Raw genomic sequence first — 57671 nt, 5'->3', positions numbered from 1 at the left:
AATGAAACAAGAGATGTAAAATGGATCGTAGATAGAATGAGAAACGGAGACCTCATTGTTGATAACAACTTTCAAAGAAATTATGTTTGGCTAGTAAAACATCAAGTAAGATTAATTGAGACAATACTACTCGGGTATACTATACCCGAAATTTACTTGTGGTCTGTCAATACGAACCCTGATACAGGTGAAACAACATATAGCATTGTCGATGGCCAACAGCGAATCGGGGCAGTTTATGATTTTATCAATGGACAATTTATTTTAGAAAGAGCCTTTATAGAAAACAAAGAAAGCGAATATTGCAATAAATCATTTAAAGAGTTATCAGATCAACAAAAGGCAGCAATTTGGGCATACCCATTTTCAACAAGGTTTATTAAAGATGAAGTTCAAAAATCAGACATTATTGCAATGTTTTTGCGTTTAAATAGCACTAGTAACTCTTTAAATCCTCAAGAACTTCGAAATGCTGAATTTGATGGAGAATTCCTCAAATTAGCTGAGGAATTGGCTTCTTACCCCTTCTGGGAAGCATGGAATATCTTTTCCTCAACTCAAATAAGACGAATGGCGGACATGCAATTTGTTAGTAGTCTATTAATCTTTCTAAGATTTGGTGTTGAAGAAGAGACTACACAAGTTAACATTAACCGCGTCTATGATCTATTTAATAAAGAGTACAGTGAACGAGATGATGATTTTGCAACTTTTATTAGTATACTAGATGCGATTAATTCAATTATGTTGAATGATCATATTATCAACTTCGTTAGAAAAACTACTCATTTGTATATTATGTTTATTGTGGCATACATCTCAATAAAATCAGGAAAGACTTTAAAAGATTCAATTTTAGAAAACTTAAACACTTTTGTTGAGACATATGATGATCCAACGAAGCAAATGCAACTATACGGTGATGAATTATTTCGTGATATCCAAGAATACAAACGACTTAGTTCGGAAGGTACTCAATCAAAGAGTAAACGTATGAGAAGACTTGAGATAATGAGAAAAGTACTAAACGTGTGAAGCCCCCCTATATTTAGAATAGGAGATTGTTCGGTTCAATCAATTTGCATTGCTGTCTTGTTTATTTTAACTCTTTGACTCGGTCGGGAACAACTTCGTAATGGCGGTCTAGCTTAGCCCTCCGTCTATATACACGGCGTTTCAAGAGACATGGGCATACCTTCTGTTTGACCCGTTCTGTGATCACTGTCATGAACCGTTTGTTAGACTTCGAAGTAAAAAACATCGCTAGGGCCGTATAGGCCTCTTGGCGATGTTTTTACAATCAGCATACTACTATGCCTTACTCTTCCCCAACCTCAATCGGATTCTCTTCATACGAAATCCAATCGCTCCAACTACCCGCATACAGCCTTACCTTCGTAAAGCCCGCTTCCTGCAAAGCCAGCACGTTCGGGCATGCCGTTACGCCGGAACCGCAGTAGACGATGGTCTCCTGATCCTTCGGCAGATCTTCGAATCTTGCTGCCTGCTCGTCGGCGTTTTTCCACTTGCCGTCTTCTCCCTTGCCTTCCGACCAGAGACGATTGATAGCTCCCGGAATATGGCCGGCAATCCGGTCTAATGGCTCGACTTCGCCGCGGTAACGCGCGCCGTCGCGGGAGTCGATCAGCGTGATATGCTCAACGCCAAGCTTCTCTTTCACTTCATCCATCTCGATCAGCATGTTATGCTGCACGGTTGCCAGGTAGCGCGCAGGTACAAGCACCTTCTGCTCGGCGTTCACCGGGAAGCCGGCATTTTGCCAAGAGGTAAAGCCTTCGTCCAGCACGAACACCTGCTCATGGCCCAAGTATTTCAGCAGCCACCATAGACGGGAAGCGTATGCTCCGCCTTGGTCGTCGTAAGCGACAACGCGGGTTTCATTGCTGATGCCAACCTTACTGAGCGCGATTGTCAGATCGGTGATGTCCGGCAGCGGATGGCGTCCGCCATGCTCGTCGATTGGAGCGGACAGGTCCTTTTCCAAATCCAGATATACGGCCCCTGCAATATGGGAGGCTTCATAAGCCTCGCGGCCGAAGTCCGGCTTGCCAAGCTGGAAGCGGCAGTCGACGATAACGAGGTCTGTCTCATATAAGCGGGCAAGAAGCCATTTTAACGATACGATATTGTTCATGAAGGAATAACCGCCTTTCGTATGTATGCTATATGAGCATTATACATGATTCCGGTCCCTATCTTCTAACCCTGTAAATCACCGTTTACAAATATTGCATACAAGCATAATCATGCGCAAATAATTCATAGATATTATCTTCTTCGGAATCATTATTCCAATATTTTATCAAAGGAGATGAATTTATGTTCAAACGTTTCATCGGTACGGCAGCCGTCATTATCGCTCTGGGTGCTGCGCTCGTTACCGAAGCCGGCATCGCCCCTTCCGAGGCGCATGCGGCAAGCAACATGGTTCCGGATTACGAGGTTAAGCTTCTTATGAATCCAAGCACAACGCTTGGCCCGGATTTCAAGCTGACAAGCTCGGTATTAAGCGCCTTCTCGATGCCTACAACGGTAACGAAGATGAACGTGGCCTTCCTTGATACCAATGCCAAAGACATCTACAACAACGGCTGGAGCACCCGCATCCGCAAGACGGAAGGCGAAGACGACTTCGAATTGTCCTACAAGAAGCGCTACGCCATTACCAATAACGATATTAACGCGGCGCTGACGCAAGCGAACAACGATGGCTTTAACTCCGGCGATACGAACTACGAAGCTCAAGTCGAATGGGGTTACCTCAAAAAAACGCTTAGCATCACCCGCACCAAAAGCGGCAGCAAGTCCGGCTACAGCGGCATGGATCTCCCGTCGATCAGCGACGCCCGCAGCCTGATGATCAACAACGCACCGGATAAATTCAACGATTGGCTGTTTAACGACTGGGGTACGACCAAGCTGCAAACCTCCCGATATTTTGGCCCGGTGCTCGCCAAACGTTCCATCGGGACATGGAGCGGCATGCAGATATACATCGAAGTATGGCCGATTAAGAACGCCGCAGGCACCGGCACGGAATATGTGGTCGAGGCTTCCTTCAAAACGAACAGCGCAACAACCGCTTCCACTAAGCATGATGAGCTGGTCACGTACTTGCAAAACAAAGGCTGGTTCCTCGCTCAGGACTCGCTGAAAACCCAATTGATTATGGACCGTTACTAATCCGACACTTATAAATTCTCATCCAAAGGTTCTCCCGCGCCAAGCTTTATGCGTGGGAGGGCTTTTTTCATCTTTAAAAATAGGCCTGTCATACATGTAAAGTTAACTTGACATTGAGTATAGTTTAGATTACATTTTGTATATAGAACTTAACTTATTTTACCATTCAAGGAGGTACACCGCTTGACCTACCAGGAGAAGAAAAGCATCACCACGTTAATTAGCGCCGTGCTTATTTTTGCCGTCTATTGCTTGTATAAGTACGCGCAGTACCCGGAGGAAGGAATGGCACTTGAAGAAAGCATCCGTTACTGGGGCTCCTTCGTGTTGGTCCTGACGCTGGTATCGATTATCGCGCATATTGCGATCAGCATTATTTTCAACATCATCTTCCGGATCACTACCGGGGAGAAGGAACCCGCTTTTGCCGACGAATTGGATAAACTTATTGAGTTGAAAGCTCACCGGAACTCTTTTTTCCTATTCATACTCGGTTTTCTGCTTGCCATGGTGTCTCTTGCTACCGATCAGCCGCTAAACCTGATGTTCCTTATCCTGATCGCCTCCGGATTCCTGTCGGACGTTACCGGCTCGATCACGAAGCTATACCATTACCGGAAAGGAGTTTAACATGGCTAAAAATCTTGTCGGCAACCACATCCGCAAATTACGGTTTAATCTTAACGAGATGACACAGCAGCAATTGGCTGACAAGGTCGGCGTCACGAGACAAACGATAGTCGCATTGGAAAAAGGCAACTACTCCCCGTCCCTCGAGCTAGCCTTCCGGATCTCCCACGCTTTTGGACTGCCAATCGAAGAGATCTTCTTCTACGGGGATGATACGAGCCAATAAATATGAGGAGGCAACATATGGTTTCCATAACCAAAACGCCTAAAGTAACCGGCACCCTGTTTATACTCGCAGCCGTATCATCCGTATTAGGGCTTCTGTTCTACGGCCCTATTCTTAACCACGCGAATTACCTGACGAACGGCTCCGAGCAAGCAAGCCAGATTATCCTCGGAGCACTAATGGAGTTGATCCTAGTTGCTTCTGCCGTTGGCACCGCGGTCACCATGTATCCTTTTCTCAAAAAATACAACGAAAGCATCGCACTCGGCCATGTCTGCTTCCGCCTGCTCGAGGCCGTCGTTATCACGGTTGGCATAGTTGGCATGCTGTCCCTCGTCACCTTAAGCCGGCAATATGTCTCCGCTGGCGCTCCCGATTCCGCATCCTATGAAGCTGCCGGAACGTTGTTCCTGGCAGTGCATGACTGGACCTTTATGCTTGGCCCTAACTTCTTGCTCGGCATTAATACGATGCTGTACAGCTACATTTTCTACAAATCCGGGCTTGTCCCCCGCTTCATTCCGATCCTTGGCATGACCGGCGCCGTACTCGTGTTTAGCGCCTCGCTGTTCGAAATGTTTGGCGTATTCTCTCAGCTGTCGGTCTGGGGCGGTCTCCTCTCCCTGCCGGTAGCGGCAAACGAGATGATCCTGGCCGTTTGGCTGATTGCGAAAGGTTTTAACAAAGCGGCGCTCTGAAGAGCTGCGCGTATGCCAAAAAGGCCGGAATTCCACCAAGGAAATCCGGCCTTTACGATTTAAAAAGTCTCACTCGTAACCGTGTTAATAACCGTAGCCGTTAAGCCCCGGGTATTGATCGAACCACCGGCAAGCTGTTGTTGCGAGGCGGCAGAGGCCGTCACGGTAAAAGAGTACGTATACGTTCCCGGCCCCGGACTGTCTACCCAGGTGAGAGCGCTAGTCACGGAAACTTGGGAGAAATCCGCCTGATTTCCCTGCTGCGTTATCGCCTCATTATCGGCAGCGATAACGTCTTCGGGGTTTCTGGAGAGAACGCCGTTAACCAAGTAGCTCTGAACCACTGTAAAATCCACATTCGCAAAAGCATCCAGCTTCACCACTTGGTTAGCCAAGAGCACGATCGGCGTTAAGGTTAGCTCTACCGTGGCCTGGTTATTCACCAGGTCAATCTGTTCGCTGCTGCCGGAGAAGCGGATATCCGCAATACCCGAAGGTCCGGATAGACCTTGAACTCCCTGCGGCCCCGCAGCTCCGGCCACTCCTTGTGCCCCGACCGGCCCCTGAACGCCTTGCACGCCTTGAGCTCCTTGAGCACCTTGCGCTCCCTGAGGACCTTGCGCCCCTTGTACATCTCGCTGTATCGCTTCTCTTTGTAATCCGACAACATCGGAAGTCGCCGTAGCTTCTGCCCCTGTGAGATTCGCAGCCTGTATCGCCTGCACGAAAGCCGGAGAAGACACAATTCCGGGCAGTACGGAACGGACCGCGTTATCGAATACGGGATGCTCGATGACTTGCGGCAGAACCGTGCGGACAACCCTGTCAAAAGCAGGCGTCGCTAATACCTCAGGCAAGGCAGAGACAATGGAACGGTTAAAATTCGGGCTGGCAATCAAAGCGGGAATGACATCCGAAGATAGTTTGCCTGGCGTTACTGCATTTCTCGCCAGCTTGGTGGCCGTTATTGCTCTGGGAGCAATCCTGCTTGCCGTAATCGGCCGCTCCAGCCTGCTGACCCGCTCCTCAACGGTAAGTCTTTTTGCTCTTGGCAAAGCCTCTATCCCTCCACTCATATAACTGATCTATGATCTGTATATGGTTAACAGTGTATTGGGTAGGGACCTGTCCCGGCACGTTGTTTGTTCCTGAGGAAAGCGACTATTTTATTTTCATTTTCAAATAACGACAACCTGTCGTATTTATCCATTTCAACCTATAATAGAAAGTATTCCAGAGAGGGATGTGAAGGATGTTGAAAAAGATTTCCATGGTCTTTATCGTCTTGCTCTTAATTGTTTTAAGTATACCTTTTACCGGATTTAGTGCAGCCAATGTATATCTGCCTGACTCCTCCGGCACTGCGCTTAACTGGGATTTCGACGAAACCCCTCCGAAACGCCCGAATCTGAAGCTCCTTAACTCGGCGAACTATGAATACAAATGGAAAAGAGATAACTCGCTCTTATTTAACCTTGTTCAGGACAAGAATGGGGTCCTCTATATGAGCGATGCGGACAATAAGGTTCATGCCGTCTATCCAAATGGAAAGGAAAAATGGAGCGTTCAATTGGATATGGGCTTTGAGTTATCCGTTATTTATTTAGTTTTAGGCCAGGATGGAACGATCTATGCTTACAGCTCTGATTTCCTTACGCAGCCCGGCATGACCTCCATATATGCCCTATCGCCAGAAGGAAAGGTCAAATGGTATTTACCGCCCGATACCATGGTTTATAGCAGGTTCGACTCGCATTTTGCCGGTGATTCTCACGGCAATTTTGTCTATTTCTCTGCAGACGGATTAATCTCTCGTAATGCAAAGGGGGAGGTTAATTGGACAAACAAAGAAATTCGTACTTCCGATCCGAACAAACCATCGCCAAGCACGCGTTCCTCCTATTTATTTATTGACCCAAAAGGAAATATATATGTGGATTCCGAGAGTAAAGAGATCATCTCCATTCATTCCGACGGAACGGAAAGATGGCGTTCAACGCCTCAAAGCTACCTGAATCAGTTTGACGTTTTCTATCCTTATTTCTCGGACGCAGGCATCCTCTATATGCTTACTTCCAGCGGTTTGCATGCCTTGAAAGCATCGGACGGCAGCCAGGTTAAGCTTTCCGGTCAATCCGATTTATCGGATATCCGATCCTCAGGCATTCCAACCGACGGCAAGGGTGGTTACTACTTCGACAACAGAAGGGATATTCAAAAACTCGATTATAAAGGAACGATTAAATGGTCATACATACCAAGATCGACTGAAAAGTACGGAGTCGGCTCCACTAAACCTCTCGTTACAGACGATATGGGAAATCTCTATTTCGTTACGGGGGTTGGCAATATCATCGGTCTCGACCATAACGGATATGAAATATTCGTCTTTCTCAGGAATGCTTACTGGTATAAAATCTCAGAAGTTGTCATCGGAAGCAGCGGTAACCTCTATTCCATTAATCACGACATTGGACTTGTAGCCTTTGGCAAAAAACAAATCCAGGTTTATCAGAATAATCGCTATTTGCCTATGTCGGTAGCTCCTATAATGGATAACGGTTCCGTGTTAGTCCCCTTCCGCTCCTTGTTTGAGAGTATGGGCTTGAAGGTTGGCTGGAATTCCTCCTCGCAAACGATAACCGGTACAAAGGAAGGACTAACGATTCAAATGAAAATGGGTTCGCGAACGGCCTATGTGAACGGACAAGCGAAGTCATTGAGTATTGCTCCAAAGATGTTCAAAAATTCTACTTTTGTACCCCTTCGTTTTGTAGCGGAAGCTCTTGGGAAGAACGTAAGCTGGGACAGTAAAAGCTCTTCCGTTAATATTAATTCAAAGGTATGAGCAATCAACAAAAAGGCCAGATTTCCTCGCAGAGGATTTCTGGCCTTTCCCTACACCCAAGCATCAATATCATAGCCCCGCTCTTCCCAATAGCCGATATGATCCTTGTCGATCAGCTCGATCCGGTTAAGCCATTTCACCGACTTGTACGCGTACATTTTTGGCACGATCAGCCGGACCGGGCCGCCGAGCTCGCTTGGGATTAGATTGCCGTCATGCAGCATCGCGACCATAATGTCGTCCATCTGCGCCTGCTCGAGGGTGAGCGCATCGGTGTATACGCCATCGCCTGAGTAGAACTTCACCGTTTTCGCGTTTGTTTTAACCCCGGCCTCCTGCAGAAACTGCTTGAGCGGAATGCCTTCCCACGTATTCTTGTACACGGACCAGCCCGTCACGCAGTGAAAATCGCTCACCTGAACCTTGCGCGTCAGCTTCACGAATTGCTCCCAGTTCCATGTCATGGGCTTATCGACCAGCCCGTCTATGGTGAAGGACCAGGTCTCATTGGAGAAGGACGGAATCGGCGTCACGGAATAGATCCGGAAGTCGCCTTTGGCTCCCCCGCCTATAGGAGGCGCGGAGGCTGGCATGGGCTGCGGCAGAGGTGCGAGCTGATTGCCATCCCTTGTCACAATCTCCTCGTAAGAGGGACTCCCGAGGCTGACGCCAAGCGTATTGACGGTCCACTTCAGAAAAGACGGTCCAACCGCAATCGCAATACCGCCTCCAACCGCCCATTTTACAAATGAACGCCGGGACAAGTACGACTGCGGGCTTGCCGCGGGATGAATCGGTACGTCCACCGTTTTCTGTTCACGCTCCGTGCGCACCGTTCGCCGGTTCGGCTCCTTGAGCCATTTCGTCCTGGTAATGGAATGGTAAATAATATAAGGCAGGCCAATCCAGGTTAAGAGATCATGTACGGTCAGCGCATGGTTCGACCACCACGGCCCTACGGCGCGGAACTGCCAGAGCAACACGCCCGAGATGAGCCATCCGACAAGCAGGCCAAGCACGACAAAAACATTAAACTTCTGCCAGCCTTTGCCTCTCAGCTGCTTCCAGTGCTTGGCCGCGAGCAAGAGATAGAACACAACCGGAACAAGGGACAACAAGCCGACGATAATGTGCAGCTCCTTCAGCCACACCCTTCCTTCCCCAAGCACGCCGCGCCAGTAATTCATCACCAGCATGATCCCGGACAAGGCCAGCACGACCACAATCCAGCCGTTCCAAGCATGCAGGAGGGTAAGCTTCCGGCCAAACCCCTTGCGTACCCATTTCAGAAAATCTCCCATCCTCGTCCTCCTTTCATAAATGAGACGTCTTCTTCCCTTCGTGAACCGTGAACCAGAATCGGCTGCCTTGACCGTCCGGCTGCTCGACTCCAATAGAGCCCCCGTATTGCTCCACCAGCCGTTTGGCAATCGACAGCCCAAGACCCGAACCGCCGCCTTCGCGGCTGCGGGAGCGATCCGTCCGGTAGAAGCGGTCAAAGATCCGCTCCCGCTCGCCTTCCGCAATCCCGACTCCTTCGTCGGTCACCGATAACCGGAGCATGCTGCCATCCAGCTCGTCGGCCTCAATGAGGATAATGCCGCCGCGAGGAGAGTAACGAACGGCGTTCTCGATCAGATTTTGCAGGACGCGCTGCAGATGCCGGGCTTTCATGTTGACCCGCAGCGGACGCTCCGGCAGACGGACTCGAAGCTGTTGTCCCATCTCCTCCAGCTGAAGCGAGAATCGCGGATGCAGCTCGAGAAGCACGTCCTCCACAACGGCCGTGTGACTAATTTCTTTGTCCTGCGCCTCCGCATCCAGAGTAGACAGCTCGAACAAATCCTGTATAAGCTCGCTCAAACGCATCGTCTCCGAACGGATCGTGCCCAGATAACGGCGGTATTCCGCTTCGTCTTCAAGGACCCTGTCCTCCAGGGCTTCCGCATAGGATTGCATGGAAGCCAGCGGCGTACGCAGGTCATGAGCCATATTGGCCACCAGCTCCCGCTGGGCGGACTCGGCCGCGCGAACCTGCAGGAAGCTCTGCTCCAAGCTTGCGCCCATCCGGTTGAATTGATCCGCCAGCTGCTTGAATTCCTTCAGACCAGCAGGCTCCACCCTTGTCTGCAGCTCCCCGGCGGCAATTCGGGCAGCACCTTCCCCGACCCGGCGCACCGAGGCTTCAAGCGGACGAACCAGAAGGAAGAAGAGCAGCGCGGATGCCATTCCTGCTCCTACCGTAGCGATACAAAGCCATATCAGCTGCTCCCGCGTAACCAGCATGTATTGAAAGAAAACAAGAAGAAGCACGATAATAAACGCAATGCTAATCGTGTTGGCGAGCAAGAGATAGGTTCGAAGCTTCATCCCGGGCTCCCTTTGGGGTCCAGCTTGTAGCCTATACCCCATACCGTTTTAATCCAGCGCGGGTCAGACGGATTAGGCTCGATTTTCTCGCGCAGGCGCCGGACTTGCACGGTTACGGTTGTCGTATCCCCGTCGTAGGCGATATCCCATACCTGATTAAGCAGCTGGCTGCGCGAGAACACCTTGCCGGGATACATGGCGAGCAAATGCAGCAGATCGAATTCCTTCACGGTCAGCTCGACATCCGACTCCAGAACGGAAACCCTTCTCTCTTGCGGGTAGATCGATAAGCCTTCGAGATAAATCGCTTGACCCGATGCTTCCTCCGGAAGCTTTTCCGCATCCCGTTCCCCGGGCGATGCATCGCTTCTCCGGCCCACTCTCCGCAAAATATTATGGATTCGAAGCACAAGCTCTCTAGGGCTGAATGGCTTCGTCATATAATCGTCAGCGCCCATCGTGAGACCAAGCAGCCGGTCCGGCTCTTCGCCGCGGGCTGTAAGCATGATAATCGGGGTATCGTCGACCTGCCGAATCCTATCGCAAACTTCAATTCCGTCCACCTTCGGCATCATTAAATCCAGCACCAACAGGTCCGGGCGATGCTCCTTCCATAGGCGGATCGCCTCTTCCCCGTTCTCCGCTATCCACACCACATGGCCTTCCCGCTCCAAATACCGCCGGCATACATCCGTAATATTCCTCTCATCGTCCGCTACTATTATGCTTGCGCCCATCCGCTGCCCTCCCGTCCAACAACCTCTTGATGCTTCTATTATACGGCTTGTTTAAATCGGTTACGACTGTACCCGGCAAAAGAAAGAGCATCCCCCTGCCGCCGGGCAGAGGGATAACGCGCAACGGGCTTTATTTGCTGTCGTTCATCGACTTGTCGTCGTTCATCGACTTGTCGTCATTCATCATCTTGTCGTCGTTCATCGACTTGTTGTCGTTCATCGGCTTGTCGTCGTTCATCGGCTTGTCTTCGTTCATAGCCTTGTTGTCATTCATCTCCGATGCCGGCTTATTGCTCATCTTGTCCTTATTATTGTCTGCATTACATGCGCTTAACAGCAGTACGCCTCCCAGCACAACGATAGCCCATACTTGTTTCTTCATGTTTATCTCCCCTTTCAAGCCTATGAGTGCCACCCAAGCTATTCACGACTCCTAGCTTACCGGAAAAAGCTAACCATTGAAGAACGGGGCTCTTGCAAAAGCATTATCAAATCCTTACAAAAGGATTACATCCAGTCCAATCTCTTATCCGCAGCACAAAAAAGGCTTTGCACCTGTATCATACAGATGCAAAGCCATTTCGTATGCGCTCAACTGACCGAGGAGTTGATCTTACCCATCTCGTCTTCCACTAAAATTGTTAATTCATCCTCGTATCCGCCCGTTATCCTATACTTCCGGATATAGTCTTTAACAAACTTGCGCGGATCCTTCGGCTGAAAAATTCTCGTGAGTTCCTTCAGGCTTTCCTTGACCTCATTCTGGCTATGTTTCGCCATGAAATCTCCTCCCCTATACGTTGGATGGTCGTCCTAAACAACAAATCCGAGAACGGATGCGGCATTTACGCCGCAAATTACCCCCCATTTCAGTGCAGGCAACTCCATGGTCAATGAGTCACAATGTTTGCATTTTTCTTACTATTATAACATTTCGGGCAAGATTGTAAAATAAACAAATGTTAATCTAACCCGTGCCTTCGTTCTCCCGAGGCGGCTTAGCCGGAGGCTCTTCGGCCTTTGGCGGAGCGGCTTTCGGGGGAATTGACGGAGGCGGAACGTCCATGGATGAATGGTGCGTTTCGTTCCTGTTAAACATTCGTAAATAGGCAAAAACGCCAATTATCGCAACTGCAATCCCAAATAGCAAAACGACCGCGGTAATCCATCCATCGACCATGCTCCCGCCTCCTCTCTTCTTATATTTATCGGCTGAAAGCTGTTTTGGTTTCAGTTTATTCGCCTATAAATTTTTCTTCCATATATAGGATATATTATATCGAACCAACCGTCCGTCAGCAACTCGGCCAAATTGACTAAATATTCGTTATCGCGACACAATCCGATAGGTTCCGCTTCCCCACGCGATCAATCTTCCTTCCTCATCCTTCACCGTTGCCTGCAGGGTAATCGTCCGTCCAATCCGGTGCATGATCTCGGCTTCGCACACCAGATTGCCGCTCTTCGCGCTCTCCAGAAAATGCGTGTTCAGGCCTGCGGTAACCGTCTTTTCGCGGCATGCGATCATGACGACTAGACCCATTGCATTATCCAGCATAGACATCAATACCCCGCCATGCACGATGCCAATCAGATTCAAATGTCGCTGCTCCGCGCGTAGCCGGATCGCCGCTTTTTCCGCATGGGCAAAGACAACCTCGCAACCAAGCTCGCTCCAAAAAGTCCCGCTGGCCAGCTCCTCCAGCTTCGCCAAATGCCTCTCGATATCCGCCTGCTCCGCGGCAAAATCCTCCGCCACGCGCATCACCGCCTCTTAAGTTATTGCTCCTTCTCCAGCTCCTCCATCAGCTTGCGTCTCAAGACCTTGCCGATCATCGTCTTCGGAAGCGAGTCCCGGAACTCGTACAGATGCGGCACCTTAAACGCGGCAAGCCGCTGCCTGCACCAGACGTCGAGCTGGGCCGCCGATACGTAAGAGCCCTTTTTAAGTACAACGAAAGCCTTCACCGTCTCGCCGCGGTACGGATCCTTCACCCCAAGGACGGAGGCTTCCATGACGGCCGGATGCTCATACAGCACCTCTTCGACCTCGCGCGGATAAATATTGAAGCCCCCCGCAATAATGACGTCCTTGATCCGGTCCACAATCGTAAAAAAGCCGTCTTCGTCCATATAGCCAAGGTCGCCGGTGTGCAGCCAGCCATCCCTCAGCACGATTTCGGTCTCCTTCGGATTGTTCCAGTAGCCCTTCATGACCTGAGGACCGCGAATGACAAGCTCGCCAACCTCGCGAACGGGAAGCGGCTTGCCCTCCGGGCTGAAGATCGCGGCCTCCGTATCCGGAAAAGGCATGCCGATCGTGCCGATTTTGCGCTTGCCCCAGATCAGATTGGCATGCGTCACCGGCGAAGCTTCCGTCAAGCCATAGCCTTCGATCAGCTTGCCGCCGGTCATTTTCTCGAACTGCTCCTGCACCTCCAGCGGCAGCGCCGCCGATCCGCTGATGCAAGCCTCGATCGAGGAAAGATCGGTGCTGGCTGAATTCTTATGATTAATCAATGCCACATACATCGTTGGCGCACCCGGGAACAGCGTGGGCTGCTGCCGGCTTATCGTATCGAGCACCGTCTCGGTCTCAAATCGCGGCAGAAGCACCAGCGAGCCGGCGCGCATAACGGAGAAATTCATTAACACGGTTAAGCCAAATACATGAAATAGCGGCAGCGCCGCCAGAAATCTTTCGTAGCCATCCTTCACCCTGTAGCACCAGGCGGAGGTCTGCATCGTATTGGCCACAAGGTTCCGGTGCGTCAGCATCACCCCTTTCGGCGTTCCGGTCGTGCCACCGGTATATTGAAGCTGGGCGAGATCGCCGCCGTGGATATCGGTCAGGACGGGAAGATTAGAGCTGGAGGACAGAAGCTTCTTATAAGAGACAACGCCGAGACGGCCGTACGGAATATCGGCTTTGAAGCCTTCTTTGCGCTGCTTGAGCGGATAGAGGAGATTTTTCGGAAAAGGAAGTCCGTCCTTCAGCGACGTAATGATCGCGTTCCTGAGCTTCGGAACGGCTCCCGCCTCCGGAAGCTCGCCGCGCACGTTGGCAAGGCGCTCATAGAACAGGTCGACGGTAATGATCGTTGTCGCCCCGCTGTCCTTCAGCTGATGCTCCAGCTCCCGCTCCACATAAAGCGGATTGGTCTGAACCACAACGGCGCCAATCATTAGGGCGGCGTAGTAAGAGATCACCGCCTGCGGACAGTTCGGCAGCATAATGGCCACGCGGTCGCCGCGGTTGACGCCAAGCGAGATCAGACCGTTAGCCAAGCGGCAGGTATGGTCGTAAAGCTCGCGGTAGGTGAGCGATTTGCCGAGAAAATGAACGGCTTCATTCGCCGGGAATTTCTCCACGGCATTCATGAGGAACTGCGGAATGCCATGATTCGGGTAATCCAGGGAAGCCGGGATCTCCAGCGGGTAATGCCGCAGCCACGGCTTTGGAATGACGGGAGGAGCCTCGGGCTCCTCCGATGCCGCGGAGGCAACGGCTTCCTCGGGAGCCGGCTCATCGCCTGGCATGTCTGCGGCGGACGGTGCAGGCGTAACTTCCGGAGCGGCGTCTGCTGCGTCAGGCACTTCGCTCTGCTCGGCCTCTGCCGATGGAGCAGAGGCCGCTGCTGGCGCAGCCTCCGGCACAATCGCTTCCGCGGATGGCTCTGCCTCCGGGGCGGCATTGGCTGCGGCAGGCTCCTCGCTCGACTCGGCCTCCGCCGGCGACGGAGCAGCTTTAGTCGCTGGGGCTTCATCGGTTGCGGCAGCTTCCTCGCTTGGCTCGGCCCCCGCGGACGGAGCCGCCTGAGGCTCGGCTTCTATGAGCTGCGGGGCTGCGGCTTCCTCCTGCCGTGGCGATAGCGGCGTTTCGTCAGGTGCGGAATTGGCCGGCTTTTGCCGATCCTCGGGTACAAGCGGGTTTTCCGGATCTGCCTTACCCATATGGCGTTCCCCCTCCTACACAATATATTGCTCCCCGCTAATGACGCGCGCGGCAATGTCCCGCTTGGCCGCAATCGTATCGACCAGCGGACCGCGCATCAGCTTTTTCAAGACCGACAGCTGCATCTGCAAGGCATCTCCCTTCGCCAGCGCCGCCAGAGCAACCTTCGCAATCGCTTCGATCTTCTCCAGCGCTTCCTGTACGAAGACTTCCGTCATTTGAATCGCGTTCCCCGCATCCGCGCCGCTATGCACGAGCTTTTGCGTGCGGAGCAGCGCGCTTTCCGCCGCGAAGAGCTGAATCATGATATCCGAAAGCGAGCAGAGCACTTCCTGCTCCTGGTCGAGCTTCATGCCAAGCTTTTGCACGGCAAGCCCGCCGACGGCAAGAAATGCTTTTTTCCCCTGCGATACGCGGTATGCCTCCCGGCTGAGCGGCTCATCAAACGGCGGAACCGGCATCGGCTGCAGCAGCTCGGCCTGCAGGGACTGCGCTTTTTCGAGCAGCGGGAGCTCGCCCTTCATCGCTTTTTTCAGCAAGGTTCCCGGAATGAGCATCCGGTTAATCTCGTTGGTCCCTTCGAAAATCCGGTTAATCCGCGAATCCCGGTAAATACGCTCCACCTTGTATTCCTTGATATAGCCGTAGCCGCCGTGGATCTGGATCCCCTCGTCCGCGACAAAATCCAGCGTCTCCGACGCAAACACCTTATTAATCGAGCATTCCAGCGCGTACTCGCTGATTGCTTTCGCCGCCCGCATTCCGGCATCCGGCGCATCCGCTCCGGCACCCTCGGCGCTCAGCATGGCATCGATCCAGCCCGCGGTCCGGTATACCATGGATTCCAGCACGTAGGTTCTGATATTCATATCCGCCAGCTTGGCGCCAATCAGCGGATAAGAGGAGATGGCGCGGCCGAACTGCTTGCGCGTGTTGGCGTATTTGGAGGCCAGCTCGATCGTTTCCTTTGCCGCGCCAAGACAGCCCGCTCCCAGCTTGAACCGCCCGATGTTCAGGATGTTGAACGCGATTTTATGCCCTTGGCCGATCTCGCCAAGCACGTTCTCCACCGGCACCGCGACATCCTCGAAAAATAACGGGCGCGTCGACGAGCCTTTTATGCCCATCTTGTGCTCCTCCGGACCAAGGCTGAAGCCCGGCATTCCTTTTTCCACGATAAACGCGCTGAACGCTTCCCCGTCCACCTTCGCGTATACGATAAACACATCCGCAAAGCCCGCGTTGGTGATGTACAGCTTGGAGCCGTTCAGAATATAGTGGCTGCCGTCAGGCGACAGCTTTGCCGTCGTTTTGGCGCCTAAAGCATCCGATCCGGAGGCCGGCTCCGTTAAGCAATAGGCGGCGATCAGCTCACCCGTGGCGAGCTTCGGCAAGTATTTGCGCTTCTGCGCGGCCGTTCCGAAAAAGACGATCGGCAGCGTGCCGATCCCCGTATGCGCGCCAACGGACAGCGCGAAAGAGGAGGCGCGGGCAAGCGTCTCCGACAGCAGGGTAGTGCTTACTTTATCAAGTCCAAGACCGCCATAGGCTTCGGGTACATCCGCTCCAAGAAGGCCAAGCTCGCCGGCCTGGCGCATCAGCTTTACCGTCAGCTCATAGTTGAGGCCCTCAATCTGCTCATCAAGCGGAAAAATCTCTCCCTCCACAAACTGCTTCGCCGCATCCGCCATCATCTTCTGCTCTTCGTTGAAATCCTCCGGCGTCACCGTCGCGGACGGCAGAGCATCCTCGATTACGAAACGACCGCCAAACCGAATGTTTTCCCCCATGCTATACGTCCCCTTTCCCTTTCGCCTTCCTGCATCCTCCACTTGCGCGCTATGCTACGCGTATACCTCAAACACGCCAGCGGCTCCCATTCCTCCGCCAACACACATCGTGACAACCCCGATTCCGCCACCGCGTCTCCTAAGCTCGTGAATAAGCGATACCGACAGCTTTGTCCCCGTACAGCCAAGCGGATGACCAAGCGCAATCGCCCCGCCGTTTACGTTCACGCGTTCGGGATCGATGCCAAGCTCCTCTATAATCGGCACGCATTGGGCGGCAAAAGCTTCATTCAGCTCGAAAATATCAACGTCGTTAACCGTTAAGTTGGCTGCCTTGAGCGCTTTTGGAACAGCCTCTATCGGGCCGATGCCCATTACTTCGGGAGCTACCCCGGCTACCCGGTAGGTGCGGAAAGCGGCAAGGGGCGTCAGCCCAAGCTCCTTCGCCTTGGCACGGCTCATCACAACAACCGCGGCTGCGCCATCGCTCATCTGCGAGGAATTGCCGGCCGTAACCGTACCTTCCCGGGCAAAAGACGGCTTGAGCGGCGCCAGCGTCTCCGGCGTTGTATCCGGACGGACGCCTTCATCGGTGTCGAACGTGAAGGTGCGTTCAATTGGCCGGCCATACTCGTTCACATCGGACCGGGTTGCCGTCACCGGTACGATCTCGTCTTTGAAGCGGCCTTCCTGAATGGCGGCCGCCGCTTTGCGATGGCTGGAAGCGGCAAACGCATCCTGCGCCGCGCGGGTAACATTGTAGCGGCGCGCCACCTCCTCCGCCGTGTGACCCATGCCCATGTAGACCTCCGGCATGGCATCCACAATGCCCGGATGCGGCGACAGCTTAAAGCCGGTCATGGGCACATGGCTCATGCTTTCCACGCCGCCGGCGACGAGAATGTCGGCGTCGCCGAGCCTTATCCGTTCAGCCGCGTAAGCGATCGCCTGCAGACCCGAAGCGCAGAACCGGTTAATCGTCACGGCCGGCGTCGTAACCGGGAAGCCGGAATAGAGCGATATAATTCGCGCCATGTTCAGCCCCTGCTCGCCTTCCGGCATGGCGCAGCCGATGATGACATCCTCGACGTCGGCGGCATCAAGACCCGGAACCCGGCCTACCGCCGCAGTCAGCACGGCCCGTCCAAGGTCCTCAGCCCTTGTCTCCGCCAGACTTCCCTTCTTCGCCTTGCCCACCGCGGTTCGTACCGCGGATACGATAACGGCATCGCGGTCATGATCCGCAAATTTGCCCGCTGCTCCCATAGAGCGCCTCCTTCTTTTTGGCGCCGCCTCTTCCTCATCGCGCAGGCGGCGCTTTTGTTGTGGTTCTTTTTGCGATAAGACCCTGCGAGGGTCTTATTAGCTGCGTTAGCCGTGTTTTCGAGCAGCTTCTGGACTTGTTTCGACGTTAAGGCCCTTCAGGGACCATATGCGGCCTCGTTCGGCGTTTGTTAGGGTGGTTAAGGTCCGTTAGGGACCTTAACCTTGTGAAATCAGCATGATACGCAACATTTTCCACCTGAAATCTGAGTATTAAAGCCCTTTAGGGACCTTAATGCGCTTCATATTGCAAGTTAGTTTAACGTTAAGGCCCCTAACGAACCCTAACGGCTTAAGCAGAAGGCCGGCGATCAGCACCTCATGACGATTGCGTCGGGCGATCTGACCCTACTTCGCCCTAATTCCGCAGCGGCTTGCCGGAGGAGAGCATGTGGCTCATGCGATCCTGCGTTTTGCGCTCGCCGCAGAGGCTGAGGAAGGCTTCGCATTCCAGATCGAGCAGGTACTGCTCGCTGACCTCCGCTCCGGGCGCGGCATCGCCGCCGGCCATCACATGCGCGAGCTTATTCCCAATCAGCGCGTCATGCTTGCTGATCTGGCCGCCGAGCAGCAGGCTGTGCACGCCCATGCGAAGCACGGCTTTGCCCTCGCGGCCGGCCACGCGGACGCGGGCCTGGGGCTGCGGCGTGTAGCCGGCCCGGTCCAGTTCAAGCACGGCCCGCTTCGCTTCGGCAATCCGCGCGTCCTGCCGCATTATGACGCGGTCCTGCGGGCGCTTCAGCCCGATGCGGCCTACATCGAAGCCGCTGGTGGACGTGCGCGCCATCGCAACCGTCTCGAACAACGCGTTCAAATGCGGCTGAATGTCGCCGCCTCCTGCCCTAGCCGCAGCCATAACGGCAGCCTCTTTCGAGCCGCCGCCCGCCGGGATCAGCCCAACCCCGGTCTCGACGAGACCGAAGTAAGTCTCCGGCGAAAAAATAATCTGATCGGCCGGCAGGCACGCCTCGACGCCTCCGCCAAGCGTCATCCGGTGAGGCGCGGCGACGACGGGACGATCTAATTTTTTGATCGAAAGCATGCTGCTCTGGAACATCCGGATGATGTCCTCGACTTCGTCCCACTCGCCGTTTTGCGCCTCCATCAAGAGAAGCAGCAGGTTCGCGCCTACGCAGAAGTTACGTCCGTCGTTCGCAATAACAAGCCCGCGCCAATTCTTGCTGACCTCCTCGGCCGTCCGCCGGATCGCCGTCAGAATCTCTCCGCCGATGGCATTGTTCTGCGAATGGAATTCGAGACATACCACATCGTCGCCAAGATCGATAAGGCTCGCGTCCGAGGTGCGCAGTACCGTCCTGCCGGCTTCCTTAAGGGCAGCAAGCGAGATCTCATCCGGTGACAGCTCTTCGGCCGCATACCCTCCGCCCCCGCCGGCGTATACGAGCCGTCTGCCCTCCTGCACCTTATAAAAGCTGCCGTTTCCTTCCGCAATCCACGTCAGCACCCATTCCGGCACCGCGTCGCCTTCGGCCTTCATCCGGGCTACGGACTTCTCTAACCCAAGCGCATCCCACAGCTCGAACGGCCCAAGCTCCCAGCTGAATCCCCATTTCATCGCTTTATCGATATCCGTGATGGAATCGGCAATAACGCCAACCAGGGATGCCGAATAGAGGAGCGTGCGCTTAATCGTCTGCCAGGCGAACCGGGCGTATTTATGCTTCGGATCCGTGCCGATGAGCGCCCGAACCTTGCCGCCCGTGCCTTTCGCCGCCTTGGCCGCGTCGATGATTGGACCCTTTACCGAGCTCCGCGGCCGATAAGCAAGCGATTCCAAATCAAGCGATTCGATCTCGCTGCCGCCCTTCGGACCTCTTATTTTCCGGTAAAACCCGCCGCCGCTCTTTTCGCCCAACCGGCCCGATAACACCAGCTGCTCCAATAACGGAGGCCTTGCGAACGTCTCGCGTTCAGCCGCATCCGTGCTTTTCTCCCGGACATTATCGACGACGTGAAGCAGCGTATCGAGGCCAACCAGATCCAGCATCCGGAACGTTGCCGTCTTTGGCCGCCCCATCGCAGGCCCCGTCAGCGCATCCGCTTCCTCCACCGTAAGCCCGAATTTCAAAACCTCCTCCAGCGTCACCAGCATGCCGTACGTGCCAATCCGATTGGCTATGAAGTTAGGCGTATCCTTCGCCACAACCACGCCTTTGCCAAGCCGTTCCTCGCATAACGCGGTCAATAATGCCGTAACTTCCGGATCCGTGTCGCTCGTCGGCACAACCTCAACCAGCTTCATGTAACGCGGAGGGTTGAAAAAATGCGTCACCGCAAAATGCTGCCGGAACGCCTCGCTCCTTCCCTCCACCATCTCGGCTACCGATAAGCCCGATGTGTTGGAGGAGACAATCGTGCCCGGCTTCCACACGCTCTCCACGCGCTCGAACAGGCTTCGCTTCACATCCAGCCGCTCCACAACCGCTTCCACAATCCAATCCACCTCGGATAATCCCGCCAGGTGGTCCTCGAGATTACCAGCCGTAATACGCCCGGCGAAAGAAGGCTCATACAGCGGTGCCGGCTGCGCCTTCGCCATGCGTGCAACGGCAGCTTGGGCCAAGCGGCTGCGCACCTGCGGGGAAGCGAGCGTCAGTCCGCGTTTTTCCTCCTCCGGAAGCATGGTCTGCGGCACGACATCGAGCAGCAGCACACGCATGCCGGCATTCGCCAGATGCGCGGCAATTCCCGCGCCCATTACGCCGGAGCCGATGACGGCCGCGCGCCTTACTGTCCCCGTTCGATTCATCTGCATTGAATAGTCCCTCCTGAAAAGAATGATCCTGCAAATAGCGAGACAGCGGGTTCCTGATGGTTTTTGCTTCAGAAGCATGAGCTGTCTTTTTACCGGGCCGTTAAACTGTTTCTTTGCCAAACACGCTTGCCGCAAGCAGCTCCGCCACATCGCGTGCCGCCGTCTGCTCGTCGGCCTCCAGAAGCTTCAACCCGTCTTCCATCATCGTCAGGCAATACGGGCAAGCCGAGCCGATGACCGTAGGCCGCACCTCCAGCGCCTGCGATACTCTTGCGCGGTTAACGCGAACGCCGCTTTGCTCCTCCATCCACATGAGTCCGCCGCCCGCTCCGCAGCACATGCCGTTCTCGCGGCTTCTCACCATCTCTTCGATCTCGATGCCCGGAATCGCCTTCAGTACCTCGCGCGGTGCATCATAGATGCCGTTATAACGTCCGAGATAGCAGGAATCATGGTAGGTGACGCGTTCTTGGACGAGGTGCTCGGGCGTTAACCGCCCATCCTTAAGCAGGCGGGCAAGCAGCTCCGTATGATGCTCGATCCTGACGTCCGACGGAAGGCCGAAGTCCGGATACTCCTTGCGGAAGGTATTAAGCGTATGCGGGCAGGCCGTTACGATACGGGTTATCCCGTAACGGGCGATCGTCTCGATGTTTTCTCGGCACAGCTCTTGGAAAAGCAGCTCGTTGCCGATCCTGCGCGGCGTATCGCCCGAGTTCCGCTCCTCTGCCCCAAGCGTGGCAAACGACACGCCCGCCTGGTCGAGCAGCCGCACGAGATCATACAGCACCTTCCGGCTGCGCGTATCGTAGGAGCCCATGGACCCTGCCCACAGCAGAAACTGCGGCTTAGGCGCTCCCGCACGTTTAATTTCCTGCATCGTCTTCACGCGGACGCCGGTACGGCTTTCGCACTCGTCGATCCAGGCCGCGCGTTCGGCTCTCGGAAGTCCCCACGGGTTGCTTTGGCGCTCGATGTTTTGCAGCGCGCGCTGGCCGTCAAACGGCAGGCGGCCTTCCATCAGCACGAGATAACGGCGCATATCGATGATTTTGTCCACATGCTCGTTGCCAACCGGGCACATCTCCTCGCAGTTGCGGCAGGTCGTGCATGCCCACAGCTCCTCCTCGCTCATGACGTCTCCGATCAGCTCCAGCTCACCCGGCTTCGCTGCCTCCCGGGCATTCCAAGCCAGCTTCTGGGCCGTCATGGTCGGAATAATGGAGGTCACGCTTCCTTCGGGACTGTCCTCCCAGGACGGAATCAGCGCTCCCATCACATGCGCCCCTGCCGCCTGCCCGCCCATAAACGTTGGCACCCAAGGCGACTTGGACGTAATGGCGGCGCCTTTTTCCGTGAGGTGATCCCGAAGCTTGGTCATGAGATGCATCGGCGACAGCAGCTTGCCGGTATTCGAAGCCGGGCAAACATTCGTGCAGCGTCCGCATTCCACGCAGGCATACAGGTCGAGCAGCTGCTTTTGCGTAAAATGCTCGATTTTGCCCGCGCCAAAATACTCCGCATCCTCATCCTCCAGATTAAGCGGCGCCAGCCGGCCCACCGGCGCATTGCGCCCGAGCCACAAATTCACGGGAGCCGTCAGCAGGTGAAAATGCTTCGACTGCGGCACGTACACAAGGAAAGACAGTAGGACGAGCAGATGCAGCCACCAGAACAGCTCGTAACCCGCTTCCGACGCTATGCTTCCGGCAGGCACGCCAAGCTTCCCGATCCAGTCCGCAAGCACGGAGGAAACGGGGGCGAAACGGCCAGCTACGGCATGGGGATCTCCCGACAGCCGCTCGAAGGAAAGCGTCAGCAGGACCGTCAGCATCAGGCCGCCGATAAACCACAGCACAAGCGAAGGCTTCCAGCCGCGCTTCAGTCTTGGCAGCCGCTCGATATACCGGCGGAAAGCCCCGTACAGGACCGCGAGCAGGACAAGCGAGACCGTCAGCTCCTGCGACCAGGCGAACTGGCCGTAGAAGGGAAACGGAATCGGGTGACCGCTGAGCTTCTTCCAGATAATATCCGCCGCTCCAAACTGCAGAATGATAAATCCGTAAAAATAAATGAAATGCATGACGCCGCTCCGGATATCGCGCAGCAGCTTGCTGTGCCCGAGCACCTGTCCCGTTACCGAGGGACGTCCGGCTGCTTCCCTCCGCTCATCCGATGGCATCGCCTCATGGGCAGCCGCCCGGCCAAGCTTGATATAGCCCACCCTGCGCAAGACGACCGTAACAAAAAGGGCTGCGGCAAGCCCCAATATCGCCGCGAACAAAATCCACCTGAGTGCAGCTGTCGCAACATCTGCCGACCACCATTCCAGCAATGGCCACGCCCCCTTTTGCAGCCCTCGATTCGGACAAGCTTTTAAGCGTTGTGACTAGGAAAAACGGCTGCTCCATCCTAAGGCGGGAGAGCGCGTTTCAATCCGGTGAATTCCAAGTCGTGTTTGCAAGAAAAAACTTATTAGCGCTTAGAATTCAAGGAGAAACGGCTGTGCCGTCCTTAAGTGAATGGGCAGCATTTTCAAAAAAACCGCGGTGCTCCAGTATATGAGCCCGTTAGCATGAACATGCCGCCCCTTTCGCCGGTGCGGACGGTCTATTTGGCCGAGTTGACTCATATCGTAGCACTGATGGAAAGCGGTTTAGCCGAGCCTTGCAGCCGGCCGCGGCCATGCTGCGGGAGCGGCGTTTCAGCCCGGCGAGAATTGAGCATGGAACTATAGTCTGAGGAGGTTGCTGCAGTGCTGAACATTGTCGTTCTACTCAAGCAGACATTTGATACGGAAGAAAAAATTATCGTAAAGGACGGCGCCGTTGCGGAAGCGGACGCCAAGCTCGTCATTAATCCTTATGACGAATATGCCCTCGAGGAGGCGCTGCGCCAGCGCGAGGCGCATGGCGGCGAGGTACGGGTTGTCTCCTGCGGCGGCGACCGCTCGGAGGAGGCGCTGCGGACCGCCCTTGCGATGGGCGCGGATGAAGCGATCCGGCTCGACGCGGCTACCGTCGACAGCGGCGACAGCTTCGCGCTGGCCGCTGCGCTGGCGAAGGTTATCGAGCCGCTGAAGCCGGATCTGCTGCTGGCGGGCTTGTTCGCCGTCGACAGCGGCTCCGGGAGCGTAGCGCTCCAGGTCGCGGAGCGGCTTGGTCTGCCGCATGCGTCGGCAGCGGTGAAGGTTGTCATTGTAGGGCCGGATGAGGCGAAGGCATCCGGCGAGCTGCCGCCTGGCGCAGCGTCGGCGGCGAGGTTCGCTGTCGTGGAGCGCGATGTCGAGGGCGACACGGAGACGGTTGCGATCCCGCTGCCAGCGCTGATTACCGCGCAGCAAGGGCTCAACGAGCCGCGGTATCCGTCGCTGCCGGGCATAATGAAGGCGAAGCGGAAGCCGCTCGCCCGGGTGTCGGCAGCCGCAGGCGGCGAGGAGGAAGGCGCGCGGACATCGCGCCTGGAGTTGTTTCCGCCGGCGCCGCGCGCAGCCGGCCGGCGTCTCGCGGGGACGCCCGGCGAGCAGGCGGCGGAGCTTGTCCGCCTGCTGCAGGCGGAGGGCCAGCTGCCGCAGTGAGGCGGCTGCACGGCGTTAAACGTTAAGGCGGCTAATTAGAACGGAGTCCGTCCGATTGCTTGTTGTTAAGGTCCCTAAGGGACCTTAACGTGCCAAGTAGCCTGCTTTTTCAGCTGGTTAAGTGCCCTAAGGGCTCTTAACCTTGTGCGGACCCGACGACGTGGCAGCTTTTGCGCTCGTTTGCTGAATGTTAAGGCCCCTAAGGGACCTTAACGTGCCAAGTAGCCTGCTTTTTCAGCCGGTTAAGTGCCCTCAGGACTCTTAACCTTGTGCGGACCCGCCTACGTGGCAGCTTTTGCGCTCGTTTGCTGAATGTTAAGGCCCCTAAGGGACCTTAACGTGCCAAGTAGCTTGCGTTTTCAGCTGGTTAAGTGCCCTAAGGGCTCTTAACCGGCTGAGCCTAAGCTTACCTGTTTATTTACTTAATAGTTTGGATAGAACCGCCGCAGCTAAAAAAGCTTCACAAAGACTCGATGGAGCAGAAATGAGACCCTATGAGGGTCTTATCCTATACAGTCACCACTCCATCTGTTGCAATAAAGCCCTCCCAGGGTCTTATTGCCCCCATCCCCAAACAAATAGTTACTTTCAGCAACGTTTGCGATAAAAACTCATATGCAGTTCGCCTGCAACAAAGGAGGAAATAAGATGGGAAGAACGATACTCGTGTTCGCCGAGTGCCGGGACGGCAAGCTGCGCCGCGTAGCGCTTGAGGCGCTTGGCGCCGCGCGGCGGCTGGCCGGTGCGGACGGCTCGGTCCATGCCGTCCTCGCGGCTCCCGGCGGCGCGGCCGACGAAGCAGCCGCGCTCGCTGCGCGAGGGGCGGACGTCGTCCATGTCGCGGACGACCCGGCCCTTCGCGCCTTTTCGCCCGAGGCGTACATCGCCGCCTTGCGCGCAGCTATTGAAGCGGTAAGGCCGGACGCGCTGCTGCTCGGCCATACCGCAGCGGGGCGCGAACTCGCGCCCCGCGTGGCCGCGGCCATCGGCGCCGGCCACGTCGCAGACGTGACCGCCATCGACGAGACCGATGGCGTGTTCACGCGGCCGCTCTACGCCGGCAAGGCGTTCGAGCGGCGCAGCTTCACCCCGGGCCGGCCGTGGGTCGTCACGGTCCGCCCGAACAACTTCGAGCCGGCCGAGACGCTGCCGGCCGGCGAGCCGCAAGGCACCGTGCAGGCGCTGCCGTTCACGGTGCCGCCAATCCTGACCGCGGTGCGCTCGCTTGTGCGCCGCGCCGGCGGTCAAATCGATCTCGCCGAGGCCGACGTGGTCGTCTCCGGCGGCAGAGGCGTACGCAGCTCGGCCGGCTTCGAGCCGCTGCAAGAGCTTGCGGGCGTGCTCGGCGGCGCGGTTGGCGCCTCGCGCGGCGCCTGCGATGCCGGCTACTGCGGCTATGCCCTGCAGATCGGGCAGACCGGCAAGGTCGTTACGCCGCAGCTCTACATTGCCTGCGGGATAAGCGGCGCTATCCAGCATCTTGCCGGCATGAGCCAATCGCGCGTCATTATCGCGATTAACAAAGACCCCGACGCGCCCATCTTCAGCGTTGCCGATTACGGCATCGTCGGGGACCTGTTCGAGGTTGTTCCGCTGTTAACGGAGGAGTTCCGCAGAACGCAATCCGGTTAACTTGATGATTTTAAGCCTTCGCTTGCCAACCACCGGCTCCCGCCGCAACAAAAAAGGGACTATCCCCGCAAACCGTGAGGCTTGCGGGAATAGTCCCTTACAATTATTTCAGAGCAAAATCCGGGCGGATCTCCCGGACGCAGTCCGGAGATTCGTAAGCTTCGTCGTTCACCGCGTTAGTGACCGGATAAGCTCTCATGCGGTAGCTGTCCATCGGCTCCAGATGCTTGCGCAGCGAGCGGAAGTCCGAGATGCGGGGATTCAGCCAATCCTCCATCCCCTCTTCGTCCATAATGACCGGCACGTTAGGCTGCCATTGCGACATCGTCCCGGTTGCCGGGGCGGTAATCATCGTAAAAGCGCGCACTTCTTGCCCGCTGTAATTCCGCCATACGTCGAAGAAGCCGGCGATCCCGAACACTCTGCGGTTCGGCACCACGATATGCATCGCCCGCGAGTCCTTCTCCTTCTGCCCCTTCTGCCAGCCGAAAAATCCGCTGCACGGCACCACGCAGCGCTGTTTGCGCAGCATCCGCTCGAGGAAAGGCTTGCTGGACAGCATCGAGCTGTCGGCGTTTACGGAATCCTTCGCCCAGAACGGGAACAGTCCCCATCTTGCGTCATGCATCGTCCGGAGTCCCCAGCGATCGTTCATTACGATGGACACCGTCTGCGTCGGCGCTACATTAAACCGGTTCGTATAACAATTAATCAACTGCTCCACCTTAAAAGCCTCAATCATATCTCCAACATCCGCGGTAATGGAATAACGTTCAATCATGTGCAATAACCCCCAGCGCTTTTTAACCAAGTATTCTCTAAAGCGCGGGATGATTATGCGTTCATTTCCATTAATTCGTAAATCGTTTGCGGAATTTAAGCGGCGGCATGCCGGTCTGCGCGGCAAAAAGCCTGGAGAAATGCGGCGTCTGCCGGAATCCCGTCTCCTCCGCCACTCTTGCGATCGGCCAGTCCGTCTTGATCAGCAGCAGCTTCGCCTGGTCGAGACGGTAATACAGCAAATATTGCTGCGGCGTGCACCCGAACACCTCGGTCATGCAGCGGGTAATGTAATTGGTATGCAGCTGAAGCGCTTCGCTCAGCATCGTATTCGTAATCACGCTGCGGTAATTCATCTTCAGATAAGCGGCAGCGCGTTCCGCAACCGATACCCCGGCCTTCGCGGCATCCGAGCGCCATCCCTCGTCAAGCATCTGCAGCAAATGAAGAAATCGCTGCTGCCGTTCCCAAAAGGCGCCATGCGAGGAGCTTTGCGCCGCTTCATGCAGCTGGGAGAACAGCAGCTTCGCTTCGTCCGGAAACGATAAATGCATTTTTTTCGGCAGGCGGATGGCATACGTGTAATAATCCCCGCGAAGCGATCCCTGGCTTGCTTCCGTTTCCTCCCAGGCTCCAACCGTCTGGAAATGCACCCAGTCGAATACGGTCTCCTCTTGGCAAGGCTTAAACGAGTGATGCCAACGATCCGGGCGCAGTATAAGCACATCCCCGGCTTGAAGCGTCCAGCGGTTGCCCTCCTCCGCGATATAGAGCGAACCCTGCTGAACGAACAGCAGATCAAATACGCCCAGATTCGTCCGGTTCGGATGCTCTTCCCCCGCCTGATACGTTCTCCGATTCGATTCTATGAAAAATGGCAGCGGCGGCGACCGAAAGGTCAGCAGCAATTCCTCCGACACAATAAACCTCTCCTTGTTGTCTCAATGGTGTGTATGTATGCAAAAACTTCATAAAAGCTATTGCCATGTTACCGAAATCATAGCCATTTGTCTACAAACTTAGGGCAGAACGAATCTATGCAAGGTGAAGCGGTAATCCGGAGAATTCTAAGCCATGGATAAGAAAAAACTTAGAAACTCTTAGAACTAAAAAGAAAGCCCTATTCCTCCTCTTGTAGAAGAATAGGGCTTTCCGGTTGCATGAGCTGATTCCTCAACGTGGCTCAGGCACACAATGACTATTGAACGCTTAGATATCTAAATATTGAATGCCTTGAAACAAAGTCGCCATGTACAATCTGCCATCGCGCAGCTCTACGTCCGTTACCGGAAAACCAAGCTTTACGGATAGAAGCGCGAACTGATCCTGAATCATGCTGAGCCTGAACAGACCATGATCTGTGCACACATACGTATCAATGCCAATGGAGACAACGGAGAAAATAAACCTGCCGCTGAAGCGCACCCGTTCGAACCGGCCTCTTTTATCCCCGGCCAGCAGCTCTCCCTTATCGCTTGCTCCAATCAAATTCCCGCGAAACACCGACAGGCTGGTGACCGCCCGGCTCAGCTCGAACTCGGCCCATTCGTCCATGAACCGGTCATACAGCGATATTCCGCTCTCATGGCCAACAACGAGATATTGCGGCAGGTTCATGAAGTCGAACACCTTTTTGCCCGGACAGGCAAACTTTTGCCATTCGCCGCGCACCTCCGACCACAGCCCGTATTCGGTCGCCGCATAGCCGGTTCCGCCCAGAATGCGGTATTGGAAGCATGGGACGGCAAGTCCCGTATCTACCCACTCCTCATCCTCGAACAGGAATAGCCCTTCGCTCGTGCAGGCATGCAAAATACCGCTGTGCAGTTGAAGCCTGTTCACGCTTGCATGAGGCGGCAGCCCCGACGCCAGCTTCGTCCACTCTCCGAATTCGTTAATCTCGTATACGCCGTAACCAACCGAAGCGGCTATGATGGAATCCTGACTAACCCGTACCGACGAAAAAGGAAACAGCATCCAGTTCCACGGCTTGCCCTCGTGATTGATCCGTTCCGCCGAATTCCCCGGCTGACCGTTCTCATTAAACCGACTTTCCTTCACGTTTTCAGCTCCAATGCTATGTAAGGCCCGCGTCCGCAGGCTTACTTATTTTGTTCTTTCTGCTCATCTGCTGCATCGTGAATGATGATGGACTCGACCTGCCACGGGCTCGCTTCCCGTTCTTCACGCTCCGTCTGACGGACTGGATGTATTTGTTTCTTCTTCTTCTTCAAGACCATTTCATACAATAAACCCAACGTTAGAACCTCCCTTTGTGCGAAGCCCGGACTTACCCGGTGGTGCGTTTAACTTGGTGTATGCTTCCGCAAGAAACATTAAACCATCTAGTCCATCTTTTAATGATAATGATTATCACTTTCGTTAATAACATGATAACCATTCTCAATAGGGCTGTCAACCGTACCCAAGTCCTTAATCTTTGCGCATCTTTTTCACGCTTTTGGGGTACAGGTTCAGATCCGTTATATTCGACACCGGCAGCAGCCATGCCTCACCGCATGACTGCCCTCGTTCGCAAATGCTGTGCATAATGTTACAATGTATGCCCGCTCCCGCCAAAATATCTGCCTTGCTGACAAATTTTCCGTCCAACTTGTCAGACCTGCTTGTCATTGCATTGCTCCTTATGCAGCCTATTTCCATCATTTTAGCCACATCTGCTTTCTATGCTGCACGAAATGCAGGGTAGGTCCCTTTTGGGCCTCGAAATGGGCCTGTCTAAGTGAATTATCCTGCAGATCGTACAGCATAAAGGGACAAAACAGGCGTTTAGGGCCGATTATGCTGTAAAACGTACAACGTATCCGACGCGTGAAGTACCCGGCTGGCGGAGCTAGGTACGAGGTATCGCATAAGGTCGCCTTGCGCGAGGCTCAGGGTAAACGTGCAATGCGGCGTGAGTTCCTTGATCGAGTTGCGGTACCAGAGTTACGGTGTGAAGCCGGGCGCAAACGAAGTGCAGCTTGGCGTGCGGGTATGCTGTGTAGCCTATGTGGAGTGTCGTGTACGGAGTGCTAGGCTTGGAAGTCGCCGATTGTTTATCCTCGGGTTATATTGGTGCGGGGACGTATGCCGTGCATCTCGGTCGAGTCGTCGCTTGGCAAGCCCTGTCCGCGGTCGCGCTTGACACCATCGGCAAACGCCATGGCGTACGCGCCTTCTCCGTGCACCCGGGGGTATCGCAACCGAATCTGCAGCTCTTCTTATCGCAAGGGGAGCTCGACTCCTTGGACATGTTCAACAAGTCGGGCAAGCCGTTAAGCATAGAAAAAAGGCTGTCCCCATCAATGCCTTTGGGAACAGCCTTTTCTCTATTACTGCCAGCGGTACGTGCCAACGGTTCCGGCAGGAAGCGTCGCTAGGAACTGCTTGCCGTCGCAAAGCACGCGGAACGATTGCTCTTCCGCCGTTTGATTGACAACGACCATAACAAGGCGGCCGTCCGGATTGCGGAACGCTACGTTGGTTACCGTCTCCGGCGAGCCGTAGGTGCTGCCGATCCGGTATGCGCCGCGCTCGACAAAGCGGGAGTATTGCGCAAGCAGGTTAAATTCCGGCGTGCGCCAGAAGCGGCTTGGCTCATCCGCATCCTGCACGAGCATCGTTGGACCGGGCTGCCCCAGCCATTGATGTGTGCCGATCTTGCTGTCGAGCATCGTTACCCAAGCGTTATAGCTGCTGGCATAGTTGCGGAAATATTGCGCCATCCGGTCCGCGCCGGCCGTTCCCCACAAGGAACGCTCCGTCAGGTAAATCGGCTTCTCCGGATAAGCCGCATGAATCTCGCTCATCACTTCCGGCGAGCCGTCATAGTCATGCAGCGCGATGCCGTCTACCGCCGCATAGCCTTCCGAGTCATTCAGAATCGGCGTGACATAGCCCATCGCATCCGCAAAGTTGTGATCGAAGATCCAAAGCTCCGTCGCCAGACCATACTCCTCGAACTCGCGCTTCAGCGCAATCGCCAGCTCGCGCTGACGTTCGGGCGACATGTAGCAGCTTGGGTAGTCGGTCTCGAGCAGCGGCTCGTTTTGCAGCGTCATCGCGCTGACCGGAATGCCATGCTTTTCGTACGCCTGAATGGCCATGCGATAATATTTCGCCAGCGCTTCGGTATACTCGGCGCCTTCCTTCAGGCGTCCCCGCTTCAGATCGCCGTTCGTCTTCATCCAGGCGGGCGGGCTCCAAGGCGAAGCGAAAATTTTCGCATCCGGCATCGCCTTCAAGAGACGCTGCACCGTCTCGAAAATCGACAGCTCGATGTCCTTTTGCACGCTGAAACGCTTCAGCTCGAAGTCGGTCTCTCCCTCGGGAATATCGTTATACGTATAGAAAGGCTGCGCGGTGAAATCCGAGGTCCCGATCGTAATCCGGAACAGATTAAAGCCGAGCCCTTTCTCCTTGTCCGCCAGCTGCTGAATAAAGCTCGCCTGCGAAGCGGCGTCCATCTTCAGCAGATTGTTGATCGTTGTTTCTTCCAACGATGTTCCGATCCCCAGCATTTGCTGGTAGGCATGGGCAGGCGTTACTAGAATCGTAGTCAGATCCGAGACAGAGGGAGCGGTTAATGCCAGCTTCGGCTGCCCGCTTAACGCATAGGCCGGGTCCGTTGGCCCTTCAAACCAGCGGGTGCTCCCAGGGGTCATTTCCGAGCTGAGCCAAACTTCAACTTCTTTTGTCGTTACTGCCGTTTTAAGTATCGTAGACACTTGCGTCTCCTCCTCTATCCCTCTTAAGTTTTGTTATTTGCCGTTGTCCGTTCCCGGCCATACAAACGTAGCCACGGCGCCTGCCGGCATGGTGTACGCAAACGATTTGCCGGCGTGCTTAACCTTTAAATCTTTGTCCTCGCTTGCCGCGTTTAGCGCAACCAGTACAATAGATCCGTCCTGATTCTTGAAGGCGACCTGCTCGATCTCCCCGCTCACCGACTCGCCGGATTCAATCCGGTATGCGCCGGATTTCACGAATTTGCTCGCATGGCCAAACGAATAGTATTCCGAGTTTAACGTTACGTCGCCGGTGCCCTGATTAATCGTCACGACGCCCATGCAATCCTTGCAGCCGCCAATCGTGGGCCCATAGTTCTCGTCGAGCGCAAGATTCCATTTCAGGACAACCTTCGACCAGTTGCGGGTTGCGCCGATAATCAGATTTTCCATATCCCATTTCAGGTTGCCGCCGAAATCCGTTGACCAAGCGCCGCCGCTGCTTTCGGTGAAATAGAGATTTTTGTCCGGGTAAGCTTCATGCACCTGCGCCTGATTGCCAACCTCGCCCGCATAGCCGTGGAAGGCTGTTCCGTCTACATATTTCGAAGCATCCGGATCGTTCAGAATGGTCAGCGGATAATACGGTTCATCCCAGTTATGATCCCAAACGACGATCTTGGTCTTGATGTCGTTCTTCTCGAAAGCCGGGCCAACAAAGCTCTTGATCAGCTCGGCCTGCTCGACCGGCTCCATCCGCATGCCCGGATAGTCATCCGGCGTGTAATGCGGCTCGTTCTGAAGCGTAATCGCGTCAAACGGCACGCCCTCCGCTTCGTATTCCCGAATCATTTTGACAAAATAATTCGCAAACGGCTCATACGCATCCGGCTTCAGGCTGCCCCCGATAACGGAGTCGGTTGTCTTCATCCAGCCCGGAGCGCTCCACGGACTACCCATCAGCTTCAGATCCGGGTTGATCTTAAGCGCCTGCCGAAGCGTCGGAATAATGTACTCCTTATCGTGATCGATGGAGAAGTTCTTCAGCTCAGGATCGTTTTGACCGGCCGGCATATCGTCGAAGGTGTAGTTCTTCACGGCAAAATCCGAAGCCCCAAGCGGCACGCGCATATAGCTGATGCCAATTCCCTTATCGTGGTCGAACAGCTTGTTCATCAGCTCTTCCCGCTGCGTATCGTTCAGCTTGTTCGCAATCAGCCAAGCCGAGGAATCCGTTAACGAAGCGCCAAAGCCATCCATTTGCTGATAGACCTTCCGATCATCGACTGTAATGACATTCTCTTCGGAATCCTTGGCCTTGGTCAGCTTCAGGCTGTCCTCCTGCTGCAGCAGCTTGCTCTTGTCCGGGGTGGTCAGCCACACCTGGACCTGCCCGCCAGCCGAGCTCGAACTGCCCGAGTTCCCATTGCTGCAGGCCGTGGCCAGCAAGGCAACCAGGAGAACGGAAAGCATCAATGCGCTAAACCTTCTCATTCGCCGCTCCCTCCAGCTTTTGACCCAAGCCGCCTTTAAGACGGGTAATTGCGCCATAATCGCGGCGGATGAGCGGTGCAACCGGCTTCTCCGTGCTGCGGTCCATATGGATAATGCCAAACGTATCGATCCAGTTGTTGTGATTCACGTACCAGTCGTACATAATCCAGAAGTCGATGCCGGCTACATACCCGTCCGGATTGTCCTCTCCCTCTGCAGTCAGGGTCCCCTTCTCTATCAAGGCGCGCAGCGTCTCTTCATAAGTAAGGACCTGCTCGCCTTCGTTGCCGTCGGAGGACCAATGGCCGAATTCGGTATTGAGGATCGGCTTATCCGGGTAGATGCGGTTTGCTTCCTCCAGGAACTGCCGTGTCCCTTCGTAATACGTCCCGCCATGGAAAATGCCAAAATACATCGTCCAAGCCGCTACATCCAGCGGCGCCATCGACGGATCATGGGGACCCGGCTGGTCGGCTGCCGAGCTTTGGGTCAGCAGGCGTCCGTCATTGTAATTCTCCCTTAAGTCGCGGACCAGGCGTTCGTTATAAGCGAGGCGAAGCCATACGTCCTTGGATTCGTTCTGCGTGCTCCACATGAGCACGGACGGACGGTTATACTGGGAGAACACCATCTCGCGCCACATCTGATCGGCAAGACGCTTCTCGCCTTGCGCTTCGTAATGCTCGGTCTCGAACTGCCATAGCGGAATTTCGCTCATCGCCATAAAGCCCATCCGGTCCAGCAGCAAATACGTGTACACATGATTCGGATAATGTCCGGTTCTAACCATATTCACGTTCAGCGCGCGAATCTGCTCCAGGTCCGTCCGAATGCGGTCCCATGCCGCCGTCCGTCCGGTATCCGGCCATTCCTCATGACGGGCGATGCCGGCCATAAAGACGGATTGTTCATTGAGCAGAATTCGGGTCTTATCCGTCCGTACCGTCCGAATGCCGAATTGCGTGCTGAACGAGTCCTGCGCTTGTGCCACAGATCCTGCCGCCGTCAGCCTGAAGGTCGCGACATACAGATTTGGCTGCCAGACCGACCACAGCTTAGGCTCCCGGACGGTTACCTCGAACTGGACGACCTTTACTTCATCCGGCTGCAAGGTCAGTTCACTGTGCATCGGCTTATCCGTAACGGCCGGCACGCCCATAAGCGTGGAGGCCAGCGGAGAATCAAGGAAATTAGGCGCTTCCGGGTCCGCCTCCAGCAGACTTCCTTCCAGCCCTACTTGAACCGCAGCTTTGCCCCGGTTATGCAGCACAACCTTCACGTTCAGCCTGCCGCTGACATCCAGCGGAACGATATCCGCCCGGACGATCGCGGCTTGAGGAGTGATTTCGATATAGAGATCATGGATAATACCCGTATAATTGAAGAAATCCGTTCCCGCATCGGCCGGAATCGTATCCGCGCGGCTTCCCCATGGCGGGTTGTCGACGCGGATGCGGATCTCGTTGTCTCCCGTGCGCAAGTACGCCGTAAGATCAAAAGCAAACGGAGTAAAACCGCCCTCATGGCAGCCCACCCATTCCCCGTTGATCCAAATATCGGCTACGTAGCTGATGCCAAGCGACTTAAGCGTATAAGCATAACCTTCGTTTTTGCTTGCAATCGCGAATGCTCTCCGATACCAGACACCGTCCTCATACGTTTCCGCCGCATTCGCTTCCGGCAAGCCGGTCAGCTTGTTTTCCGGCGATGGGACCGCATGCGGCTGCCACTGCTCCGTTAGATCGCCGCTTACATATTCCCCTTCCCGTTCCTCCAGCTCCGCCAGCCAGCTATCGCTTCGGGCCGCCATCGAGAAATCGTGGTCCATCGACAGACGGCGCTTGCGCCACTCGCCGTTCAGCGTGATCTTCTCTCTTGTCTGCGGCTCGAAGGAAGGTACCGGAATGCCGTTCTGAAACGGAACGTTTACGCCATTTAAGTTTTCCAGCGTTAAAGTTGTCTTCAGCATGATGTCTCTCCTGTCTCTCTTTCATTGAGTGAAAATAAAAAAGGAGGATGAGGACGAATGCGTACGCCGATCCCTTACGCACAGGTCACACATCCCCCTTGGTCATGCAAAACCTATTATTTTATTCCTTGCTCATCAAACGATTTGTTCGCTTGCTCTTGCACGTATTTCAGTACATCGTTCACGCCGGCTGCTTCCAGCTGTTTGCGGTAAGTCGCGAGCGCCTTATCCACGTCGGGAACAAGACCCATCATCAGAGGCATGCCGTACTGCTGAATAACCGAGTTAACGGCTGCTTGCTGCGATTTCACGGGAGCGTAGTCCATGATAACCTGCGCGAAAATGTTTGGTTTGCTTTGCGATTTGAACTCTTCAAGCAGAGCGTCGAAGCCTTCCCAGCCGCCGGCCTGCTTCACGCGCTCCATCGATTCCACGCGGTAGCCCCAGCTTGCGATGCCATAGCCTTTGAAGTCTTTGGCATCTACGCCGGCAGGAGGCGTAACGATATGCTTGCCGTCTGCATCCATCGAGTAGTCCGTGCCTTCAAGACCGTAGCTCATCAGATCATAGTACTTCGGATCGTTGCGCAGCTTGTCGAGAACCATCAGGGAACGCTCCGCGTTAGGCGCGCTCTTCGGAATAGCCATCGCATTGTTAACCGACAGCGTAGGCATCGTCAGGTTGTGGAAGCGGCTGAACGGGAAGTAGCCGAGCTTGATATCCGGATTGGATTTTTCCATACCTACGATAAAGCCGCCTGCACCCGGAGCATTACGCCAGTACACGGCACCTTGACTTGTTTTGATGGCGTCGCCGGCTTCTTTTTGGTCAGACAAGGTATCGGATTTCCAGAAGCCCTTCCCTGCCCAAGTCTTCATCTTCTTCACCCATTGCTCAAACTCCGGAGTGAACGGATAAGCTACGATATCGCGCGGAGTGTCGTACGATTTCGCTACGATGACGCCGCTGTCGCCGCCGATTTGCTGGTAGCCTTCGAACGCTTTGAACATCGTAAATACTTCGTTGTAAGCTTTGCCGTTAATCGGCGTGATGCCTTTGGATTTCTTCACGCCGTCCAGGTAAGCCTCGATGGAGTCAACGTCCTTGATCTCGGGAAGACCAAGCTCTTGTCTCCAGTCGTCGCGGTATACCAGACCGTCCGGCGTGTATTCCGGATAAGTGGCGGGAACCGCATAGATCTTGTCGTTAACCGTAGCTTCCTTCCAGTCCTGCTCCGGCACGCTGCTCCAAGTGGTAGGAGCGTACGTTGGCAAAAGGTCATTCAGAGGCATGAAAGCGCCTTGGTTTGCGAATTTATAAAAGTCCGCCCATGAGGAAGCGAAGATCATGTCGATTTTCTCGCCGGAAGCAAGCAGCAGGTTGTATTTGGTCTGCCAATCCGTCCACGTCGTGAAGTTCAGCTTAACGGTCGTATTCAAGTCCTGCTCAAGCATTTTGTTCCATTCCGCAACAACCTTCTCCTGGTCCGGAGCCGGATCGCCGAGCAGGTACCAGGTCAATTGAACCTTCTTCGAAGTGTCCGGCGCTTTTGCATCCGTGCCTGTGTTTGTGTTCGAGCTGGCTTCCGTACCCGGATTCGAGCTTGCATTCGAGGATTTGTTCGAATTGTTGTTGTTGTTGTCGGAACCGCAGGCTGCAAGCATACTTGCCATAATAGCCGTCGAAACGAGCACAGTGCCCATTGTTTTTATCTTTCTTTTCATGCTTGATGACTCCTCCTTTTATTTAGTGAACCTATATGTTAGCCGGCCTTGGGACCGGTTCTAACCTTTCACGGCGCCGATCGTCAGCCCTTTTACGAAGAAGCGCTGAACGAACGGGTACAAGAATACGATAGGACCGGTCGCGATGACGGCTGCCGCCATCTTGAGCGTTTCCGCCGGAGGCTGGAACGTAGGAGACAGGTTGCCCGCCACGTTGGTCTTCAGAACGGCCGCGCTTGCGAGAATCTTGTAGAGCAGGAACTGCAGCGGATAATGGGATTCGCTTGTAATGAACAGATTCGCCATAAACCAGTCGTTCCAGTAGCCAAGCGCCATGAACAAGCCAATGGTGGCAAGGCCGGGACCGGAAAGCGGCAGGATAAGCTTCAGGTAGATCGTAAACTCGCCCGCGCCGTCAATCTTGGCCGATTCCACGATGGAATCCGGGATTGACTTCATGAAGTTTTTCATGAGGATAATGTTCCATGCGCTCAGGAGCGACGGCACGATAAGCGCCATATAGGTATCTTTCAGATCTAGGTGCTTTGTAATGAGGATGTACCAGGGAATCAGACCGCCGCTGAACAGCGTCGTGAAGTAGATAAAAAAGGACAGCTGATCGCGGTATTTGAAGTCTTTGCGGGAGAGCACGAAGCCCGCCATGGAAGTCAGGAACAAGCCGACTGCCGTACCCGCAACCGTAATGAAGATCGTTACCTTGTAGCCGTCCAGAATTTGCTTCGGATTACTGAACGCGGCTTTGTAGGCATCCAGGGAGAAGGTCTCCGGAATAAGGCTGAAGCCCTTCGATATAATCTGGATCTCCGGCGTAAACGAGCCGGAGACGATAAGCAGGAATGGCAGCAGGCACAGCACGGTCAGGATGGCGATCAACACGTAACCCATGATGTTAAAGACGATTGTTGCTCTTTCCATTTTAATTTTCATGTCGATTCACTCCTTAGAACAGTGCGTAGTCCTTCTGCACTTTCCGAATGATATAGTTAACCAAGATAATTAGCACGAAGCCGAAGAGCGATTGATAAAGACCGGCTGCCGTACCCATGCCGATATCGAAGTTGACCGCAAGCGAGCGGTATACGTACGTATCGATAATATCCGTGGAGTTGTAAAGCATACCGTTGTTGCCGATGATTTGGTAGAACAGGTCGAACTGGCCTTTCAGAATGCCGCCGAGGCTGAGCAGGATCAGCAGGATAAACGTCGGAACAAGCAGCGGAAGCGTAATATGCCTAACCCGCTTGAAGATGTTGGCTCCATCGATCTTGGCCGCCTCATGGTACTCATCGCTGATGCTCATAATGGCTGCCAAGTAGATAACCGTACCGTAGCCAAGCCCTTTCCATACATGGAAGAAGACGATGATGTATTTCCATGGCGCCGTATGCAGATAGAAGTCGTAAGGCTGGAAGCCCAGCGATGTCAGCATCGTGTTCACAACGCCCGCGTTCGAGAAAAGGTTAAATACGAAAGCGCCTACAAGGACGAACGAAACGAAGAACGGCAGGAACATAATGGACTGCGTCGACTTCTTGAACCATTTGCCCGGCAGCTCGCTTAGGAAAATCGCGCATGCCAGCTGCAGGACGTTGCTGATAATAATGAAGGCGATATTGTAGAGCACCGTATTTTTCGTCAGGTTCCACAATACCCCCGAGTTGAACAGGAATTCGAAGTTCTTGAATCCGATGAACTCTCCCCCGAACAACCCTCCGTCAAAGCTGAACCGGGTGAACGCGTAGTAGACCCCCACCATCGGAACGTAAGCAAAGACTATAAAGAATAACAACGCAGGCGCAATCATGAGGAACAAAATTCGATTCCGTACGAGCTCCTGGAAAAAACCTTTCATACCGGCATTCCTCCGTGACTTCAAAATAAGCTTAAAATGTAATCGATTTCTTTACTCTGCAAAAAAAGAGGCTTTACGGCTTGGCTTCCCTGCTGTTCGCGGTGTTCCTGTTGAACATGGACGATTCCCGGATCAGCAGCTTGGACTCGACCTTGAAGGTCCGTTTGTCCTTGAACTCATTGTTGTTCATCTGGTCAATCAGCTTCTCGGCGAGCAGCGCGCCCATCGTGTATTTGGGCTGATCAACCGTGCTGAGGCGAGGCACAATGTACTTCGTAAGCCTGATATTGTCGACGCCTACGATCGCCAGTTGCTGCGGCACCTGTATCGATAACTGCTTGCAGGCTTTGTACACGCCTAAGGCCATCTCGTCGTTAGCCGTAAAAATCGCCGTAAAGTCATCGTTCTTCTCGCGAAGCCTCATAAAGCTGAGGTAGCCGCCGTCTTCATTGAAATCCCCGTTGTCGATGAGATCCGGAATGAAGGGCATCCCTGCGTCTCGAAGCGCTTTCATATAACCTTCAAGACGCTCATAGCTGTCGATGGCATCCGCGTATCCGCTCAGGAACGCGATCTTCTCATGCCCCTGCCCGATCAGATGATTCACAACGTCCCTGGCTATCTTCACGTTATCGGTGAAGGCGCAAGGAATTTGCTCATGGTCGATATTTCTCCCGATTACGCCAATGCTATAGCCGTCCTCCACCAATCCGATGAGTTCCTTGTTCGTCATCTCGGGGGTAACGAAGATCATGGCGTCAACGGTTCTGTTCTGCAGCAAGGAGACATATTCGAGCTCCTTCTGCTTCTTGTTCTGCGCATCGCAGATAATGACGTTATAGTCGAGAGAGTTTGCCATATTCTCGATGCCTTTAATAATCTCCGCGAAATAAGAAACTTCAATATCCGCGACAACAACGCCAATCTTCATCGTCTTCCTGGACCGCAGGTTCTTGGCCATGGCATTGGGCGTATAATTCATCTCCTGAATGGCCTCGAGCACCCGTTTCCTCGTCTTCTCGCTTACTAGCTCGCTTCGATTCAGCACTCTTGAAACCGTTGCTACGGACACTTTAGCGCGATTCGCTACGTCAATAATCTTGCTCTCGTTCATTGCATCACTTTCTTTTTGCCTGACTTTTATACACCGATATTAGCACGTGCTGAAATCGATTTCAATAACATTTTTCAAAGTTTGTCCGATTTTTTTTCGACAACCCTCGGAAAACGTGTGTTTATGGGCTTTCTATCGTTTTCCTGATTGATGATGTGAATCTTATCTTTGTGAAATCGATAACAAAGTTAAGGGGGAAAACGCTCATTTTCTGAAAATGAACCTGGATTTGCCGAGTTTTTGCGTTTCGATTACATTTCGCAACGCATTCTTGATGTCTGCTGCTGTCACGCGGCATTGGGCCGTATATGAGCTAAGTAATTAACTAGTTGAAGCGCCGCCACGTGCCTACGTTGCACGAAATGCACCATATAGGTGCGATTAGACACGTTAACCCGAAATATCCTGCACGGAATGCAGGATAACGGGCAAACACTGCGCCAAATGAGCCCATTTAGGCGCTATATCCTGCATTCTGTGCAGCATAATTCGCCCATTCTGCCCAAAATGGGCATATACGCTGCATTTTGAGCAGCATATATAGCGGTCCAGCAGCATGCTGGTGCATTCGCGTACGAGCTAAGTAACTATAGTTAGTTAAAGTGCCGCCACTTGCCTACGTTGCACGAAATGCATCATATCGGTGCGATCAGACCCGGCAACTCGAAATATCCTGCACGGAATGCAGGATAACGGGCAAACACTGCGCCAAATGGGCCCATTTAGGCGCTATATCCTGCATTCTGTGCAGCATAATTCGCCCATTCTGCCCAAAATGGGCATATACGCTGCATTTTGAGCAGCATATATAGCGGTCCAGCAGCATACTAGCGCATTCGCGTACGAGCCAAGTAACTATAGTTAGTTAAAGCGCCGCCACGTGCCTACGTTGCACGAAATGCACCATATCGGTGCGATTAGACTCGGCAACTCGAAATATCCTGCACGGAATGCAGGATAACGGGCAAGCTCAATGCCAAATGGGTCCCATTTAGGCGCTATATCCTGCATTCTGTGCAGCATAATTCGCCTATTCTGCCCAAAATGGGCATATATCCTGCAGTTTGTGCAGCATCCCAACCGATTCAGCGCATGATCGTGCGTTCAACCAAGTAATTAGTTAGTTATTGTAGCGCGTTCCCGCAAGGTTACAGTTGGCCAGACAGCAAAAAAGCTGCCAAGATGGCAGCTTCAATGTGAAGAGCCTTAGCGGGCGACCCAGCCAAGCTCTTTCTCTATTCTACTGTTAGCGTTTAAAGCTGGAGGATTCCCTTTTGATCAGCTTGGACTCAATAACGTATTTCTTCTGCGCGCTTTGTTCGTTTCCGTTCATCTGGGCGATCAGCTTCTCGGTGAGATGGGAGCCCATCTCGTATTTCGGCTGTTCTACCGTGCTAAGGGCAGGCAGCAAATATTCCGTAATCCTGTTATTATCGACGCCAACGACCGCCATGTCTTCGGGAATGCGGATTCCCCTCTCCCGGCAGGCCCGGTACACCCCAAGCGCCATCTCGTCATTGGCGCAATAGACCGCCGTAAACGATTGATTGCGCTCAAGCAGACGGTTGAACGCCTGATAGCCTCCGGTCTCCTCGAAGTCGCCATTATCAATCAAGGTAGGCAGGAACGGGATTTTCCCTTCCTTAAGTGCCTTCATGTAGCCTTCCATCCGCTCATAGTTCTCGAGGGAATCGGAATAGCCGCCGATATAGGCAATTTGCTGGTGTCCCTGCTCAACCAGATGCCGCACCGCCTCATTCGAGAACTTTACGTTATCCGTCTTGCAGCTCAGTATATCCTCGTGCACGACTGCCCGTCCAACCACGCCAATGACATAACCCTTCTGCACATACTCGTTAATGGTGTCGTCACTAACGCGCGGCGTAACGAGAATCATGCCGTCAACCGTCTTGTCCGGCAACAGTCCCAGGTACTCCATTTCCTTCTCGATTTGGTTATCCGAGTCGCAAATAAGCACCTTATATTTATGCGCGTACGCCTTATTCTCGATGCCTTTAATAATCTCGGAGAAATAAGAGACGTTAATATCCGGAACGATAATGCCAAGCGTCATCGTCCGCTGGGAACGCAGATGCTTGGCTGCCGCATTGGGATGGTAGTCCATTTCTTCGATTGCTTTGAGCACCTTTATTTTCGTTTTCTCCGATACAAGACTGCTCTCGTTAAGCACCCGCGATACCGTAGCGGCGGATACGCCTGCCCGTTTCGCAACATCCACTATTTTTTTGTCCACGATATGATCCCTTAACGTAACGTTTTTTCTAATTATATGAGTAAATTCTACCAAGTTCAATACAGCCGCTTGCTATTGATAGCCCTTGGGAGCAAAATGAAAGACCTCTGTCGCGCGGACAGAGGCCAAGCTTATAACTGAAGCCGCAGCCTGATCACAATCCGATCCTGCTGGAACTCCATATTGCCGATCGAAATCAGGCTGGGAAGCTCAATGGGGACAACGATCCGGTCAAGCCGGTCTTTCCCCAGATCATAGTTTTTCACGGTCAGGGACAAGGGCTCGAAGGTCAGATTCGGCGCCTGCCAGGTCATCTTGTAAGTGGCCAGCATGCCTACAGGCAAAAATTCATGATAAGTCATATTCAGATGGGCAATCAGCCTGTCGCCGTTCACCTCGAAGCGCGCACCGTCCAGGGTCATATCCGGGGGCAGCGACGCGGGGCTGCTCTGCAGCTGGCTTTTGATCAGATTGTTCACATCCGCTTCCGACAGCACGATCTCCGGCTTCAGATTGGCAACCATCTCCACCGCTTTATCCTTTATGGAGACAGGATCATAAGCTAAATCAAGCTTCTCCTCGGGAGCAACATAGGATTTGAGCCATAATCCCCCGCCTGCGGCAATGGCAGCAAGCAGCACCACGGTAAGGATCAACCATTTCAGCCAGCGGAACATTTTGTCTACCTCCTTTTCGCCTACATAACAACAAAGATAATGCTATAATGAATCATCAGTGTTTGTCGAATCGCGACTATTAACGAGGTGACTTTTATATTATGGAATTCCAATCATCCTATTCCTCCAAGATCGGACTTGAAGATATCGTTCATGCGCAAATGCATCTGAAGGATGTCATTACGCGCACCCCGCTGCAATACAACCGCGTTCTTTCCGAGCGTTACGGCTGTAACGTATACCTGAAGCGCGAGGATCTGCAGATCGTCCGTTCGTTCAAAATCCGCGGTGCCTACCATCTCATGCGCTCTCTGCCGCCGGAGCGTCTTGCCGCGGGCGTTGTCTGCGCAAGCGCGGGCAATCACGCCCAGGGTGTGGCTTACTCTTGTCAGGCGCTTGGCGTGCAGGGAAAAATCTATATGCCAAGCACGACGCCCCGTCAAAAGGTAAACCAGGTCTCCTTCTTCGGCGGCGAATTTGTCGAAGTCATCTTGACCGGCGACACGTTTGACGATGCGTATGCCGAAGCCGTAGCCGAATGCGAACGCGGCGGCATGGCTTTCATCCATCCGTTCGATGATCCGAAGATCATCGCGGGCAACGGAACCGTTGGCCAGGAGCTCATGGAAGCCGCGGAGACGGTGCCGGACTATGTGCTGGCATCCGTGGGCGGCGGCGGCCTCGTTGCGGGCATCGCTTCTTATGTGAAGACAGTCTCCCCGCAGACGAAGGTGATCGGCGTAGAGCCGGAAGGCGCGCCGTCGCTTCGCGTCTCCCTGGATGCCGGGGAAGTGACGCCGCTTGAGCATATCGACAAATTCGTGGACGGCGCTGCGGTCAAACGGATCGGCGATATGACCTTCTCCATCTGCCGCGAGCTGCTTGACGATGTGCGGACCGTACCGGAAGGCAAGATCTGCACCACTCTTCTTGATCTGTACAACGAGAACGCGATTGTCGCCGAGCCGGCCGGCGCGCTTCCGATTGCGGCGCTTGACGCGCTGCGCGATGAAATCGCCGGCAAAACGGTCGTCTGCGTCATCAGCGGCGGCAACAACGATGTCGACCGGATGCAGGAAATCAAAGAGCGCTCGCTCATTTATGAAGGACTGAAGCATTATTTCATGCTTAGCTTTCCACAGCGAGCAGGAGCGCTCCGAGAATTTCTCGATGATGTCCTTGGCCCAAACGACGACATTACCCGATTCGAATATACGAAGAAGCATAATAAAGACAACGGCCCGGCCCTTGTCGGCATTGAGCTCAAGCAGCGCGAGGACTACTCGGCGCTTATCGGGCGGATGCAGAAGAAAGGCTTCCAGTTCGTCGAACTGAACAAAGACCCCGTCCTTTTTAATCTCTTGATCTAATAAATAGGCTTTATACGGCGCGTCGACGGCTTACCGCTTGCTGAACTTTTACTTTTACCAAGCGTAGGCTTTCGGCGCGTCTCCGCCTGGACCCGGGAAGATCTCGTCGATCCGCTTCAGCGCCGACTCGTCCAGGGTCAGCTCAACCGCGCGCAAAGACCGCTCGAACTGTTCCAGCGTGCGCACCCCGATAATCGGTGCCGTAACGGCCGGGTTCGCAAGCAGCCAAGCCAGCGATACCAGATCCTCCGGCGCTCCCAGCTCGTCGCATAATGCCCCGTACGCATCCAGCTGCGGCTTCACCTGCGCAAAGCGCTCGTTTCTCTCGCCGCTTCTGCGGCCGGCTCCGCCATGACGGTGACTGCCGGAGAGCAATCCTCCATCCAGCGGGCTCCAAGGAATAACGCCAAGACCAAGCGCCTTCGAAGCCGGAAGCACTTCCAGCTCGGGCAGACGGCATAGCAAATTGTATTTATGCTGTTCGGAGACCAGACCAAGAGCGCCTCTCGCCTTGGCTTCCCCTTGCGCCACCGCAATGTCCCAGCCTGCAAAGTTACTCGACCCTACATAGCCGATTTTGCCTTGATGAACAGCCGTTTCGAATGCTCCCCACAGCTCGTTCCAGTTGACGTTGCGGTCAACGTGATGCATCTGGTACAGCTCGATATGATCCGTCTGGAGACGGCGCAGCGAGCCTTCCAAATGGCGGCGAATTTTATAGGCAGAAAGACCTGCTTCGCGGTTTGGACCGTCATAAGGATCATGCATGTCGCCGTATACTTTGGTAGCGAGCACTGTTTTCTCGCGGCGTCCGCCGCCTTGCGCGAACCAGCGTCCCATAATTTCTTCCGTGCGGCCGGAATTCTCGCCCCAGCCGTAAATATTTGCGGTATCAAAAAAATTAATGCCTGCGTCAAGCGCCGCATCCATAATGCGGAACGCTTCCTTCTCATCCGTATCAACGCCAAAATTCATCGTTCCGAGGCAAAGCCGGCTCACACGTAGGCCAGACTGGCCCAAATAAGTGTACTTCATCTTCCGATTCACTCCCACTTTGTGAGTTTTCCCTGCGGCGCATGCGGGCAGCCCAAGGAAAAGCTCAGATTAAATTTTGGATACATGTCCCATTATACAAAATTAACAAGAGGGAACCAACATGATCACAATGCGTTGACATTGTTCCGCTATACTTGCGGCAGGAGGTGTGCATCTATTGGTTCGTGCGAATAACGGCTATCAGCCTAAGGTGCTGATTTTGTATGCTTCGTATGGGGAAGGCCATTTACAGGCCGCCAAAGCGATCCGCGACGCGCTGGAAGAGGCGGGCAACAACCGGACTGTCATGGTTGATCTGATGGCCGAGTCTCATCCTTGGCTGAACGAGATGACAAGACGGGTGTATTTGAAAAGCTATACGCATATCCCTCATTTGTACGGCTGGGTCTACGATGTTACGAGGCCCATGAAGCATAACTCCCTGTTCGGCGGCTTCCTTCACTCCTTTGGCCGCGACAAGATGAAGAAGCTGCTGCAAAAAGAACAGCCCGACGCGGTGATACATACCTTTCCTTTCTTCGCGCTGCCTGCCCTTCACCGCGGCCGGCTCAGCAAGACGATCCATCCCGGAGCTTCCATCCCAACCTACACGGTTATTACCGACTTCGATCTGCACCGCCGCTGGGTACATCCCGGTATCGGCCGTTATTTCGTGGCTACCGACGATCTGAAACAGGAGTTAGGCTCGCTTGGCATCCATCCCGGACGCGTATCCGTCACCGGCATACCGCTTGGACGCGGCTTTCAGAGCAGCCCGACTCCTTCGTTTGAGCTCTTCGAAAAATATGGGCTTCACCCAAGGCAGCCCGTCATTCTTCTTATGCCTGGCGCGCAAGGCGTCATGCCGGACTGCGACGAGCTGTGCCGTCTTCTCCTGGAACAACATCCTCATGCGCAAATTGCGCTTGTCTGCGGGCGTAACCGCCTGCTGAAATCTTCGATAGCAGACCAATTCAGGAATCACCCTTCGGCGGACCGCCTTCATCTGTTCGGCTTCGTGGATCAGGTTCATGAGCTGATGTCTCTGGCAACCTGTCTCGTATCCAAACCGGGCGGCGTCACGCTTGCGGAAGCGATATGGGCGGGCCTGCCGCTATTCCTCTACAGGCCGGTTCCGGGCCAGGAGAAAAAGAACGCCCGTTATCTGCAATCCAAAGGAGCGGCCGTCATCAGCCATAATCCCGAGAAACTAGCCGCAAGTATCATCAAGCTGATCAGCGATCCAGAAAAGCTGCAGCACAGCAGAACGGCCGTGCAGCGCCTCCAGACGGAGGATGCGGCAGCGGACAGCATTGCCCATCATATTTTGCGGGAATGCGGTTGGAATCAAAAATTTGGTCAACGCTATAGTTAAGGGTAAAATCGTAAAGGAGCCTGGCCGCTCGTGAAAAATATGGGCATGAGGTTCGGAGCGGAGATGCGGCTCATCTCCGCGATCTTGTTTTTGGTGGAATTCGTACGGGGCGCGGTGCTGATCAGCCTGCTCCCCATTTACGGAACGAAGGTCCTCGGGTTATCTCTGGATATCATCGGCATCGCGATTACGGCGCATTATTTGACGGATACGCTGCTCAAGATGGTCATCGGTTATCTGCTCGACCGGTTCTCGATCCGGTTTGTCGTGCGGACAGGCCTGTTGATCTCGCTCGCTGGCGTGTTTCTGATTCAGTTCGCCCATATTGCCTTGCTGTTCATAGCGGCCGCTGCTCTGTACGGCATCGGCATGTCGCCGATCTGGATCGTTTGTCTGACGAAGGTATCGGACGATAAACGGGCGAGCCAAATGGGTTTTCTCTACACCGTCTGGCTTACGGGACTTGGCGCCGGTCCGATTGTTTGCAATATTCTGCTCGATTATTACGTGAGCGGAACTTACTTCCTTCTGTTGATCCTCTCGATCTTAGCCGCGTTCCTGGCTTTCTTCATGAATAGCGCAAAGGCCGGCGGACAGCAGATTCAGGCGATTCCGTTAAAACGGCAACTTGTTGCCTTAACGGAACGTATAAAAGCTATGCGCATGCTTCTGCCGGGCATGATTCTGCAGACGGCAGGCGCCAGCATGCTTGTCCCCGTCCTTCCGGGCTTCGCGGAAAGCGAGCTTGGCCTTGCAGGCGCTCAATATTCCCTGCTGCTTACAGCAGGCGGCGTATGCGCGGCAGCCGGTCTTATTCCTATGGGGCGGCTGTCGGACAAGCTTGGCGGCAAGAAGTGGTTTCTGATTATCGGCTTTGCCGTTTTCGCTGCCGGGCTCTATATGTTGGCATGGCGGCTTCCGTTTTGGTATTGTTTAGTTATTGTAATGATTCTTGGTCTATCTTATGCGGCTATTCTGCCGGCTTGGAATGCTTTGCTCGCGGCTTACGTGCCGCCCAAGCAGGAAGGCTTGGGCTGGGGACTGCTGTCGACCGTTGAAGGTCTTGGCGGCATGATTGGACCGCTGGCCGGAGGAATACTCGCTGCAAGCTTTGGCTCTCCCACGGTGATCTGGGTAAGCGCCATGCTGTTTGGACTCATTGCCCTGCTCTATGTGCTGATTCCGGCAACGAAAATGAACGGCAATTGAAATAGAACGAAATATTTTCCCGATTGGGGTTAAGTGGGGTAGGTAACAGCCATGCATGTGATGGAGAGCATGAATAATTTGTACGTCCAAATGAAAAATCTGGACCTTGAGCATTTGCAGCGAACGCTGGAGAGTTACTCGCAGTTTGGTATTTTGCCCGGCATTCTGCTGCCGCTTCTCGAATCGTTCCTGCCTTTCCTTCCTTTAATCGTTATTGTTGCGGCTAACGCGAATATTTTCGGGCTCTGGCTTGGCTTTCTGCTCTCTTGGCTTGGGGTCTCCGTCGGAGCGATCTGCGTGTTCCTGATCAGCCGCAAGCTTGGCAAGAACGTCAAGTCGAAAATCGAACGCAGATTTCCCAAAACCGAACGGTTCTTCAGATGGGTGGATCAAAAGGGCTTTACGCCGCTTTTTCTATTGGCCTGCTTTCCGTTCTCCCCGTCGTCCATCATTAATATCGTTTCGGGCTTCAGCAAAATCTCGCTGCGCACCTTTGTTCTTGCGACCGTGCTGGGAAAAGGGGTCATGATTCTAAGCATCTCGCTGATCAGCTTCAATATCGGCAGCTTCCGCGAGGAGCCTTGGCGCATCTTCGTCACCTGTGCCGTCATTATCGTCATGTGGTTCGGCGGCAAAAAAATCGAATCCCGCTATCACGTGAATTAAGCAGTAATTTGTTCCTCTTGGCCTTGACGACTCATACATAGCCTCCTTTCGTGGCACACTTCTAAAGGATTAACAGCCGAAAGGAGGATGGCAGCATGTCAGGTGAATGGCCGTCCCATAAACAAGTCGAAGCCAGCAAAGCGCAATCATTAGCCGATCGTACCGGCAAAGGCAAACAGCAAGCTAGTCAGAAGCAATCCGAAGCCGATGCGGCAGCGGTACCGAAGCACGGATTATAAGCTAAGGGAAGGACGAGTGAGTGGGCCATGAGCGAACAGCATAATGAAATGGATCCGATGTCTGGCGAGCATGTCGAGGTGTCGGGTGTTTATAAAAACGAAATCGGCCGCGTGGAAAAGCTAGAGCGCGGCGATGTATTCCCAGCCGATCCGCAGAACGGCAATACCGAGTGGGAGCTTGTCGAGCTTGACTTCGACAATCACCACGAGGGCCGTACCGATCCGCGTCTGATTGCAAAAGACGATGACGACGATCCGGAAGCGCATATGCAGCATCCGCGGCGCCACAAGGGGAGCAATAAGACGGATTCTTAGCCTGCGATTGCTGGCTGCTGGCTGATTTGGCCGCTTGGGATCGGCGGTGACGGGAATGTAACTCCTTCGGCTGCGGTTGTATACACTTTGCTTGAACAGCAAGGCAAGAAACGCTCCGCTCCTCGGGAGACACATTCCCTGTCCCCCAAAAACGCACAAACGCCCCCTCATTTTTGGATGAGGGGGCGTTTGTGGTCGGCTGCTCAACTGGCCGACCTCAGGCTTGGAGGCTGATATGCGCTTAGCGATTTCGCACATCGTTAAGCTAGCTCGAAACGCTACTTTTGGCCATCCGCGGGCCATTTTTGCATTCCTTAACGATGTCGCGCATCGTTAAAGGTGGCAGCTAGGCTGCCTTTTCGAGCGCTTGGCGATGTCGCACATCGATAAGCTCTGAAATGTGCATCACACTATCCACCCACCGCGTCGCACCAGTCAGACCATCCGTTCACCGGCTGCAGCACGGTTTTTCCGTCTTATTGAGCTGCTTTAACCCCGCACTCGAGCGGCCGCACCACAGTAACACGATTTTTTTCCTCTTATTTCGCGGCTCGCACCGGCTAGAACATCCGTCTTATGACGCTCAACGAGCTGCTACTACTCCCGAACCGCGGCGGCGTCGGCTTTCTCCGCGCTGCGGCGCTCTTCGGCTTCACCGTGGGGGCGCTGGATGTGATCGACGAGCTTCTCCAGGCGGCGCAAATGGTAGGCGTATTCGAACAACGCCGAGGCGACGAAGATCAGCCGCTTATGCTCGTCCGGGTCCTCGCGGACGTAGTCGGTGAGCTCGGCAACAAGGCGCGCCTCCCGCTCCTCGCCCGGCTCCATCGACATGTTAGGCTTCATCTTGTTCTCGATCTTCAGCACGATCGATTCGTGATACTTCGTCAAATCTTCGATTTGACGATCGAAGCGCATAGCCCAGTCGCCTGCCTTCGGCGTGGAGAAATAATGCTCCTCGACGACCTCGAGCAAATCCGATCCCTTCTGCAGCGCCTTGATCATCTGCTTGGATACCAAGAGCTGGCGGGCGTGGCTGATTTTCGTACGGGCCAGTATTTTCCGCTCTTCCTCGAACAGGTTGTAGCGGTCCTCAAGCTTGCGCAGCGTCTTGTGCAGCTTCTCTTTCTCCTTGCGGTACACCTGCTCCTTCATCTCGTTTGAGATTGCCGTCCGCAGCAGCAGCGACATCTGCGAGAAAGCGTGGTGCACCTGCTCGGTGAACTGCTTTCTTGGCCTCGGCGGGAATACCAGCACATTCACGGTAAACGCTGCCCCCATCCCCGCTAATACCATCAGAAACCGCTCAAGCGCCATCGTAGTTACCTGACCGTGCGCTTCCATAATCGCGACAACCGTCACCAGCGTAACGCCGATGGTTGTCTCCATTTTCAACCGGATGCTGACCAGAATAACTAAGATACATACAAGTCCTACCGCAATCGGCGTTTGCCCGAACAGCTTCATTGCGGCCAGTGCCATCGCAGCCCCAAGCAGATTCGTCTGGAACTGATCCAGCACCTGCTGCCAAGAGCGGTAAATGGACGGCTGGATCGTCAGAATCGCTGCGACCGTTGTAATCAACGGAGACGCAAAACCAAACAATCCGCTCAGGTATATGGCAAGTGCGACTGCCATGCCTGTCTTGAGCACCCGCGCTCCAATCGTCATACCAACTTCTCCTTCGTGAGCGACAACTCGCCCTTCCTTGTCTTCCCTTTATTATGCCACAAACGTTAAAATAGCCAAGGTTTTCCCCTTATTAACCAATCAACGGGAAGCTGAATCAAACCAATCGGCGGATATCTCCGGCCGCGATTCGCCTCCCCATCCCCGACTCGCGCAAAAAAAAGCCCGAGATGCCCAAAAGAAGCATATCGGACTCGTCCCGGGCGCCCGACCTAGCCAAGCAGCTAGATCGTTCTGGCGATCAATTCGGACAGCTGGCGGGCAATAACGGTAGGTCCCGCCTGCAGCTGTTCCTCGGTAAATCTGCAGCGTACAAACGTTTCATCCAGGTCAAACGCTTCCGCAAACATTCCGCCCAGCCCCCGTGCCCGGCGATCCACCTGAAGCAGCAGCTCCAGCTCGCGGTCGGACGAATAGAACATAATCTCGAGCTCATCGAGCTGACCCCGGAACTGGCCGGTTGGCACAAATTCAAATTCCTGCACAAACGGCATTCCGCCGCCGTGCCGCGGGGCATATTCGCATCCCGCCTGACGCAGCCGGAAGCCAAGCAGATCCAGCGCATGGAACACCGTGTTAATGGCGCTGGTAGGCAGAACATCGATACGGTCGTTATCTCCCGGGTCCACCCCGCCGCGTACCTCCAGCTCGGTTTTTACCCATACCGGCGCTCTGCCGATGGTAAGCGGCGTTTGATACGGCAAGCGGAAGCTGAAAGGCACTTCCTTTGTCTCACCGGCCTCCAGCGTAAACGGAGCACTCACATGAAAGCGTCCGATTTCTCCGTGCTGCCGGAATTTATTGTCGTTGCTCTCGCGGATGTATTCGGTCATTACCGACATTTGGATGGTATCTATGTTTTGCGGAGCATTTCCCCCTCGAATATTGACTACACCCCGTACCTCTTCGCCAGGCACGTATTGTGACTTTTCAAGAAGCGTATCGATTTTGGCGGAACCAATTCCAATACTGGCCAATAAACGGTTAAACATGTCATCCATCCCTTCATTCTTATCATTGGATTAAAATATTGCTTAAGCCTATTACGGCGCACCGGTTAGGGAAGTTGCATTTTTCCGGAAGGATTTGGCCCTCTTGGACCTTGGCACTTTCTATCGGAAGCAAGATCGACTAATATAGTAGAGTAGATTACATAGAGTTTGGTTATAGTAGGAAGTAGAATGCTTCTCTGCGCAAGAACCGGCTCGATTGTCAATGTAGGAGGAATTTTATTTATGAGAAAAATCATTCAAGAGTTCAAGGAATTCGCCATTAAGGGGAATGTAATCGATCTTGCAGTCGGTGTAATTATCGGCGGCGCCTTCGGCAAAATCGTTACCTCTCTCGTTAACGATATTATTATGCCTCCCATCGGGCGTATGCTCGGCGGCGCGGATTTCAAGGACTTATTCATTAACTTGGGCTCGGACAAGCCTTTGCCGGAAGGCGTTGCGATGCACGACATCCATACCCTTACGGATGCGACCAAATACGGCGTAGCCGTTATCGCGTACGGCCAGTTTATCAACGTATTGCTGGACTTCTTCATCGTTGCCTTATGTATCTTTATGCTCGTTAAAGGGATTAATATTCTACGCCGCATTAAACCGGAGGAAGCTCCCGCACCAGCTGAGCCGACGGAAAAAGAATGCCCGTACTGCTTGTCCCAAATTCCGGTCAAAGCTACGCGCTGCAAGCATTGCACTTCCGTGCTGGAAGAAGGAACGGCAGCCGGCAGCTAGAACTCGGTAAAAAAGTGGAGGTTCCGATGGCAGAAGAACGCTTCGATATTTACGACGAACAGCTTAACCCCCTTGGCACCGCAAGCCGTACCGAGACTCATGCGCTGGGCTATTGGCACCGATCCTTTCATTGCTGGCTGACGCGCCGAGAGGAGAACCGCCGCTTCGTGCGGTTCCAGCTTCGGCAAGCCGGGAAGGATACCTATCCCGGCTTTTACGATATTACCGCAGCCGGTCACCTCTCTGCTGGCGAGACCATGCAGGATGCGGTCCGCGAAATCGAAGAGGAGCTTGGCGTAGCCGCCCGTTTCGAGGATCTCATTCCGCTCGGCGAAGCACGCAAGGAAATGTTTGGCGACGTAAAAGGCGTGCCTTTTATCGACCGCGAAGTCAGCGACGTTTTTGCGCTTGTATGCCCCGTTCCGCTTGATGCCTTAAAGCTGCAAGCTGAAGAAGTGGCGGCTGTATACGAGGCTGACGTCGAACAGATGATTGCGCTGTTCGAGAGCGAGCTGCCGGAGCTTGTATGCCAGGGCGTTGAGATAACGGCCGATGGTGTCCTATCCAAGGCGACGAGAGCCGTCCGAGCTGCTGAATTCGTGCCTCGGGAACCGAGCTACTACGCATCGATAATGCGGGCTTTGCGCGATTGTACGTAACCGATACGCCGCTTGGGAATCCTGGCTTGCGGACGCTGCTGTCATAGCTGTCAGAGCGGACTCCCCAGGCCGCTTCCCAGTTCCGGTACCATTGATCAACCATGCCATGGATGTTGTAGAACAAGGTCTGCCTTGTGCAGAGGTCAAAATTATCGATCTCCGGGTTGTTATACAATTGCGCAGCGGTGGCATGGATACAGCCGTGAACACCGCTGTACTCTATAAACCGGCCAAACTCGTCAAGCGAAGGAAATGATCGCGGATTGTAAAGAATGCGGTATAACGCCTGCTGATTCATGCATGGCGCCTGCAATATTCCAGGCGGCATTTCCGGCCAGCCGGCAACGACCCTTTTGTCGTAGCCCATACGGTCGAACCAGTTATACACCTTATTGATAAAATATCGGTGAAAACGCAAGAACTGCTCGCCAAACCCGACCGGAGGTATCGTGCCCGGCGTCACATGATGCTGATGATGCCATACTGTATGCTCCTCCATCCATTCCCGCGGGAAGTTTGGGATAATCGGCATTGTCATTCGCCTCCTGTACCCTATCTGACATATCGTATGCGTAGGCCGATGAATGAGTGTAGAAATGCCCTGTCAGACAAAAAGGAATGGCCTGCTATGCCGCCGTTGCGGTTCCAGGCTTCATGCAACGCGCTTTATTTATATGACATAGGCTAAAGCCCCCTCATTACGCTCCATGGATTCATAAAATAAAGTACGATGCTAAAGCGTGGAGCGAAGGAAGTGGCGGTATGTCGTGGGAGGATATTACGAATCTCATTGACCCCCGGTTAATGATTGTTGTGGCAGCCTGCTGGGTAATCGGTTATATGCTGAAGCAGACACCGATTGTGCCGGATTGGACCATTGTGTATGCGGTAACGGCGGTAGCCATCCTCTGTTCCTGTCTCATCTTAGGCTTTCATGTGGAAAGCGTACTGCAGGGTATTTTATGCGGAGCCTTCTCCGTGTACGGAAGCCAGCTGGTGAAGCAGACGTTTATAAAAAGAGGTAAGGGATAAAACCGCGGATGAATTGAATAAGGCACAGCTGTCCGAAGAGGACGGCTGTGCCTTTTGTATGTTAGTGCTGGATTACGCCGCAGGCAACGCGGCTGCCAGAATTGCCTGATGGGTCTGTCTTATAGTCATCCGCTTTTTCATGAATAACAAGCGCGGTGCCGGCCGCTGGAAGCAGCGAGTTTGGCGCCTCTGTGTCGAGCGTTACATTTTTCGAAATAATCTCGGCCTTCACAGTGCCGTCTTTGCCTACCGTAATATTCGGCAGATCGCCGTCGTGGAACCCTTGCGGATTATCAAAGCCATGCTGTTTGTTCTTCGGATTCAGGTGCGAGCCGGCCGATTCGAAGGACGGCGCCTCGCATTTTCCGACATTATGGAAGTGAATGCCGTGAACGCCTGGAGTAAGACCTTTAGCCTCCAGCTTCAGATGCACGCCGTCTTTTTCCTCCGTCAATACGACAGTCCCAATTTGATTACCTTTCGTATCGATAAAAGCGGCTTTCGCTTCCATCACATGACTGCGCGTGTGGTGGCCATGTCCTTGGCTTGCCATTGCTGCACTGGAAAATCCGCAGCTTGCGACGAGGAAGCCAAGCGAACACAGCATCATTGATTTGTTCATGTTATCCTCCTTGGGGCTTAATTTCCAAGTTAGCTTTTACCAGGCGGAGGATAAATATTCATTCGTTGCCTAAATATTTTGCTCTATAAATCTATATGTCAATTAATTTACGCGTTTCGACTAAGTCAGTCGTCCATACCTCTTTTTCAAATCCGAATAGTATAAAAGCAGACTCTCATATTTTGTTTGAGAGTCATTGAAGGGAGGAAAATATATGAGTTGTGGCTGTGGTGTTGGTTCTAATGGTGGGTTTGGTGGTGCTCCAAGCATTCTATTCCGTCTCTCTCCAGGGGTACGTGTAGACGTTGTATTTGACCACACGGGTCCACGTGGGATCGAGGCTACATTCCTTGGATTTGTAGGGAATTCTGCAACGTTTTTAGTCAATTGCGAAGTCTTGTACATTAATCCTCGTAGTATTCAAGCAATCTCGTTGCATTCATCTCGAAATTAAAGGAGAAGAATGTGATTCATTAGTAGATTAGCCTTGTTTTTTGTTAATAAAATCTAATATTTTGCATGAGAATCATTGAAGGAGGATAAATATATGAGTTGTGGTTGTGGTGGTGTCGGTTTTAATGAAGGGTTTGGTGGTGCTCCAAGCATTTTATTCCGTCTCTCTCCAGGAGTAAAGGTAGACGTTGTATTTGACCACACGGGTCCACGTGGGATTCAAGCCACATTCCTTGGATTTGAAAGGAATTCCGCACTGTTCTTGGTCGATGATGAAGTCTTGTTCATTAATCCTCGTAGTATTCAAGCAATCTCGTTGCATGCGCCTCGAAATCACAGAGAAGGATGTTAAGTCACTACCTTCTTGCGATTGCCTAATTAAGGCTACTATGATCCGTACTCTATTAATCTCACAAAATCCATTCATTCATTAGTAGATTAGCCTTGTCGTTTGCTAACCAACTCTCATATTCTGTATGAGAATCATTGAAGGGAGGAAAAAAATATGAGTTGCGTTTCTGGTTTTAATGGAGGGTTTGGTGGAGCTCCAAGCATTCTATTCCGTCTCTCTCCGGGGGTACGCGTAGACGTTGTATTTGACCACACGGGTCCACGTGGGATCAATGCGACATTCCTTGGATTTGAAGGGAATTCTGCACTGTTCTTGGTCGATAATGAAGTCTTGTTCATTAATCCTCGCAGTATTCAAGCAATCTCGCTGCATTCATCTCGACGTTAAAGAGAAGAATGCGAAGTCGAATCCATTCTGTCGGTGTCTATTTAGAGGGTACGGAATATAATCCGTACCCTTTTTATTGAGAATCCACGGGCATCAATACAGACCGCCATGAGACGGGCAGCCCTGCCAAGGCATTACATTTTGGAATGGAGAGTAACACTAAATGAGTAAAGAAGATGAATTCGTAGACTTCCGTGATCAAATGAAGAAATTGAAGAATGAGAAAAAGCACAAAAGCTACAGTGATCAAGAAGATGTAAACGACGTGATAAAGCGTGTGAAGTCTGAAATGATGCCAGTTATTAAAGCGTTTGTCGATACTGATCGTACTTTGGAAATGCAATCGAATAGATCTCGAGCTATTTATATCTCGTATGCAAACTCAAGGCTCTATGGCCTATGGGTGTCGGCAACCAGTTTAGATAGCATCAACATCGAGGCTGTGTTTGACTCGGTTAAGACCCGAATATACTCAGGAAGTTTCATGGAAAAAGAGATTAGAACCGCAGTTAAAAATGCATTGTTAGATTGGTATCGTATAATTATCTGAATGTAAGGAATATATTGATCTGACAACTAAAAGGCCTTTCGCGAATTTCGCGAGAGGCCCCGTATTATGGGGCTACGCACGTCCGAATCTTTGCGCGGAATGCGTAGCCCTCCGTATGTCAATCCGTAACATTCAACATTGTCAAAACGTTGATTTAACGGACTTTTTAGTAAAATGGTGCTGATGAAGGGAATTGAACCCCCGGCCTACGCATTACGAGTGCGTTGCTCTACCCCTGAGCTACATCAGCGAGACATTATTTAGGATACGAATTTTTGCGGTAAAAGTCAACCGTATTTATCATTCGACATTTTGCAGCCTTATTCGTTATTTCCCGAGGAATAATGCTTCATCATTTGTTCCAGCAACTGTCTTGCTTCGGTTACCGACGTCCACCTGCCGTCAAGCAATCCCCTCACGAAGCTCCTGATTTCCGGCTCAAGCGCAAGTTCCTCTTCCCAGCTCCGTTCCTCCTCGCCCTTCCGCGGCGTATATCCAGCATACAGCAGGAACAGAAAAAGATGTCCGAGCCCATATAAATCGCTGGCCTGCTCCGGCTGGCGCATACGGAACTTCACGGCTCCCCAGCTATCCGCGAAGCCGCTAGGCGGTCCGGCAGCGTCTCGTCCGTCAGGGTTCTCTTCACCAATCCTGCAGGCTAAGCCTAGGTCAATCAGATAAATCCCCTTTGCGTTTATCATAACATTCGGGATTCGCACATCCCGATGCACATAACCGGCTTCATGCAGATACTGCAGGGGAGATAACAAAGCCTCTATGATGCGCAGGGCTTCCAGCTGCGTGAACGTTCTTCCTTCAAGCAGAATAGCCTGTTCTGCCGTCATACCTTCAACATAGGTCATAACAAGCGCCTCTTCCCGGCGGTGAACAGTCCAGTCCAACTGCTTCGGCATCTGCGGATGATCAAGCTTTTGAAGTATATCGCCTTCCCGCTCCAGCAATCTCCGGCCGGTATCGCGCTTGCTTGGTTTTGCCCGCTTCAGAAGAACGGTCTCGCCGCTCCGCAAATCCGTCGAGCGGTAGGCTTGACCGTAGCTGCCCATCCCCAGAAATTCCTCGATCCGGTATTTCCCGCCCCAGATCATCCCCTGCCTCAGAGGGTAGTCCACCCAATTATTTATCCATTGCTTCCACCAGATAGGAATCCCTCCTTGCCCTTTGCATACGGGATGAGAGTAGGTTTGGTTTCCGCGCGGAGCAGCGGAATAGGCGGCTTTTCATGAAACCAGAGTTTATCGGCCGCGTAGTATTTCATAAGTCTGGAATGTTTCAATTCCTTAACAAAGACTTAATTATAGGTAAGCTGCTGCTTGCGAAGCAAGAATCATCACGAACAATCCTTATTGGCCTGTTTGGGTGATAATTCTTTAAGGTTATGCTTTCGAAGCAAGAATCATCACGAACAGTCCTTATTGGCCTGTTTGGGTGATAATTCTTTAGGCTTATGCTTTCGAAGCAAGAATCATCACGAACAGTCCTTATTGGCCTGTTTGGGTGATAATTCTTTAAGGTTATGCTTTCGAAGCAAGAATCATCACGAACAGTCCTTATTGGCCTGTTTGGGTGATAATTTC

52 protein-coding genes and 1 tRNA gene (1 of these 53 only partly in view) are annotated in these 57671 nt (G+C 53.6%); 19 read left to right on the top strand and 34 right to left on the bottom strand.

Features of this window, described 5'->3' with window-relative positions:
* Window positions 1–1035, top strand: the 3' portion of a protein-coding gene (locus FHT67_RS13620; protein WP_167198927.1) for a DUF262 domain-containing protein. The gene continues 27 nt to the left of window position 1, outside the view; the window shows 1035 of its 1062 coding nt (coding positions 28–1062); its start codon lies off the left edge, out of view; the stop codon is at window positions 1033–1035.
* A 283-nt stretch (window positions 1036–1318) separates the two neighbouring features.
* On the opposite strand, the gene FHT67_RS13615 is transcribed toward FHT67_RS13620, so the two are convergent.
* Window positions 1319–2155 carry a sulfurtransferase gene (locus FHT67_RS13615; protein ID WP_167198924.1) on the bottom strand — a complete coding sequence of 279 codons (837 nt, stop codon included), beginning with the start codon at window positions 2153–2155 and terminating at the stop codon, window positions 1319–1321.
* A 185-nt stretch (window positions 2156–2340) separates the two neighbouring features.
* Between FHT67_RS13615 and FHT67_RS13610 the strand changes: the two genes are divergently transcribed.
* From FHT67_RS13610 to FHT67_RS13595, 4 genes are all read left to right on the top strand, one after another.
* On the top strand, window positions 2341–3204 hold the full coding sequence (locus tag FHT67_RS13610) for a hypothetical protein (protein WP_132311151.1): 864 nt from the start codon (window positions 2341–2343) through the stop codon (window positions 3202–3204).
* A 183-nt stretch (window positions 3205–3387) separates the two neighbouring features.
* The gene (locus tag FHT67_RS13605) at window positions 3388–3834 is read left to right on the top strand and encodes a hypothetical protein (RefSeq protein ID WP_167198923.1); all 447 of its coding nucleotides are present in this window, start codon (window positions 3388–3390) and stop codon (window positions 3832–3834) included.
* A 1-nt stretch (window position 3835) separates the two neighbouring features.
* Window positions 3836–4060, top strand: coding sequence for a helix-turn-helix transcriptional regulator (locus tag FHT67_RS13600; protein ID WP_167198920.1), 225 nt, complete (start codon window positions 3836–3838; stop codon window positions 4058–4060).
* Window positions 4061–4077: 17 nt separating this feature from the next.
* On the top strand, window positions 4078–4758 hold the full coding sequence (locus FHT67_RS13595; protein WP_167198916.1) for a DUF4386 domain-containing protein: 681 nt from the start codon (window positions 4078–4080) through the stop codon (window positions 4756–4758).
* Between the two features lie 59 nt (window positions 4759–4817).
* On the opposite strand, the gene FHT67_RS29695 is transcribed toward FHT67_RS13595, so the two are convergent.
* Window positions 4818–5813 carry a hypothetical protein gene (locus FHT67_RS29695; RefSeq protein WP_208403282.1) on the bottom strand — a complete coding sequence of 332 codons (996 nt, stop codon included), beginning with the start codon at window positions 5811–5813 and terminating at the stop codon, window positions 4818–4820.
* A 197-nt stretch (window positions 5814–6010) separates the two neighbouring features.
* Between FHT67_RS29695 and FHT67_RS13585 the strand changes: the two genes are divergently transcribed.
* A complete protein-coding gene (locus tag FHT67_RS13585) occupies window positions 6011–7606 on the top strand; it encodes a stalk domain-containing protein (RefSeq protein ID WP_167198913.1) in 1596 nt (531 codons plus the stop codon).
* A 50-nt stretch (window positions 7607–7656) separates the two neighbouring features.
* On the opposite strand, the gene FHT67_RS13580 is transcribed toward FHT67_RS13585, so the two are convergent.
* From FHT67_RS13580 to FHT67_RS13525, 12 genes are all read right to left on the bottom strand, one after another.
* The gene (locus FHT67_RS13580; protein ID WP_132311161.1) at window positions 7657–8907 is read right to left on the bottom strand and encodes a molybdopterin-dependent oxidoreductase; all 1251 of its coding nucleotides are present in this window, start codon (window positions 8905–8907) and stop codon (window positions 7657–7659) included.
* A 13-nt stretch (window positions 8908–8920) separates the two neighbouring features.
* Window positions 8921–9976, bottom strand: coding sequence for a sensor histidine kinase (locus FHT67_RS13575; protein WP_167198910.1), 1056 nt, complete (start codon window positions 9974–9976; stop codon window positions 8921–8923).
* A complete protein-coding gene (locus tag FHT67_RS13570; RefSeq protein ID WP_132311165.1) occupies window positions 9973–10713 on the bottom strand; it encodes a response regulator transcription factor in 741 nt (246 codons plus the stop codon). The genes FHT67_RS13575 and FHT67_RS13570 overlap by 4 nt, the downstream gene beginning before the upstream one ends.
* Window positions 10714–10843: 130 nt before the next feature.
* Window positions 10844–11095, bottom strand: coding sequence for a hypothetical protein (locus FHT67_RS13565; protein WP_132311167.1), 252 nt, complete (start codon window positions 11093–11095; stop codon window positions 10844–10846).
* A gap of 209 nt (window positions 11096–11304) precedes the next feature.
* On the bottom strand, window positions 11305–11493 hold the full coding sequence (locus FHT67_RS13560) for a hypothetical protein (protein WP_012772497.1): 189 nt from the start codon (window positions 11491–11493) through the stop codon (window positions 11305–11307).
* A 187-nt stretch (window positions 11494–11680) separates the two neighbouring features.
* On the bottom strand, window positions 11681–11893 hold the full coding sequence (locus FHT67_RS13555) for a hypothetical protein (RefSeq protein WP_167198907.1): 213 nt from the start codon (window positions 11891–11893) through the stop codon (window positions 11681–11683).
* 147 nt (window positions 11894–12040) lie between these two features.
* Window positions 12041–12472, bottom strand: coding sequence for a PaaI family thioesterase (locus tag FHT67_RS13550; protein WP_243711766.1), 432 nt, complete (start codon window positions 12470–12472; stop codon window positions 12041–12043).
* A 20-nt stretch (window positions 12473–12492) separates the two neighbouring features.
* Window positions 12493–14253 carry a long-chain-fatty-acid--CoA ligase gene (locus FHT67_RS13545; protein ID WP_481856708.1) on the bottom strand — a complete coding sequence of 587 codons (1761 nt, stop codon included), beginning with the start codon at window positions 14251–14253 and terminating at the stop codon, window positions 12493–12495.
* Window positions 14254–14682: 429 nt separating this feature from the next.
* Window positions 14683–16458, bottom strand: a complete 1776-nt coding sequence (locus tag FHT67_RS13540) for an acyl-CoA dehydrogenase family protein (protein ID WP_167198904.1) — start codon at window positions 16456–16458, stop codon at window positions 14683–14685.
* A gap of 54 nt (window positions 16459–16512) precedes the next feature.
* A complete protein-coding gene (locus FHT67_RS13535; protein ID WP_132311175.1) occupies window positions 16513–17724 on the bottom strand; it encodes an acetyl-CoA C-acyltransferase in 1212 nt (403 codons plus the stop codon).
* 415 nt (window positions 17725–18139) lie between these two features.
* Window positions 18140–20557: a 3-hydroxyacyl-CoA dehydrogenase/enoyl-CoA hydratase family protein gene (locus FHT67_RS13530; RefSeq protein ID WP_167198901.1), complete on the bottom strand. Its 2418-nt coding sequence runs from the start codon at window positions 20555–20557 to the stop codon at window positions 18140–18142.
* A gap of 100 nt (window positions 20558–20657) precedes the next feature.
* Window positions 20658–22892, bottom strand: a complete 2235-nt coding sequence (locus tag FHT67_RS13525; RefSeq protein WP_167198899.1) for a (Fe-S)-binding protein — start codon at window positions 22890–22892, stop codon at window positions 20658–20660.
* A gap of 423 nt (window positions 22893–23315) precedes the next feature.
* Here FHT67_RS13525 and FHT67_RS13520 point away from each other — a divergent pair, with 423 nt between their 5' ends.
* Together FHT67_RS13520 and FHT67_RS13515 are read left to right on the top strand one after the other, a co-directional pair.
* The gene (locus FHT67_RS13520; RefSeq protein WP_167199697.1) at window positions 23316–24134 is read left to right on the top strand and encodes an electron transfer flavoprotein subunit beta/FixA family protein; all 819 of its coding nucleotides are present in this window, start codon (window positions 23316–23318) and stop codon (window positions 24132–24134) included.
* A 648-nt stretch (window positions 24135–24782) separates the two neighbouring features.
* On the top strand, window positions 24783–25766 hold the full coding sequence (locus FHT67_RS13515; RefSeq protein WP_167198896.1) for an electron transfer flavoprotein subunit alpha/FixB family protein: 984 nt from the start codon (window positions 24783–24785) through the stop codon (window positions 25764–25766).
* 103 nt (window positions 25767–25869) lie between these two features.
* On the opposite strand, the gene FHT67_RS13510 is transcribed toward FHT67_RS13515, so the two are convergent.
* From FHT67_RS13510 to FHT67_RS13445, 14 genes are all read right to left on the bottom strand, one after another.
* Complete coding sequence (locus FHT67_RS13510; RefSeq protein ID WP_132311183.1) at window positions 25870–26547, bottom strand: SOS response-associated peptidase; 678 nt, start codon at window positions 26545–26547, stop codon at window positions 25870–25872.
* A 70-nt stretch (window positions 26548–26617) separates the two neighbouring features.
* Window positions 26618–27466 (bottom strand): AraC family transcriptional regulator, encoded by an 849-nt coding sequence (locus FHT67_RS13505; protein WP_012772486.1) that lies wholly within the window; start codon window positions 27464–27466, stop codon window positions 26618–26620.
* 289 nt (window positions 27467–27755) lie between these two features.
* Complete coding sequence (locus tag FHT67_RS13500) at window positions 27756–28607, bottom strand: hypothetical protein (protein ID WP_167198893.1); 852 nt, start codon at window positions 28605–28607, stop codon at window positions 27756–27758.
* A gap of 41 nt (window positions 28608–28648) precedes the next feature.
* Window positions 28649–28804, bottom strand: coding sequence for a hypothetical protein (locus tag FHT67_RS13495; protein ID WP_167198890.1), 156 nt, complete (start codon window positions 28802–28804; stop codon window positions 28649–28651).
* A 175-nt stretch (window positions 28805–28979) separates the two neighbouring features.
* Entirely contained in the window at window positions 28980–29180 is a 201-nt protein-coding gene (locus tag FHT67_RS13490; protein ID WP_167198887.1) for a hypothetical protein, read from the bottom strand.
* Between the two features lie 701 nt (window positions 29181–29881).
* Window positions 29882–31276 carry a glycoside hydrolase family 30 beta sandwich domain-containing protein gene (locus FHT67_RS13485; protein WP_167198885.1) on the bottom strand — a complete coding sequence of 465 codons (1395 nt, stop codon included), beginning with the start codon at window positions 31274–31276 and terminating at the stop codon, window positions 29882–29884.
* Window positions 31277–31309: 33 nt separating this feature from the next.
* Window positions 31310–32770, bottom strand: coding sequence for a glycoside hydrolase family 30 protein (locus FHT67_RS13480; protein WP_167198883.1), 1461 nt, complete (start codon window positions 32768–32770; stop codon window positions 31310–31312).
* Window positions 32757–34739, bottom strand: coding sequence for a glycoside hydrolase family 2 TIM barrel-domain containing protein (locus FHT67_RS13475; RefSeq protein ID WP_167198880.1), 1983 nt, complete (start codon window positions 34737–34739; stop codon window positions 32757–32759). Before FHT67_RS13475 ends, FHT67_RS13480 begins: the two co-directional genes overlap by 14 nt.
* Before the next feature lie 116 nt (window positions 34740–34855).
* On the bottom strand, window positions 34856–36463 hold the full coding sequence (locus FHT67_RS13470; RefSeq protein WP_167198877.1) for an extracellular solute-binding protein: 1608 nt from the start codon (window positions 36461–36463) through the stop codon (window positions 34856–34858).
* Window positions 36464–36523: 60 nt separating this feature from the next.
* Window positions 36524–37411, bottom strand: a complete 888-nt coding sequence (locus FHT67_RS13465; RefSeq protein ID WP_132311195.1) for a carbohydrate ABC transporter permease — start codon at window positions 37409–37411, stop codon at window positions 36524–36526.
* Window positions 37412–37424: 13 nt separating this feature from the next.
* On the bottom strand, window positions 37425–38336 hold the full coding sequence (locus FHT67_RS13460; protein WP_132311197.1) for an ABC transporter permease: 912 nt from the start codon (window positions 38334–38336) through the stop codon (window positions 37425–37427).
* Window positions 38337–38409: 73 nt separating this feature from the next.
* Window positions 38410–39450, bottom strand: coding sequence for a LacI family DNA-binding transcriptional regulator (locus tag FHT67_RS13455; protein WP_167198874.1), 1041 nt, complete (start codon window positions 39448–39450; stop codon window positions 38410–38412).
* Between the two features lie 1246 nt (window positions 39451–40696).
* A complete protein-coding gene (locus tag FHT67_RS13450) occupies window positions 40697–41704 on the bottom strand; it encodes a LacI family DNA-binding transcriptional regulator (protein WP_132311201.1) in 1008 nt (335 codons plus the stop codon).
* A gap of 131 nt (window positions 41705–41835) precedes the next feature.
* Window positions 41836–42381 carry a hypothetical protein gene (locus FHT67_RS13445; protein ID WP_167198871.1) on the bottom strand — a complete coding sequence of 182 codons (546 nt, stop codon included), beginning with the start codon at window positions 42379–42381 and terminating at the stop codon, window positions 41836–41838.
* Window positions 42382–42482: 101 nt separating this feature from the next.
* On the opposite strand from FHT67_RS13445, the gene ilvA reads away from it, so the two are divergent.
* Window positions 42483–43751: a threonine ammonia-lyase IlvA gene (ilvA, locus tag FHT67_RS13440; protein ID WP_167198868.1), complete on the top strand. Its 1269-nt coding sequence runs from the start codon at window positions 42483–42485 to the stop codon at window positions 43749–43751.
* 54 nt (window positions 43752–43805) lie between these two features.
* Here the strand turns inward: ilvA and FHT67_RS13435 are convergent, their stop codons facing one another.
* The gene (locus tag FHT67_RS13435; RefSeq protein WP_132311207.1) at window positions 43806–44786 is read right to left on the bottom strand and encodes an aldo/keto reductase; all 981 of its coding nucleotides are present in this window, start codon (window positions 44784–44786) and stop codon (window positions 43806–43808) included.
* Between the two features lie 178 nt (window positions 44787–44964).
* On the opposite strand from FHT67_RS13435, the gene FHT67_RS13430 reads away from it, so the two are divergent.
* From FHT67_RS13430 to FHT67_RS13410, 5 genes are all read left to right on the top strand, one after another.
* The gene (locus FHT67_RS13430) at window positions 44965–46161 is read left to right on the top strand and encodes a diglucosyl diacylglycerol synthase (protein WP_165930787.1); all 1197 of its coding nucleotides are present in this window, start codon (window positions 44965–44967) and stop codon (window positions 46159–46161) included.
* Window positions 46162–46200: 39 nt separating this feature from the next.
* Window positions 46201–47370 (top strand): MFS transporter, encoded by a 1170-nt coding sequence (locus FHT67_RS13425; RefSeq protein WP_167199692.1) that lies wholly within the window; start codon window positions 46201–46203, stop codon window positions 47368–47370.
* Between the two features lie 90 nt (window positions 47371–47460).
* Window positions 47461–48036, top strand: coding sequence for a TVP38/TMEM64 family protein (locus FHT67_RS13420; protein ID WP_243867147.1), 576 nt, complete (start codon window positions 47461–47463; stop codon window positions 48034–48036).
* Window positions 48037–48131: 95 nt separating this feature from the next.
* On the top strand, window positions 48132–48275 hold the full coding sequence (locus FHT67_RS13415) for a hypothetical protein (RefSeq protein WP_165930788.1): 144 nt from the start codon (window positions 48132–48134) through the stop codon (window positions 48273–48275).
* A gap of 27 nt (window positions 48276–48302) precedes the next feature.
* Entirely contained in the window at window positions 48303–48590 is a 288-nt protein-coding gene (locus FHT67_RS13410) for a transposase (protein WP_132311215.1), read from the top strand.
* 597 nt (window positions 48591–49187) lie between these two features.
* On the opposite strand, the gene FHT67_RS13405 is transcribed toward FHT67_RS13410, so the two are convergent.
* Together FHT67_RS13405 and FHT67_RS13400 are read right to left on the bottom strand one after the other, a co-directional pair.
* Entirely contained in the window at window positions 49188–50261 is a 1074-nt protein-coding gene (locus tag FHT67_RS13405) for an FUSC family protein (RefSeq protein WP_132311217.1), read from the bottom strand.
* Between the two features lie 242 nt (window positions 50262–50503).
* Entirely contained in the window at window positions 50504–51271 is a 768-nt protein-coding gene (locus tag FHT67_RS13400) for a sporulation protein (protein WP_243867145.1), read from the bottom strand.
* Between the two features lie 243 nt (window positions 51272–51514).
* Here FHT67_RS13400 and mscL point away from each other — a divergent pair, with 243 nt between their 5' ends.
* From mscL to FHT67_RS13385, 3 genes are all read left to right on the top strand, one after another.
* Window positions 51515–52021, top strand: a complete 507-nt coding sequence (mscL, locus tag FHT67_RS13395) for a large conductance mechanosensitive channel protein MscL (RefSeq protein WP_132311221.1) — start codon at window positions 51515–51517, stop codon at window positions 52019–52021.
* Between the two features lie 26 nt (window positions 52022–52047).
* A complete protein-coding gene (locus tag FHT67_RS13390; protein WP_167198862.1) occupies window positions 52048–52680 on the top strand; it encodes an NUDIX hydrolase in 633 nt (210 codons plus the stop codon).
* Between the two features lie 762 nt (window positions 52681–53442).
* Window positions 53443–53712, top strand: coding sequence for a phage holin family protein (locus tag FHT67_RS13385; RefSeq protein WP_132311225.1), 270 nt, complete (start codon window positions 53443–53445; stop codon window positions 53710–53712).
* A gap of 61 nt (window positions 53713–53773) precedes the next feature.
* Here the strand turns inward: FHT67_RS13385 and FHT67_RS13380 are convergent, their stop codons facing one another.
* Window positions 53774–54334, bottom strand: a complete 561-nt coding sequence (locus tag FHT67_RS13380) for a superoxide dismutase family protein (RefSeq protein WP_132311227.1) — start codon at window positions 54332–54334, stop codon at window positions 53774–53776.
* 547 nt (window positions 54335–54881) lie between these two features.
* Between FHT67_RS13380 and FHT67_RS13375 the strand changes: the two genes are divergently transcribed.
* Window positions 54882–55139, top strand: a complete 258-nt coding sequence (locus FHT67_RS13375) for a hypothetical protein (protein ID WP_132311229.1) — start codon at window positions 54882–54884, stop codon at window positions 55137–55139.
* 550 nt (window positions 55140–55689) lie between these two features.
* The gene (locus tag FHT67_RS13370; protein ID WP_132311231.1) at window positions 55690–56076 is read left to right on the top strand and encodes a hypothetical protein; all 387 of its coding nucleotides are present in this window, start codon (window positions 55690–55692) and stop codon (window positions 56074–56076) included.
* A gap of 175 nt (window positions 56077–56251) precedes the next feature.
* On the opposite strand, the gene FHT67_RS13365 is transcribed toward FHT67_RS13370, so the two are convergent.
* A tRNA-Thr gene (locus FHT67_RS13365) sits at window positions 56252–56326 on the bottom strand.
* Between the two features lie 70 nt (window positions 56327–56396).
* Window positions 56397–57206 carry a serine/threonine protein kinase gene (locus FHT67_RS13360; protein WP_347880093.1) on the bottom strand — a complete coding sequence of 270 codons (810 nt, stop codon included), beginning with the start codon at window positions 57204–57206 and terminating at the stop codon, window positions 56397–56399.
* Window positions 57207–57671 lie beyond the last annotated feature (465 nt).

Origin of the sequence: Paenibacillus sp. BK720, from assembly GCF_011761545.1 — a bacterium.
Taxonomy (GTDB): domain Bacteria; phylum Bacillota; class Bacilli; order Paenibacillales; family Paenibacillaceae; genus Pristimantibacillus.
Note: the sequence above shows the minus strand (reverse complement) of the source record. Positions and strands in the feature narration are given on the sequence as shown.

Bases quoted from the DNA above. Each gene is read 5' to 3' on its own strand.
- FHT67_RS13375 (WP_132311229.1), top strand. From the start codon at position 54,882: ATGAGTTGTGGTTGTGGTGGTGTCGGTTTTAATGAAGGGTTTGGTGGT.
- FHT67_RS13530 (WP_167198901.1), bottom strand. From the start codon at position 20,557: ATGCAGATGAATCGAACGGGGACAGTAAGGCGCGCGGCCGTCATCGGC.
- FHT67_RS13470 (WP_167198877.1), bottom strand. From the start codon at position 36,463: ATGAAAAGAAAGATAAAAACAATGGGCACTGTGCTCGTTTCGACGGCT.
- FHT67_RS13515 (WP_167198896.1), top strand. From the start codon at position 24,783: ATGGGAAGAACGATACTCGTGTTCGCCGAGTGCCGGGACGGCAAGCTG.
- FHT67_RS13555 (WP_167198907.1), bottom strand. From the start codon at position 11,893: ATGGTCGATGGATGGATTACCGCGGTCGTTTTGCTATTTGGGATTGCA.
- ilvA (WP_167198868.1), top strand. From the start codon at position 42,483: ATGGAATTCCAATCATCCTATTCCTCCAAGATCGGACTTGAAGATATC.
- FHT67_RS13610 (WP_132311151.1), top strand. From the start codon at position 2,341: ATGTTCAAACGTTTCATCGGTACGGCAGCCGTCATTATCGCTCTGGGT.
- FHT67_RS13570 (WP_132311165.1), bottom strand. From the start codon at position 10,713: ATGGGCGCAAGCATAATAGTAGCGGACGATGAGAGGAATATTACGGAT.
- FHT67_RS13540 (WP_167198904.1), bottom strand. From the start codon at position 16,458: ATGGGGGAAAACATTCGGTTTGGCGGTCGTTTCGTAATCGAGGATGCT.
- FHT67_RS13390 (WP_167198862.1), top strand. From the start codon at position 52,048: ATGGCAGAAGAACGCTTCGATATTTACGACGAACAGCTTAACCCCCTT.
- FHT67_RS13560 (WP_012772497.1), bottom strand. From the start codon at position 11,493: ATGGCGAAACATAGCCAGAATGAGGTCAAGGAAAGCCTGAAGGAACTC.
- FHT67_RS13575 (WP_167198910.1), bottom strand. From the start codon at position 9,976: ATGAAGCTTCGAACCTATCTCTTGCTCGCCAACACGATTAGCATTGCG.
- FHT67_RS13410 (WP_132311215.1), top strand. From the start codon at position 48,303: ATGAGCGAACAGCATAATGAAATGGATCCGATGTCTGGCGAGCATGTC.
- FHT67_RS13455 (WP_167198874.1), bottom strand. From the start codon at position 39,450: ATGAACGAGAGCAAGATTATTGACGTAGCGAATCGCGCTAAAGTGTCC.
- FHT67_RS13380 (WP_132311227.1), bottom strand. From the start codon at position 54,334: ATGAACAAATCAATGATGCTGTGTTCGCTTGGCTTCCTCGTCGCAAGC.
- FHT67_RS13600 (WP_167198920.1), top strand. From the start codon at position 3,836: ATGGCTAAAAATCTTGTCGGCAACCACATCCGCAAATTACGGTTTAAT.
- FHT67_RS13615 (WP_167198924.1), bottom strand. From the start codon at position 2,155: ATGAACAATATCGTATCGTTAAAATGGCTTCTTGCCCGCTTATATGAG.
- FHT67_RS13595 (WP_167198916.1), top strand. From the start codon at position 4,078: ATGGTTTCCATAACCAAAACGCCTAAAGTAACCGGCACCCTGTTTATA.
- FHT67_RS13475 (WP_167198880.1), bottom strand. From the start codon at position 34,739: ATGCTGAAGACAACTTTAACGCTGGAAAACTTAAATGGCGTAAACGTT.
- FHT67_RS13465 (WP_132311195.1), bottom strand. From the start codon at position 37,411: ATGAAAATTAAAATGGAAAGAGCAACAATCGTCTTTAACATCATGGGT.
- FHT67_RS13545 (WP_481856708.1), bottom strand. From the start codon at position 14,253: ATGCCAGGCGATGAGCCGGCTCCCGAGGAAGCCGTTGCCTCCGCGGCA.
- FHT67_RS13585 (WP_167198913.1), top strand. From the start codon at position 6,011: ATGTTGAAAAAGATTTCCATGGTCTTTATCGTCTTGCTCTTAATTGTT.
- FHT67_RS13370 (WP_132311231.1), top strand. From the start codon at position 55,690: ATGAGTAAAGAAGATGAATTCGTAGACTTCCGTGATCAAATGAAGAAA.
- FHT67_RS13425 (WP_167199692.1), top strand. From the start codon at position 46,201: ATGGGCATGAGGTTCGGAGCGGAGATGCGGCTCATCTCCGCGATCTTG.
- FHT67_RS13510 (WP_132311183.1), bottom strand. From the start codon at position 26,547: ATGATTGAACGTTATTCCATTACCGCGGATGTTGGAGATATGATTGAG.
- FHT67_RS13385 (WP_132311225.1), top strand. From the start codon at position 53,443: ATGTCGTGGGAGGATATTACGAATCTCATTGACCCCCGGTTAATGATT.
- FHT67_RS13400 (WP_243867145.1), bottom strand. From the start codon at position 51,271: ATGTTTAACCGTTTATTGGCCAGTATTGGAATTGGTTCCGCCAAAATC.
- FHT67_RS13460 (WP_132311197.1), bottom strand. From the start codon at position 38,336: ATGAAAGGTTTTTTCCAGGAGCTCGTACGGAATCGAATTTTGTTCCTC.
- FHT67_RS13415 (WP_165930788.1), top strand. From the start codon at position 48,132: ATGTCAGGTGAATGGCCGTCCCATAAACAAGTCGAAGCCAGCAAAGCG.
- FHT67_RS13580 (WP_132311161.1), bottom strand. From the start codon at position 8,907: ATGGGAGATTTTCTGAAATGGGTACGCAAGGGGTTTGGCCGGAAGCTT.
- FHT67_RS13445 (WP_167198871.1), bottom strand. From the start codon at position 42,381: ATGTTCCGCTGGCTGAAATGGTTGATCCTTACCGTGGTGCTGCTTGCT.
- mscL (WP_132311221.1), top strand. From the start codon at position 51,515: ATGAGAAAAATCATTCAAGAGTTCAAGGAATTCGCCATTAAGGGGAAT.
- FHT67_RS13480 (WP_167198883.1), bottom strand. From the start codon at position 32,770: ATGAGAAGGTTTAGCGCATTGATGCTTTCCGTTCTCCTGGTTGCCTTG.
- FHT67_RS13420 (WP_243867147.1), top strand. From the start codon at position 47,461: ATGAAAAATCTGGACCTTGAGCATTTGCAGCGAACGCTGGAGAGTTAC.
- FHT67_RS13565 (WP_132311167.1), bottom strand. From the start codon at position 11,095: ATGAAGAAACAAGTATGGGCTATCGTTGTGCTGGGAGGCGTACTGCTG.
- FHT67_RS13535 (WP_132311175.1), bottom strand. From the start codon at position 17,724: ATGGGAGCAGCGGGCAAATTTGCGGATCATGACCGCGATGCCGTTATC.
- FHT67_RS13490 (WP_167198887.1), bottom strand. From the start codon at position 29,180: ATGACAAGCAGGTCTGACAAGTTGGACGGAAAATTTGTCAGCAAGGCA.
- FHT67_RS13435 (WP_132311207.1), bottom strand. From the start codon at position 44,786: ATGAAGTACACTTATTTGGGCCAGTCTGGCCTACGTGTGAGCCGGCTT.
- FHT67_RS13405 (WP_132311217.1), bottom strand. From the start codon at position 50,261: ATGACGATTGGAGCGCGGGTGCTCAAGACAGGCATGGCAGTCGCACTT.